Below are 42,286 nucleotides of genomic sequence, written 5' to 3'. Positions count from 1 at the left end.
TAAATTATCATATGCTCCATCTACTTCTTCCTGCATTGCATTTTCATTGTTTAATACTGTATTTGCATTTGTTAATGCTTCTTCTAATACTGCCCATGTTTCAGGTGTATATTTTTCTGCTGCTAAGTCTGCTGTTGAATCTACTAGATCTTGTAATTCAGCCTTGTCACCTTTTAAGAATTCTAACATATGCATTGCTACTGATAATCTTGCAAATGATGCATCCACTTCTTCTTGTGTTGCATTATCATCAGCTAAGATTACTCTTGCTTCTTCTAATGCAGCATTGAATTCAGTTACTACTGCTGGTACTACTTTATCTAAATCTTCTGCTGTTACAGCACTAGCCATTTCTACAGCTATTTGTAATGCTGCTTTATTTGTAGATATAGTATTTTCCAATACTAATACAGTAAATGTTATTTCTTTACCTTGATAACTTACTGTAATCGTTTGTTCTCCTACTTTATCAGTTAATTCGCTTACTGTATAATCTGTAATTTCTTCTGTATTTCCATTATTATAAGTACCTTCAACTATTAAACCACTTAAATCAAGTTTTTCACCTACATAATACTCTATTTTATTAGGTAATTTTTTTATTGTTAATGTGTCTAAGACAAGTTCTTTTACCTCAACATCAAAACTTATGGTTTTTCCATTATAGCTGATTACAATTGTTTGCAATCCTGGCTCATTTGTCAATGATGAAACAGTATATTCATCAGGATTCAATGAAATTTTATTCCCAGTATTAAATATAGCATTAACTACTAATCCCTCTACGTCTAACTTTTCACCTTGATAATAACTTAACTTGTTTGGTAAAGATTCTATTTCAATAGATTCTAACTCCATAGTTATACTTGGTTCAACTAATAAGTTAGCAGTTATTTCCTTACTATTAATAACATTATCATTTTGATCTAGTTTATATGCCTGTAATACATAATTACCACTAGTTGGTAATGTGTATTCAAATATTACTTTTCCTTCAACTACAAGTTCTTCTCCAACTAACTCACCATTACTATATAAAGCAATTTTTTTAGTATTTTGATCAGTTACATTCATTTCAACTTTAATTAAATTACGAGCATTACTAATCCCATTGAAATCATTTTCAGCTGGTAAAACAATTCCATTATGATCTTTTAAAATTAATTGTTCATTACCTACTTTAACTCCTAGAGAAGCATATAATTTTGAAAGTGATGAAAATTGTTCATCCATAAAAGCAAGACGATCTGTTAACCAACTCTTTAATTTACTAATTTCATATTCACTAGTATTAGTATTACCATACCAAATAGCAGAGTTACTAGCACCAGCCTCTTTTAAATATACACGGTAATCTTCTATACTCGCCATCATATCAGCAATTTGATTATTTCTTACCTCTTCATAACGTTGTTTAACACATGAAACAAAGTATGGATCCTTTATCAAATAACGATACCATTGTCTTAATTGTGGTTCACTTGAGTTGCCATATGCTGGAAAATATAATGTTTGCCATTGATCAGTTGGAATAGCTGCACTTTGGCTAGCCCCACTGCTCCAATCCATATCCCAAATTGGCCCCATATGGAATTTATCATCAACATCTTTATACATATATGTACTCTTCTTCATTCCATCTTCATTGAAGAACAATTCAGTAACTAACCAATAATCAACTAATGAATCCATATCAAACAATTCACTGTAATGAACATTATTTCCCTCATACATACTATGATAATCCTTAGACATAACAGCATTTTCATAAGCTTGGATATAATTTTTAACATAATTCATCATATCTTGGTTACTAACAGCAAATTCTGGAGATTTAAACATAAGTGGTTGATTACTGTTTGTTTTAAACTTAGAAACTTCATCATAATTAGAATCCAATTCTAACAAATAACCACCATTAATACTAGGAATTGTATAATCATAATTAGAAATAAAATATGTTTTACCCTGATAATTAAATTTTCCACTAGTTGTCCAACTTAAATTTTCTGCTAAATAACTCTCTAAATCATCTGCATTTAAGCCCTCTTTAGTAGCAATAATTTTTGATAAATCTTTTGCTTCATCATCCCAATTTAAAACATCAACCCTTTTTTCATCTACACGAATTTGTTCACAAAATTGATATATACCAACATATTTCCCATTAAAAACAACACCTGTATGAACTGTTTCTGTTTGTGGCATATCTAAAGCCCCCGATAAATCATAAGACAATGTATTACGTAAACTTGAAGAATCATAATAATTAGCTAATAAAACCCAATGTTTATTTTTTCCCATTGAAAATAAATTAGTTTTTGAATCCAATTTTATTTTATATGGTTTTTTAGGTAATCCCCAAGTAGAATTACCGCGTCCTTTAATTTCAATTTTTCCATCATATAATTTTGTTGTTTCAAGATTATATCGTTCATTACCTTGAATTTTCATTTCACCATTTATATAATAATCTTTACTAGTTACATCACTACCGTTTTCAGTATTGATATATACTACAGGTAAACGACTAAAATATGTCCTAGTTGATAAAGTTTTTATTCCATTACTTATTTCAACACTAATAAACTTTTCTAAATCATTAACTGTTGGGCTATAGCTAACAGCATTCGAAACTAACTTGTCTCCAACCTTCCATTTATAGCTTAATTCTCCAGTTAAATTACTCGTAACGGTTAATGGTTCACCTATTTTTGCATACTCTTGTTCAAACATAACACTATCTTCATTAATTTCTCTTATATCTAAATTATTAGTAAAATTTAATGATTTTACAGGTTGTAAAAATCCTATTGTGTTAGTTATTATACTTACTGATAAAACACCAATAAATATTTTTTCTAATCTTACCTTTTTCATCTTTATTCCCCTTTCTATCTTATCCCCTTACAATATTCGAAAGGGGTTTCATAAATTTATTTTATCATAAATTAATATATTTATTAAGTATTTATGGTAATCATTAATAAAAAAGTAAAAAACCAAAAATATTAATTTATTTTTGATTTCTTATAAATTCTCTTTTCCTGATATCTCCAAAACTTCTAATTTAAATACACATACAGAACTAACCATTGAATCAGTAAATTGCCAATCTTTTTTACCAGTACTATGCTCCATAATCATTCTTAAAGCTAGTTTTTTTTCATCTTCATCTTCAACAAAACTTACTTTTCCATTACCAATTATACTTCGATAAAAAGCAGAATGATTACAAGGCAAATTTGATGTAACTAGTTTATAACTTGTATCTAGTTCAAACCCTACATATTTATTTTTTTTAATAAGTTCAATTTTTCGACCCTCTGCTGCTCCATGAAAATAGAAAATTCGTTTATTATTTTCTTCATGATATCCAAAGCTTAAAGGTACAATATATATTTTGCCATCATCATTAAATCCTAATCTACAACAATAACAAGCTAATATAATTTCTTTAAATCTACTTTCAACTACTTTACGATCTTTTCTTCTCATCATACTTTCCTACAACATCTTTACACTTTAAAAGTTTTTAATTATTCTTTTTTGTATCTTTAACTAATATTGTACTATTTATATATAAGCTAAAATAAACTTAAAATATATTTTCTTAAAAATACCTGCTTTATGATAGATGATTTTAATTTGTTCATCATAATAATCAGTGACTCTTTTAAGTTCTTCATCTGTTATATCATGAGTTGAAAACCGAGCTTTATCTGCAAGAGATTTGATTTTAGAAGTATCTCCATTTAATTTATTTAAATAATGATAATAATAACAAACTAACTGATTATTTGTTTTAGCATTTATAAACATTCTTTTTTTACGAATAACTGCTTGTAAGATAAAAATAATTCCGCCAATTATAATTGTTCCTATAATATATCCATAAAATGGTATTTCAATTTTAGAACTATTTTCATTTTCATTTTCAATTACATTTCTTTCACTAACTTCTGGTATTATTGGAGTTGTCTGGTTATTATTATCTGAATTAATAGGATTAACAGGTACTGTGCTATCTTCATTTCTTACACCATTTCCAATTGCTTCAATTGGAATCCATCCCAAATACTCATCAAATATTTCAATCCAGGCATGTTCATTTCGATCTCTAATAATTAATTGTCCTTTTTTATTCTTGCTATCATTAGCTTGATATCCTAATACAAAACGTGATGCGATACCATTTCTTCTTAACATCAATGCTAGTGATGATGCATAATGTACACAATATCCTTTTTTATTAACATTAAGAAAATAATTCAAATAATTTTCATCATCTGGTAAATCACCTGGTCTTAAAGTATAACTAGTTTGCTTAGCCAAAGCATTTTTACATTGATTAATCAAATCATAAACATCACCATTATAAACAATATTATTTTGCAATAAAAATTGATCAATGATCTTGCTATCTTCATCTGATACACTTGTTAGAATCCCATCATTATCATAAAAACGAGTTTGTAATTCTTTAAAACTATCCTCTGTTCCATTTCTTTTTCCAATTTCTAATAAGATTTCTTTTTTTTCATCAGCTTTTACACTTGCAAACAAAGAATTAAAATCATCATTAGGTATAATCATTTCAAAATTTTGAGGATTTTCACCCATAAAATAATTACCATAATATGTTAAATCAGTATTAGTGAAATAATAAGGCGTATAATTTCGATAACTATAACCACTTAACTGTTCAACTGTAATAGTCTGTTTTTTAGCTTTAGTAATATCAGCAAGAATGTTCAAATTACGATATACCCAATAAATATATTTCTGATCATCTTCAATAACACTCCAATTACCATTATCATATTTATCATAACCAATTCCCCGCATCTTAAAGTTTGTCAGTTCATTAGCTCCATCAATAATAAAGTCAACTGAATTTCGATAATAACGATCCCCTTGTTTATTTACATTATAATTCTCTTTAACATTTCCTGCTGTAGCAAGTGGTAACTTAGAACGATTAAACAAACTTATTGAAGATAAACGGTATGTCTCAATTCCAAAGACCAGATATGTAAAAAACATTGATACTAGACAAATTCCAATTATTGGAATCTTTACATTTTTCCCTTTTTGCATTGATACAATCAAAAGAACTAAAAAATATAATACAAAACTGCCAATAAAATACCATGGTGGAGTAATAGTAAATAATAACTCTATAAATACTCCAGGTAATAGAGCAATGATTCCTAAACCATATTTATTCTTTTCTATTGCTACACAGGCCAATATATACATTGGAATAAACAATAATAAAAATGTACAAGTACATACAAAAGATTTATCAAAAAAATCCAACATACTTTCATAACCAAAATTATAAACCGAAACATCATTATATTTATGTACGACAGTTGAAACCAAATACGAAAAACATGCAAGAGTATTAGGAAGCATTAATAAGATTCCATCTATTACTAATCCCCCAATTATAAACTGTCGCTTATTTTTTGTATTGGTATATCCTAAATAAATAACTAGTCCAATCATAACGCAGAAAAAGAAAATTAAATTAGGATTACTATTAAAATCAAATGAGTATATTAAAGAACCAGTTGAACCAATAATACCTAATAAATAAATTAACAGTTTCATCGGTGACCACCTTCAATCCTTTTTATCCCATAATAACTAATAATAAATTCATAATTATGTTTAGTTACATCGGGATAATAATCTTTATTCCATAATAAATATTTAAACTGATCTTCATATTCTTTAATACTAGTAATTTCTTTATTTGATAACAAAAACTTATACTTATTTTCTAATAACTTAATACAAAATACCTCTAAATAACTAAAGACTAAATCATTATGATCATCATCTTCATCAAAATCACAGTGAATATTTATTATTTCACTTACAGATAATGCATTATCCTTTACTAACACATCGTCATATTTTGCACTTAATTTCCAATGAATATTTTTTAGTAAATCTCCTTCTCGATATTTATGAATATCATATATTTCTGTTGGATCATCACCTTTTTGATTTATCGCATAAACTTCTTCACCATCTTTAGGAAGTAAATGTTGATATACACTAAAGTCAAAATCAATCTTTTTTGGATAAATTGTTATTGGAATTTGATAATAACAACGTTTCTTCAAACAAAATAGATTTAAACTATCATATTGATAATAGTCCTTAATAATTAAATTTTCACCACCACAATGTTTAAACGAAATATCAAATTTATCTTGATTTCCCCTTAAAAGATACTTTTTATTATCTATCTTGAACTTAATAGCCCCTAAACCAAACTTATCCCGTTTTACAAAAATACTTACTAATTCATTTTGTCTTACTTTTTTATCATCTACAACAAATTCTAGTTTCAAAAACTTCCAAGTCAATAATAAATAAATGAAAGAAACAATTGGTAAAACTAATATAACTAATAAAAAATAATAAGAAAAATAACCAATAAAAGCAATATAGAAAAACACACCAAATCCAATTAATAATAAATATACTAAACGACATCGCCACATACTATTTATATGTAACAGGTGTAATTCGCATCATAATTTCTTCCATTATGATTTGAAAACTTTTACGATTTTTTTTAATACTAGGAATTAAGAAGATTCGGTGATTAAGCACTTCATAAAGATTTTCATTTATATCCTCAATAACAACATAGTCACGTCCATACAAATAAGCTGTTGCTTGAGAAGCTTTTGTCAAAGCTATTGAAGCTCGAGGTGATGCCCCTTGTTCAATTTTTTCATGTTTTCGAGTTTGTTGGACTACTTGAACTATATAACGAACTAAACTTTCATCAATATGAACACTTTTAATTTCTTTTTGCATCAAAACCAATTCTTCTGGTGTTATAACAGCTTCAATATTATCTAGGGGATTACTATTCTTTTTACGATTTATAATTTCAATTTCACTAACCTCATCAGGATATCCTAATGATAACCGCATCATAAACCGGTCTAATTGTGAATCTGGTAACATCTGAGTTCCTGCACTACCAAAAGGATTTTGTGTAGCTATTACTATAAATGGTTTACTAGTGGGATAAGTATTTCCATCCACACTAATAATACCTTCTTCCATTACTTGTAATAAAGCAGACTGAGTTTTACTTGATGTACGATTTATTTCATCAGCTAAAAAGATATTAGTAAAAACAGGCCCTTTTTTAAAACTCATTTTTTTACTATCAAAATCATAAACTGAATATCCTAATAAATCACTAGGTAAAATATCAGATGTTAATTGTACTCGTTGATAATTTAATGATAATGCTTTTGTAAATGCTACTGCTAAATTTGTTTTACCTACCCCAGGAATATCTTCAAATAAAATATGACCTTCAGCAAGAATAGCAACAATCGTTCTTTTGATTACATCATCCTTACCCAATACTGCTTTTTTTACTTCATTTATTAATAAATCTAATTTATCATTCATATTTTTTCTTCCCCCTACTACTTCTTGATACTTCAATTTTATCATAAATTAGTGGAAATTCAGTGTAATAATTATTAATCTATATTGAAATTCTTCTTTTTTATTTAGTAATTTTAATATATTTAATAAAAATTATACTATTTTTTAGAAAACTTCTTTATTCTGTGATATAATTTGTGCTTGAAAGAAGGTGTTGTTATGTCCCCTGAGCCCGAGCAGGTTTATATCAAACAATTAAATAATAAAAATGCAGGAGACATAATAAATTAGTCTCCTGAGATGGAGGCTAAGATGTTAGAATTTTATAAAACTTATGGATCAATAACAAAAAAAATTGATGAACCAGAATCAGGAAGCTGGATTAATGTAGTTGCTCCAAATGAAGAAGAAAAAAATTTTTTAATCGAAAAGATTGGTGTTTTACCAGAATTTATAAAATCATCTTTAGATGCTGAAGAAAGTTCACATATTGATTATGATGAAGACTATAATCAAAGGCTTGTAATCATTGACTATCCTAGTGCCGAAGAAGAAAATGCTCAAGGTTATGATAAAAATATGCTTCAATATACTACTTTACCACTAGGTATTATTATTATGAAAGGTTATGTTGTAACAATTTCTTTGTATGAAAACTTAAATATAGATGATATGCGTCAAGGTCGAGTTAAAGGAATAAATACTAATTTAAAAACTAGATTTTTATTACTTTTACTCCTTAGAATTTCCCAACGTTATTTAATTTACTTACGTCAAATAGACCGAATTTCATCACGTACAGAACAAACCTTGCATAAATCAATGCAAAATAAAGAACTAATTCAAATGCTAGGTTTAGAAAAATCATTAGTATATTTTTCTACTTCACTAAAAACTGATGAAATTACTTTAAATAAAATCATGCGTGGTAAAATAATAAAACTATATGATGAAGACCAGGATTTATTAGAAGATGTATTAATAGAAATACATCAGGCTATTGAAATGTGTAATATTTACTCAAATATTCTTTCTGGAACAATGGATGCTTTTGCTTCAGTAATTTCTAATAACTTAAATATTGTTATGAAAGTATTAACAGTGATTACTATTGTAATGGCTATTCCTAATATTATATTTAGTTTTTATGGAATGAATGTAACAGGCCTACCAATTGCTCATTGGTGGTTTCCGACCCTAGTGGCAGTTATTGCTTGTATTATTGCAACAATAATTTTTATAAAAAAAGATATGTTTCATTAAAGTAAGAATTACTATTTAATTCTTACTTTTTTATTAGTTCAATAATTTATTACTTAAAAATATTATTTAATAATTAAATAATGATAAATACCATGTTATTATTTCTGTTCCATAAAACAGAGATGTTATAATTCCTAATACTAAAAACGGTCCAAATGCAATATGTCCATCAGCTTCAACTTTATGTCTTAATAATAAATAACCTGCATATATTCCTCCTATAATAATTCCAATAAATCCAGCTAATAAATTATTTTTCCAACCTAAAAGCAATCCTGAAACAAACATAAGTTCAATATCACCAAAACCAAAGCTATAAGGTATAATCAGGTTAAAAATAAACATTGGTACACTGATGCATAATCCCCCAATTAATAATGTCATAAAATCTATTTGAATAAAAAATCGATAAACAATAACTAAGATAAATAAAGTTAAAATAGTTGATAAATATATATTCATTGTCTGATAATCAATAATCGCAATTACAGTTAATACCATAATTATAAAAAACATAAGTACTGTCTCAATAGTTAAACCAAAACAATAAAAACTTAACATAAATAATAATCCCCCAAAACATTCAAATAGGAAATGTTTAAAAGAAATCTGTTTTTTGCAATAACGGCATTTACCCCATAATAAAATATAACTAATTATAGGTATCAAATCATACCACTGAAGACTAGTTTGACAACTTTCACAATAACTTCTCCCCTTAGCAATTGATATTCCCTTTGGAATACGACAAACTACAGCATTAGCAAAACTACCTACACAACTACCAGTAATAAACAAATAAAAATAGATAAAAAAATAAACAGAATCCATTATTAACCCTCCCTATAAATATTATAATACTATTTCCTTAACAACACTGTATTTTAACTTCCCTTAATTCTTCTACTAATTCAAATACCCTAATAAATTTACTTTCTATTTTATTACGATAATTTATGAATATAAAAACCAGTATTGTATTAATAGCATTTCTAAAGTTTTTATCTAATATATTATTACTTTAATCTAGTTATAAATTTCTACTATATTTAAAACTTTTTTAAAAAAATATTATTTTATTGTTTATCATCTTTAGTAATAATTAAAGTTATCAACAATATTTTATCTTATCCATACAAAAAGCGCTCAAACGAGCGCTTTATTTATTAAACTCTAAATTACATAAATAACTTTTCCCATAAACCAAATAAGAAAATGAATATTACGATTAAAGGTAAAATCCAGCTTACATAAAACTTGGCCTTTTCAGGAAAACCCAATCCTTTACCAGCATTAGCTTCAGACATAAAACTTTTCCATCCCCATCCAATTTTACGTGTACAGAAAAACAAAAATACTAATGAACCAAGTGGCATTATAACATTAGAAACTAGAAAATCAAGTAAATCTAATACTGCACTTCCAGCACCTAAAGGCTGGAAACCAGATAAGATGCTAAAGCCAATTGCACAAGGAATACTACCAATAACAATAATTATAAAATTTAAGATTACACTTTTTTTCCTTGACCATTGAAATAAATCAATTGAAAAAGAAACTATATTTTCAAATACTGCAATAATTGTTGATAAAGCTGCAAAATTCATAAAAATAAAAAATAAAGTACCCCACATTTGTCCATTATCCATAACATTAAAAATATTTGGTAAAGTTACAAAAACTAACCCTGGTCCACTACCAGCATCAACTCCAAATGACATACATGCTGGAAAAATAATCAATCCTGCCATTGTTGCTACAAAAGTATCTAATGCTAAAACTCTAAAACCTTCACCAGTTAAAGAACGTTCTCTACCAATATAACTACCAAAAATAGCCATTCCACCCATTCCAATACTTAAAGTGAAAAATGCTTGACCCATAGCACCATAAATGGCATTAAAAATCCCATTTTCCATTAAAGCATTAAAATCAGGAATAAGATAAAATTCAACACCTTTCATCGCTCCATCTAAACTCAATGACTTCACTACTAATAAAAGCATTACTGCCAGTAATAAACCCATCATTACTTTAGTAACCTTTTCTACCCCTCGTTGTAAACCAACTGCACAAATACCACAACCAATAACAACAATTAAAACCATCCAAAATACACTTGCTTGTGGATTAATTTGCAATGATGAAAAAACATCACCTACTTCTTTTGGTGTTAATCCTATAAAATCACCATTTAACATTTTTACAAAATAAGCTAACATCCAACCTGCAATCGTGGTATAAAACATTACTAATAAATAATTCCCAGCCATTGCTACATATGAAAACCAATGCCATTTTTGCCCCTTTTTTTCTAAAACATGAAAGCTTTGTGCAACGCTTTTTTTTGAAGCCCGACCTACTGAATATTCCATAACAATAATTGGTAATCCTAAAATAATCAGAAAAAATAAATACACTAATACAAATGCTCCACCACCATATTTCCCTACCATATATGGAAATCGCCAAATATTGCCCAAACCAATAGCACAACCTGCAGATAATAAGATAAATCCTAAGCGTGAAGATAAGTTTTCTCTATTCATAAATTGTCTCCTTATTTAAACAATATCTTAATTGTAAAGGAAATCAATCTATCCGTCAATTAATAAGAAAAAATTACAATAACTATTTATTTATACTATACATTATTATTTTTAGACTCTTACTGATTACTACAATAGTTACATAAGTCAAAATATTCTTAATAATAATTATCTTTGTTACAACAATCATCTCTTTTCCAATCATTACAAAATAATAATAGCATTAAAATTTACTATAACATTATAGTTCCCTCTTTTATCTATATTCATTATATTAAAAAATCTTTAAATGAAATAATTACTTTATATTATCTACACAATTAAAAAAAATGAATATCTTATTATGTAGGAGGTTGATTATATTGTTAACTGTTTATACTGTTATTGAAGCTTTATTATTAGTTATGGCACTGTCGATTGATACATTTATATCTAGTCTTGCATATGGAACTAATAAAATCAAAATCCCCTTTTCATCTGCAATGATCATCAATATAATTTGTAGTGTTTTTTTAGCTATATCTATATTACTTGGAGAGTTTTTTGAACCATATGTATCAAATCATTTAATTAAATTCATTTCTTTTCTTCTATTATTTTCTTTAGGTATTATCAAACTTTTTAACAAAAAAATAAAAAATTTTTTTAATCATCTTAAACAAATAAGATTTTTCAAACATTCAAAAATAACTACTTTTATAAACATTTACTCTAATCCAGAAAAAGCAGATATTGATACTTCTAAATACCTTTCCAACAAAGAAGCCACCTTGTTAGCACTAACTCTCGCTATAGATGGATTGTCTATTGGTTTTGGTGCAGGATTAACTAATATCAATCATATTTTAGTAATATTCTTTTCGTTATTTTCAGATATGATTGCTATTTTTTTAGGAAGTTATATAGGTATTAAGGTTGCTAAAAAAACATCATTTAACTTATCTTGGTTAAGTGGTTTAATATTAATTTTTTTAGCATTTTCAAAATTATAAAATGTATTCTTAAACCAAACAAAAAGTATGTATAACTTAATGTACATACTTTTTTACTATTACTAGTTATCCATAATATTTTGATTTATTAGCCTTAATTTCTTTTCCAGCAACAATCAATTAAGTGTAAACAGCTTTTTATTTCCAATACTTTGCTAAACTAAACATTGCATCTATGTTTAGTAGACCACCTGTTGATATTTTACCATTTAAATTTGAATTTTTATCCACACTAGATAAAATAATATTTTTTAAACTTAAAGTAGAAATATTAGGCATATATGATTTCAATAAAGCTGCTGCGCCAGCTACATGTGGAGCTGCCATAGAAGTACCATTTAACGGACTATATCCGCCATATAAATCAAGACTTAATATATCCGTTCCTGGAGCAGCTATATCAACACTATCTACTCCATAATTTGAAAAACGAGCCAATGCATCATATGGATCTGTCGCTGCAACCGATATAATATTATCACTATCATAAGAAGCAGGATAAATAGGTTCAATATCATTATTTGTCCCATTATTTCCTGCAGAAGCAATAAATAATCCATTATAATTTTCTATAGCATATTCTAAAGAATAAGAATATGCTCGCCCACCCCAACTAGCATTAAGAATTTGAATATTAAAATTATTTGCAAAATCAATCGCTGCAATAGCTGATGCAATATCAAGACCAAATTTTAAAGATGCCACTCTGACATTCCAGCATACTCCTGTAATACCAATACCATTATTACCAACCGCTCCTATTGTTCCTGCTACATGGCTCCCATGTCCATCAGTATCAATAGAGTTATCATCATTATCAGCAAAATTCCAACCATAAAATAAATTTGCATTTGGTGAAACCCACATATTCTGTGCTATATCTTGATGATTATAATCAATTCCAGTATCAATAACCCCTACAACAACCTCACTACTTCCAGTTGTATAATTCCATGCCAAAGGTGCATTGACCTTCTGAATTCCCCAAAGATACTTGTACAGTGGATCATTAGATACTAGATGCATTTCTTCTAAATAATCAGGCTCTGCATAATTTATATATGGACTCAATGAAAGTTTTTCAATAGCTTTAATTACAGTTGTTGGATTCTTATCTTTTAAATAAATCAGAATAATATTCTCAGCATCATTTTTTGCCATTACCATACTAGAACTAAAAATAATCTCTATTTTTTCATATTCAATACTTTCTAAAGCAGCGCTAATATAAAACTCAATTTCATCAAAAGAAATTTTTTCATTTACAGCTATAATTACTTTTCCTGTTTCATATTTATCATACATAATCTGTTCCCCCTAATTATATTTTATGCTTATATTTATTTTTAATTACTATAAGCTAAATGTCAAAATTCTTTTTATAAAATAGTACTATTTTAAATTTTAAACAAAAAATATAAGACTATTTTTAAAGACAGTCTTTATTTTATAACTACTACAAATGCATACCTATATCATATCTTCTTTATATCTAAAAAAACTATTTACATTATTATATCAACTAATCTCATATCCCATTCAACCATTTTTTTACAAAATAAAACATAAATTCACTTCTTTTTATTTTGTTCTCATGAGATTTTATGTTATTATAAAAATGGACACAACCCATTACATAGTTGTGTTCTACAAAATGAGATATTGATATAAAATTAAGAAAGGAGAGGGGTTATGAAAAATTTAAACAAATGTCTTTTAGTTTCGTTTGTACTAGGTGTTCTCTATGCTATCTACATAGTAGCGTACTTTGGTGGAGCTGTAGGTGGCTCTGAAGGTGCTGAACAGGCTGGTGCTGCTATTGCAACTGCATTAGTTACACCTCATATGATATGTACAGTCTTAGCTGTCATATTTAATGGTTTAGGTTTATTTATGAATAAACGTGGATTTGCTCTTACTGGTGCAATTCTATATGCTGTAGCTATAGTTATGTTTATTCCTTATTTTATATTCATAATAATTCAAATGATTTTATCTTTTGTTGGATTTGCAAAAATGAAAAAGGCATAAACTAGTAAAAAATCATTAGAATATTTTTACATTGATGATGCGAAATTGAATGATTAATTAGTTAGTTATTAATTAAATGTAATAAGCACATTTCTTAGTATTTATACAAAATTGGGATAAAAATTAATTTTACTTTAAATCTCTAGAGATTTAGTTATCAAATAAAGGTAGAAATATTGTGATAATATAATCACTAATTTCTACCTTTTGTATTTACTACATTTTCCTAATTTTCTAATTATCTATGCCCCTAAAAAACTGACAGTTATTTCTTGTTTAATGAAAATTTTGAAAAATTATACATAAAACTTGATATTCAAAAAAGGAGAAAGTCATGCAAAGTTAAATCAAAATATCAACAGTCAAAGATAAGAGTGTTACATTCTATTCTAGCGAAAAAATACAACATTGGAAGCTAAAATATTTAATGCGTTATCATATATGTATAAGAAAAGTGTAGAGCCTGAGGTTAGGGATTTTATTAAAGAAATGTAAAAACAAGATATCAACCTAAAATTAACTAAAAAAGAAATAAATAGAAAATAAAGATCTATTTTATAAATTGAAACAAATAGAATTTTAATGATATAATAATAAACGAAAGGTGATGAAAAAATATGATTATCAGTTCCAAATTATAATGTATTTGAAAGGCACACCTAATTCTGCATACGAAAGTATCAAGACAGAATTTCTATATCATTCAAATAAACTTGAGGGAAGTACTTTTACAAAAGAAAACCTAGAAAAATATTTACAACAAAATATTATTGAAGGTAGTCATAAAATTGATGATGTATATGAAACAATCAACTCTACTAAATTATTTGATTTTGTTATTAAAACATTAAACGAACCATTATCAAAACAATTAATACTTGAACTTCATCGTATGTTGAAAGATAAAACACTTGATCATGAAAGAGGATTTGCAGGATGTTGGAAAAAGATACCCAATATGATTTCTGGTGTTGATTTAAAACTAGCCCAGCCTTGGGAAGTAGATATAAGAATAGAAGAACTACTTTTAAAATGGGAAGCATCATCTAAGTCACTTCAGGATATTGTAAAGTTTCATGCAAGATTTGAAAATATTCATCCTTTTCAAGATGGAAATGGTCGTATAGGAAGATTCATTATGCTTAAGCAATGTATAGAGAATAATATAGATCTTATTTTGATTGATGATTATTATTCTAAGAATTACATGGAATCACTTTATGTAGCGCAATCAAAAAAAGATTATACTGAACTTTTAAAAATATTCGAACATTGCCAAAGTCTATTGGATGAAAAGTTAACTTTTTTGAAAGAAACAGTTGATTATATACAAGAACATGACATTGAATTCAATTCATAATCAATGTAAAATATAGATTGTTTTTAAAGACAATCTTTTTGTTTTTCACTAAAATATAAAGTGTATCCGATCTAAAAAAACAAGAAAAACGTTTTATTTAAAGATGTGTAGCAAAATGTAAAAGAATTCGAAATTATAATGAAATATTTTCATTTTGTTATTGATTATAAGGATAAATTATTAATAACATCATCATCTTTAAGTTATGCATCATATCACACATACTTTTCAGATAACATGCCAAAAACATCTACATAACAATAATCCTCTGATTATATTTAATATAGCTAAGATAATAGGGACTAAATATTTTATTAAACATTCCAAAAAATAATCATATCAACAAACACATTTAAACCAGCTTATCTCTTATATTTATCTTTTCTAGTAGTTTTCATCATGTTTATCAATCTTTTATAAAAAATATATTAAAAAATTTTCACTCATCAGTGCTACTTATGTGATATCCATCAAAATAGGAATTTTTAGTGATATTTAATTTATTCAAAAAATATTTGATTTTATCGGTGTTTTTCCAACACCATCCATTTCACTTCTTCAATTTGGATTTAACGCTCAGTTTGGATGTCACTAGGATACAAGTTATCCCATTAAAAAATGAGTGATACTATTAATCTAATAATAATATTACTCTTTCTTGAATTATTTTTTCTAATTGTTTTAAACGTTTATTTGATAATTTATACCTTGTTTTTCTATCAAACTTAAAATTTATTAATTTTCTAAGTTTATCTTTTTGCCTATTTGACATTAATGGTTTAACAAATCCTATAAAATCTTGATAGGCTGCTGGAAGACGTGTAGATACATAAGTATTTATTTCTTTAAAATCACTGTCCATCGCATAGCATAACAAAGATAATCCATTATCAAAGATTGGTGCTGGCGCAATTATTTGATTAATATTACTATCAACTAATAATCCAAAATTACCAAAATGTCTATCCTCATTTAAGATAACAGCATCAAAAACTAGCATATCTATAAGTTCTTGATAATAGTTATCTCCTAAAATTTTATAATATTCTATAACCGCTGCAATGCCTCCGGTTTTTACTAATCTACCAATAGGAATAAATGAAATATCTTGACTTGTAAATAACTCACAAGTTGAACATAGCTTTCCTTTCCATTTAGATAAATTATAATCAATGTGATTTAATTCCATTGTTCTTGCCACTTGACTAGCATAGAATTCCGAATAGGGTTCTAATCCACTGTTTGCAAAACCTTCTGTTCCTGACTTGTAAAGCATCACTTTGCCTTTTATTCTTCGCCATGATTTTGCAAGCATACCATTGGTTGTAAACTCAGGTGATGAACGGAAAGAAGATCTAGTATAGCTTCCATACCCAGTAAATGCAATAGAAGCTATATTTGTATTAAATGAATTTGTATATAGATTTTTATCACTAAATATATCTGTACAATCTTCTTTAACGACCCAATAACTATCATTAAGTGATAATCCTTGACATATTTCAATAATTCCTTTTGTATCTTTTTCGTTTAAACCTAGTCTTGATAAAAAGTTTGATACATATGCTCTATTTCTTGGAATAGTTCTTTTCTCCAACCATCGTTTTAGTGAGTTATCATCAACCTCTAAATCTAAAGGGATTTGATTTTTCATATTCTCATTAACTGAATTGATATGAACTTGTAATCCATCATTTGTATAATCCAATGAAAAATACAATAAATTATTATCAAATTGTTTTAAAATATAATTCATGAAAAACACACCCTTTCTATATAAAAAAAACGAATAGATATCCAATCTATTCGGTCAATTGGTTTATTGGTGGAGGTGAGGGGAATCGAACCCCTGTCCAAGCATAATCCCTCCAAAGCGTCTACAGTTTATCTCATTGAACTAATTTAATTAGGCTACAATCAATGAGCAATTTTCCACCTAACGAGCTTATAAAATTTTCGTAATACCTACCTAAGCTTTAGATACTCTTATCCTATAAATTTATGATACCAGTTATCTAGTTATAGGCACACTAAATAGTGGCAGCTTTCATGTCTATGTCGACTAAGCGAAAGCGTAATTAGTTTGTCTGTTTCCAGTTATTTATTTGTGCATTTAACGAATGCCTTCGACTGCAGCTAAGGTCAGACATATACCTGTCGAACCCAGGACACCCCCAGTTTAATAATTTTTAAGAGCTTTTTGAATTTCTCTTTTAGAATCCCTTTCTTTTAAATCTTGACGTTTATCATAAAGTTTTTTACCACGAGCAAGACCAATTTCTAATTTAACTTTACTACCTGTATTAAAGTATAGCTTAGTTGGTACAACTGTCAAGCCTCCTTCTTTTAATTTATTAGAAATTTTTAATATTTCTTTTTTATGTAAAAGAAGTTTTCTTGTTCTTAATGGTTCATGATTAAAACGATTACCATGACTATAAGGAGAAATGTGCATATTTTCTATAAATGCTTCATTATCTTTGATTCTAACAAAAGCATCTTTTAGATTAACATTTCCTAAACGAACTGATTTTATTTCTGTCCCTTTTAACTCAACACCAGCCTCATAAGTATTTAAAATAAAATAATCATGATACGCCTTTTTGTTGTTTGAAATAATCTTCATACACATTCCCCCTTTTAATTATTAATATTTACTTTTTCGATGTCTTACTTTACCATTTCTTTCTCGTTTATTAGAACGTGAAAAATCATGTTTTCGTCTACGCTTAGAATGACCTTTTTTTCTTTTATCATCTTTACGTGTATTTATTATAACAGTTTTTTGTGTCTTTTTGTTGGATTTCATGCCAACAATTTCAAAATCTACTGATTTATCTATTTTTGATGCACTAGCAACTCTCACCTTAACACAATCAGACATTTTAAACACTTTACCTGTTCTTTGACCTATATAGCGAAGATTTTTTTCATCAAAAAAATAAAAATCATCTGTTAAATCACTAACATGAACTAAGCCATCTATTGTGTTATCAAGTTCAACAAAAAAACCAAAATTGGTAATAGAACTTATAATTCCTTCAAATTCTTCACCTATATGTTTTTCCATATATTCAGCAATTTTCATATCATCAACTTCACGCTCAATATCAATTGCTTCACGTTCTTGATTAGAACTTTGAAGAGCAATCTCTGGCATTATCTCTTGATAATGTTTAATTGTTTGATTATCTAACCTTTTTTCAAAAAGATATCTTCTAATCATACGATGAACAATTAAATCAGGATAACGCCTAATCGGCGAAGTAAAATGCGTATAAAATTCATCAGCTAACCCAAAATGCCCCAAACACTGTTCATCATAACGTGCTTTTTGCATACAACGTAATAATAAAGTTGATATAATTGTATGTTCTGGAGTATCTTTACTTGCTTCTATAATACTGCTTAATTCATTAGGATATATATTTTCTAATGATCCTTTAATAGTATACCCCATAATTTTAGCAATTGAACAAAACTGCATTAATTTCTTTGTTTTTGGTTGTTCATGAACACGATAAATAAAAGGTAGTTCAAGCCACTTAAAGTGTTCAGCAACAGTTTCATTAGCTAGCAACATAAATTCTTCAATAATACGATCACTAGCTCCACGCTCTCTTAAAACTACATCAGTTGTTTCACCTTTGTTATTAACAATAACCTTTGCTTCTTTAACATCAAAATCAATTGCTCCACGCCTAGCTTTCTTTTTTTGTAAAATCAAAGCTAATTCCTGCATCAAGAAAAATAATTCCTTAACATGACTATACTGTAATTGTAACATTTGGTCACCATCTAATATCTTATTAACATTAGTATAAGTCATTCTTTCTGTTGAATTAATAATTGCAGGTATGATTTCATGTTCAATAACATCTCCATTTTGATCAACTTCCATAAAACATGAAACTGTAAAACGATCAACATGAGGATTCAAAGAACAAATACCATTTGATAATTTATGAGGTAACATTGGTATAACTCGATCTGCCAAATAAATAGATGTTCCTCTTGAAAAAGCTTCTTTATCTAATGGCGAACCTTCCTTTACATAATAAGATACATCAGCAATATGAACTCCTAAACGATAATTACCATTAGCTAATCTTTTTAATGAAATACCATCATCCAAATCTTTAGCATCGTCACCATCAATTGTAACAACTACTTCATTACGCAAATCAACTCGATCACCTATATCAATACCATCTAATGTATCAGGAATTTCTTCAATTTGTTCATATACAGCTTTTGGAAATTCAACTGATGCTCCATGTTCATAAACAATTGATAAAATATCAATTCCTGGATCATTTTTGTGTCCCAATATCTTTACGATATCCCCTTTTAATATAGGTTTATATACCTTAATTTCAACTAACACTTTATGACCTGGCATAGCACCATGCAAATGAGCATGATCAACATAAACTCGCTTATCAAATTTAGGATCATCAACATCAACATAATAATCACGTTTACCTTTTTTAATCTCACCAACCAATTTAGTTTGACCACGCTTTATTACTCGAATTATTTTACCCTCAGGTCTTTCAACTTCACTATATTTATTTATTTCAACTAATACAATATCCTTATTAAAAGCATCCTTTAAAGAATCAGGAGCAATAAATATATCTTTTTCTTGGTCTTCAACTGCAACGAAACCAAAACCCTTTTTATTAATAGTAAGAGTTCCCAAGACCATACCAAACTGATTAGGCAAATAATAATGATTATATTTATTTCTTACTACTACACCTGTTTCTTCTAATTCATTCATTAATTTAACTAATTTAATAAATTTATCACTACTTGTACAATTTATCTTTTTAGCTATTAAATCAATTGAACGCTCTATATAATTTTCATCACTCAATAATGTTAAAATTTTTTCTTTCACTTACTCACCACCCTTTATTCCAAAATAAAAATAGGACCAATAGTCCTATTAATTATGACATTCTAATAATGATGGCAATAATGAAGAACGCTATTGCTAAACCAGCTGTTATTCTTGTCATAACTAAATCTGCTCCACGTTCTTTTTGTTGAGCAAATAAGTTTGAATTTTGACCAGTTAAAGCATTAACAATCCCATCAGATTTACCACTTTGTAATAGACATAATATAATAAGTGCTATTGATATTATCATTAATAAGACATTTAAAATAGTGCCAAACATAATATACCTCCTAATTGATACTTTGATACATCGCTAGAACATAATAACATAATATTTTTAAAATTTCAATGATTTAATCAATACTTTGACGAATAGTCATCAAATATATCTTTAAATTCTCTTTTCTAGTACCCTAACTTCTAAATTCCCACACCTTTTAACATCGATTTCCTTAAAACCTAATTTTTCCCAAAAACATAAACCTTTTAAATTCTCTTTAATACAAGCTAACTGAACAGTACTACAAGTTTCTTTATACTCATCAATCATAAACTCCATTATTTCTTTACCAATTCCCTTTCGCTGCCAAGATTCATCCACTAAAAATAAACCAATCCAAAGACAACTATTATCATGTTTCATCGAAAAACGATAACCTATCTGATAATCAATCAAAGCAACCATTTTTTCATTATAATATATTTTCTTTATATAATGCTCCTTTTCATCAAAACCCTCAGGATTATCCATCTGCTCAATAAGATATTCTTTTGTAGGAACAGTTCCCTCTAATAGATAATATTGTTTTTGTCGCAAATGAAAATCATATAATTCATCATCTAATTCATAAATTCTTCTATATTTAAGCATTATCAACACCCACCACATAAAAACGATCATTATTTAAAACCAAAACTATATTTGCACTATTTGGTAAAGATTCAACTTTTTGCTTATATCTTAAAGAAATAAGCACATTATAATATTCATTATTCTCTAACCCTTCTATAACTACTTTAGAAGGAGAAAAAGAAATAATTTCATAATCCTCTACTTCTAATTCTGGATATTCTTCTTTATTAACATAAAATGATTTTAATGCAAAAGAACTAAATGCACTTTGTAAATCAGGATAAATATAATCTAATCCTCCTATTTGATTTTCCTCTTTGTCTTTTAAAGTAAAATAATCAACAGCAAAATATGATGCAACTAATTGACACTCTTCATTTAATTGCCTATTTTGATAAGCCTTATCTAATCGAGTATAAATCTCATCTAATAATTCATTAGATGCTGTTTTAATATATGGAGTAGTCTGTTTTTCTTTAATAACTGGTTTCTCTTGATTTAAATGCATATATGTTCCACTGAAACCTATAACTAATAAAAGACAACCTAAAATAATAAATCTATCAATAATAACTCTTTTTTTAGTTCTTTTGTTACGATATCTTTCTAAAATCTTAATTTTAGGTAAATGATCACTATGAATAAAAATATTAACTATTGTAAGTAATGGCTTATATTTTCGACTAACCATACCTGTTAACTCCACAAATAATTCAAAAAATAACATTAAAATAATAAACATTATTGTTCCTAATATAGAATCATATAAATATACATAAGAAGTTAATGAAAACAAAAATGTTATACCATAAAGTACAATTACACTCTTTCGATGTCCAAGCTTTAATTTAAACATCAAATTGTGATGTAAATGCGCCCTATCTGCTTCACTAAACTTTTTATGATGAACTTTTCTACGTATGATTGCTATCAGGGTATCCATGATCGGAACCATTAAAACAACAATTGGAGCACCTAAAGTAAAAAAGGTAGAGACATTATAACCAAATCCTAATAAAGAAATTACTGAAATCATAAAACCTATATATAAAGCTCCACAATCGCCTAAAAAAACTTTTGCTGGATGAAAATTATAAAATAAAAATCCCATAATCGCTCCTGCTAAAACCAGTGATAAAGAAGCAATATCAGTTCTTCCACTAGTTAAAGAAGTCATTGATATAGTAAATAAAACTATTATTGAAATACCTGATGATAACCCATCAAGACCATCAATTAAATTTATTGCATTTGTTATTCCTACTATCCATAGTACAGTGATGATTGCTGGAATAATTGGTGGCCAATTACTAGGCATAAAATCAAAACCTTTTAGATATATATCACCATAACCAATTACAATTAAAGCTGCTACTAATTCTACTATTAGTTTTGTTTTAGGCGATAGATCATGAACATCATCATATAGACCTATAAAAAAAACAAAAAAACCAGCAATTAAAATTGCATTTATTTGGGGATCAGTCTTTAGAAAAATCACCGCTCCCATTAATGAACTTATGTAAATTGCATATCCACCTATTCGAGGAACCTCAATTTTATGAACCGTACGTTTATTTTTATGTGCCACAATTCCTAAACTTTTTCCTAACCTGATAACTACAGGAATCAATAAAGCTGTAATCATCATTGTGACAACAAACGACATTATTAAACTAGGATTCATCTTCTCACTCCCTATCTCTTGTATATTATTAATTATTTTTGAATAAAATACAAGATAAATAAGTTATTTAGTTTTATAATAATAATATTAAGAATAAAATAATCAAACTAAAATCAAAGACTCTTTATCCAAATAATCCAGCCAATACTTTTTTCCAAACGATTATTATAAATTACAGTATCACTAAGTTCTTTCAACATTGTTGTAACATTTACTATTAAGCTCTTATTCCTACAATTTTATTTTTAAATAATTTAATTATATACCCAACTTATCAATTACACTTTATTAGCTACAAAAAATGAAAAACCAGAAGAAAATATCATTTTGATATAACTTCTGGTTAAATTTTAGTCGTCTTAACTTAATGACATTGACTATTAACTCTCATGTTACTTAACATAATGTGTATTTTCTAACATTACACCACAACCATTAGCAACACAATTTAAAGCATCATCTGCAACAAATACTGGTACTCCTAATTCATTTTCCAACAAGCGATCAAGTCCGCTTAATAATGCTCCTCCACCTGTTAAGAAAATTCCTCTTGACACAATATCAGCAGCTAATTCTGGAGGCGTTTGTTCTAATACATGTTTTGTTTCTCTTACAATTGTTTGACAAGTTTCTCTTAAAGCTAGTTCAGTTTCATCTGCAGTAATTGTAATCGTATGTGGCAATCCTGTTACTAAATCACGACCTCTTACTTCAAAAATTTCTTCACTGATCCCTTTAATTGCAGTACCAATTTGCATTTTAATTTGTTCTGCAGTACGGTCTCCAATCAATAACTTATATTTATCTTTAACAAATTTAATAATATCTTCATCCATTACATCTCCAGCAATTTTAAGCGAACTACTTGTAACTATATCACCTAAAGACAATACTGCAATATCAGTAGTTCCACCACCAATATCAATTACCATATTACCAGTTGGTTTTGAAATTTCAAGTCCAGCACCAACTGCTGCTACTTTAGGTTCTTCTTCAATAAATACTCGCTTAGCACCACATCTTTCAGCTACATCTTTAATTGCACTTTTTTCAATTGATGTAATATTTGATGGGCAACAAATTAAAATTGTTGGTCTAGAAAAAATTCCTTTTAAATTTAATTTATTAATAAAATGAGTAATTAAGATTTCTGTTATTCTAAAATCTGCAATAACTCCATCTTTTAAAGGACGAATTGCTTTTACTCTTCCTGGTGTCTTTCCTAACATATCTTTAGCTTCTTGGCCAACAGCTAAAGGTTTTTTATTTTCATCATCTATCGCTACTACAGAAGGTTCATTTACAACAATGCCTTCACCTTTGACATAAATTAAAATATTTGCTGTACCTAAATCGATACCAATTTCTTTTGATAATGCCATCATTAGTCCTCCTTATTTTTTCTTAACTATTGTACCATGATTTTTGATATTTACAAGGTTAAAAGCGAAATAAAACCAAATAGCAATAATTTTTTCTATTATTGCCATTTGGTTGATTATACCGCTATTTTTGTAACATCTTGGTCAAAATAAGATTCTGGATTTAACGCCTGATTATCCTTTTCTAAAACAAAATGTAAATGACATTTTAATTCAGATTCATAAACATTTTCTCCACTAATTCCAATCTTATCACCTTGTTTAATAACTGCATCTTTTTCTACACTAACTTCATTTAATGACTGATATGTAGTACTAAAGCCATTTTCATTAGTTATAGTTACAACCCAACCAAGTAAAGCATCATTATCTTTTTTAGTTACCGTACCTGAACATGCTGCTTTAACTTCAAAAGCTTTTCCATCTTTTGAAAAATCCACACCTAAATTTGGTCGATAAACCCCTTCAAAATATACTAATGCTTTTTCCAGTTCAGCATCACTTAAAGATGCATCATAGAATTTTTTTACAATTTTTACATCATCACTAACAGGCTTTAATAATTTCTCAGTCGTTACAGTTGGTTTTTCCTCTTTAATCTTATCTTCTTTATTATCTTCCACTTTGACAACAGCGGTATCTTTAAATGGCTGATATTGATTTAAAACTAATTGGATCACACCAACTCCAATTAAAAATAACATTACTACCATACCAAAAACTAAAACACGTCTATTACGCTTCATAAATAATTTCATTGTTTCACCTCATTTGTAGTGTTTCCACTAAAACAAGGTTTATACTAATTATTTACAATTTCAATATTAGTATAATAGTGATTCAAGATTTCCTTATAATTAGAACCTTCCAAAGCCATTCCTTGTGCTCCATACTGACTCATTCCAACACCATGACCACTACCTTTGGTTGTAAATACATACTTATTACTTACATATTCAACAGTAAAACAACTCGAAGATAAACCTAATTTTTCTCTAACTTGACGACCACTATAGTTTTTACCACCAACACTCAAAGTCGCTACTCGACCACTCTTTTTATACGCAATAATATTAAAATTTATATCTTGACAATTAAATTTTTCTTTTAACTCTTGTTTGGTAAAAGATACTTGTCGAGTATTTTTAGGATCTATTGTTAAATCCCAATGACTATCAACACTTCTTAAATACGGTAAAGGACTTGATTCAAAATAATCTTCTACATTTTCAGTATATCCATTACTAGATGAAAAAAACAATGCAGAAATATAATCTCCCTGATATTTCATTACTTCATTTTTTGTTTCTTTAATAGCAGTACTAATTTTTTGATAATATTCATCGTATTTGTTACCCCAATTCTCTTTCATCTTATCTTCACTTAAATACACTTGACTATTAGTAGTATTATCTACACTTAAATTACGATTATAAACAAATGTTCGACTAGCTACTACTTGTGCTTTTAAAGCTTCGGTTTCAAAATTAGCAGGCATCTCTCCAGCAACTACACCTAAAAGATAATCATCTAAATCAACATAATTAACATTATTATCAATTGTCACTGCAACTTTAACTGGCTCTTCTTTAATCTCCTTTTTACCTTGAATCGTTTCTTCTTTAGCTTGATAATAATTCATTGATAAAAAAATAGCCCCAACTAATATAACAATTCCTAATTTTACACTTATCTCTCTCATATACAATTACCTCACATAATTATATGAGATATAATTTAAAATATGTTAAAAATGTATTGTAGCAAATTCTAAAATAAACGATCCCAACAAATATCCTAAAGATAATGACGCTATTAAAAAAAATAAATAAAATTCTCTTACTTTAGCCTTTCTAATTATATTATCAAAATTAAAACAACTTAATCCCCACATTGAAAGCATCACTGAAACCACATACACAAAAGTCTTAATAATTTGATAAGACATTAAGATTCACCTCTATCATCATTTTCATTATTACAAACATTCTCCCTGATAAAACACAAAACCCCTTTAATTTATCATTCATATTATCACCTAACCTCAGACATAGTATATCATAGTTATATCATAACAAAAACATTTACACAAAAGCAAATATCCCTCCTTACTCAAAGCTAATTAAAAAACATCTAAAATTGTTTTAGGATGTATACCAATCACTTCAAAAATGTTCTAACAAGATATTATTTAAAGCATACCAGCTAAGTAATTAGCCCACCTTAATTAATCCTAAATATCACTAATAAACCTCAACATTTTTAAACCTTGAAAACAATTAGTTATTATCTATAAGCAGATTCTAAAAATTATTAGAATCTACCACTAAAGTTAATAATACGTTTATTAAAACCATTTCCAATCAAAGTGTATCTTACTACTATTGTAAGCAATTATATTAAAGAAATCCCAAAAAAAAGTCACACTCCTAAAATTCACTATATCAATATAACTGTAATAAAATATTTACAACTAATATTTCTAATCAAGGATTTTAACAAATCCCCTATAAAAGCAAACATTTTTGAAATTTAACAACATCTAAACTTTCTCAAAAAATTAAGCATACAAATAGTAAAAAATAATAGTTTTCATTTTTTTAATAAATGTGCATAAACTGTAACAGGTGATAAAATGAATACTTCAATTATAGAAAACTTAATGTATAATCAACTATTCCTTGCAGCTAATTATGACTTAATAATTTCCATTGCTCCAAATAAAGACATTAAAACTAGATTGCATAATTTTTCAGCTGATTGTAAAAACAATGCTACTTTTCTTGATCATTTTTATCAAGAAATAAATAATACTAGTTTTTACCCTTTACTCCAAAAACCAGTATTTCATGGCAATTTTAAAGAATCACTACTTTGGATATTAAATTATATAGAAAATTCTTATCGAATGTTTCATATCAATGGATATAAGAAAACTTATTCTGAAAAAGAAGCAAAATTACTAAATTACATTGCAGGAAACCTAAATAACCACTGTATTGGAGTTACCCAAATGTTACTAACAAAAAATTGTTAGTAACATTTTTATAACACAAAAAAACCAGGAATAATTCCTGGATCAGTTTAAAATGGTGACCTGTACGGGATTCGAACCCGTGAATGCATGCGTGAAAGGCATGTGAGTTAACCGTTTCTCCAACAGGCCATGGCGCTTGAAGTAGGACTCGAACCTACGACCGATCGGTTAACAGCCGATTGCTCTACCAACTGAGCTATTCAAGCAATGGAGCGGGTGATGGGAATCGAACCCACGTAGTCAGCTTGGAAGGCTGAAGTTCTACCATTGAACTACACCCGCTTCTTTTTAACAGTGCCCTTAATGACTACTGCTCAACTATAATAACATTTTATAGATACTATTGCAAGACTTTTTTATTAATTTTTAAATTTTTTCAAACATTTTCTTTTCACATTAAAAATAATACAAATAAAAATACCATTAACGGTATTTTTATTCATTAACTTCGTATTCATTATCTTCTGGGATATTATTATCCTCAGAAGAATTGTCTGGTATTATACTATCATCTAGTTCATCACCATCATTAGATTTATTATCACTTTCTAATTCTTTTTTTGAATCATTATTATCTATATTATTTTTGTCTTCTTTATAATCATTATCATCTTTCTTTGAATCATCAAGCTGATTTTGAAGATTATCAATTTGTTTTTGTTGATCTTGATAATATTCATAGGCAAAATATCCACCCACACAAATTCCTATAATAATAACTAAAATCAATAAAAATAATAGAATCGTTGTAAAAACAGAACGTCCTTGTTTCTCTTTTTTTACCGTTGTTTTATGTTTGGTTTTTGTAACCTTCTTTTTCTTTATTCTTGGACGCTGTTTATCTTTCTTTATTATTCTGTCAGTTTCAATATCATCAATTTTTACTTCATTATTTTCTATCTCCAAATCACTATCATTAAATTCAAATCTCTTAGTCATTTTTTCACCTCGTGTATATAATATTATACACAGATATGAATTTTATATAAACTTTTAGCTATTTTTTAGATTATCTAAATATTCTTCCAAACAAATCCCCTGTCTAGTAATTTTTTTAGCATGAGCTTTTCCTACATACCGATAATGCCATGGTTCATAATTAATTCCAGTAATACTACTTTTGTCTGATGGATAACGTAAAATAAAACCATATCGATGACAATTTTCCATCAGCCAGCGCTGTTCTTTAGTTTTTTCTTGACTTTTATCTAACCGCTGATTATTATAAGAAACCAAATCAACTGCTAACCCTAATTGATGTTCACTTGTGTTTGGTTTTGCCACCCACATACTCGCTGCTTCTTGAGCTTCATTATACGAATAACCTTTTTTTAAATATTCACCAATCTTATTTATAAAAAGCTGCTTTTGTTTATCATATGTACGATATGATGAACAAACAATTATTTTCATCCCCTCTTTTTTAGCATCATCTAACATTTCCTGCAAAGCTTGGTAAGCCCGTTGGTCAACTGACTGTTGATCATTTAAAGACACCAAATTTACCTGCCAATTATCTGGTACTTTATTTTTATAATTAACCAATGTTAATAATTCATCATTAATTATTTCATTATTTTTATCCTCAGTTATACTTGCCTTTGTAACTTCATTTTTAACATTCTCCTGACTTTCAACACTTTTTTGCTCTATTACATAATTCAATCCTAATCCATAACCAACAATCAACACAATAGCAACCATTATTTTCTTTTTCATCTTTCTACCTCCATATTTAAACAATACAATAAGGAAGCATATAATTAGTTACATTTTTACATCAAAGTTGCATCATAAATAAATAATTCCAGCATAAGTATGGTCAATATCTTTTTCAATTGTACAATGTTCAAACACTTCATCCTTTGATAATCCTAAATAATCCACTCCATAAGCAACTATACCTTTTTTACTTAATGCAGCCCCTGATTTTATATTCTCTTTTTTAAAAACATAATTAATAAAATGATATTTATAAATTTTATTATCATTTCCATCAATCCATATTTCTAGATAACCCTCTTCACTGATAAATGTTGCCTGTATCAAAACAACACAACTTTCAGGATCAGTAGCCTTAGCATAAGTTACTGTATTAAATGTATTATTTTCATAAGTTTCATCTAAATCAACAATCGGTATGATTTGCAGGTTCTGCAATTCTTTTATTTCTTGTACAATATTTTCTCTTATTTTATTATAATCCTCTTTTGATTTTATCAGTTGTTTAATACAAACATAATTTTGAATTTCTGAATTATAATCATATAATAACTTTATTTTTTCTTCCGTACTTAATTTACTTGTATGCATAGATAAAATATCTTTTTCATTAATTTTTTCCACTATGACTTGAGCAAGTATTCTGCTATCATTCCATTTAGATAATAAAACTGGTGATATAGCAATGATTACCAATAACAACATTGCACCAATTCCAGTAAATAATACTTTAATTCTTTGCAACAGATTCACCACCTTTAAGCAAAACAGTTACTATCGTACCTTGATTTTTTATACTCTCAATTATCATCTTACCATGATGTAATTTTATTATCTGTTCACAAATCGCTAAACCTAATCCAGCTCCCCCTGCACTTCGCGAACGTGATTTATCAACCATATAAAAAGCTTCTTTAATTTTATCAATTTCCTTAGCATCTATTCCACAGCCATTATCTTTAATCACAATACGATAACCATCAATATCTTTTACTCCCATAAATTCAATTATTCCATTATCAATTACAGCTTTTCTAGCATTATCAAGCAAATTTAAACAAACCGTTTTCATCAAATCATTTTCTATTAAAACAACGTCATGTTCAACCGAAACCTTAAAATCAATTTTCGAATTTCTCATAATAGGTGCAACAATTGCCTTAATTTCATCAAAAAAATCAACAATATTAGTTTCTACCATTTCAAAATCCTGTTTTTTTAAAACAATTAATTCCATCAATTTCATCGACATAACTTCTAAACGTTTTCCCTCTTGTACTATTAAATCTGAATAACTAATAATTTGCTCTTCACTAAGTTTTTTACTTCTAAGCATATCTCCATAACCAATCATTGAAGTTAGCGGCGTCTTTAATTCATGAGCAAAATTACCAACAAATATTTCTTGACGATTTAATGCTTCTTGTAATTTATCCATTGATACCATTAAACGTTTAGTCATAGTATTAAAATCTTTAGTAAATTGACCAATTTCATCATCACTAGTAACAACAATTTCATTATCTAAGCCTTCAGCAATAATCCGCTTAGTTGCTTGAGATAATTTTTTTATCGGCTTCACTAACCATCTAGTTACAATAAAAATAACCACTGCTCCTATAAGAGACAACAACCCTATACAATATATAAAAGTTTGATATTGATCTTTACGATCATTAAACAAAGAAGAAATATCACGAGAATTCTCAAGATACATATCTATACCTTCAATCCCTAACTCTAATTTTCTTAAAGTATGTACCTTATACTTATTATTATTTTTTATTATTTTATAACCTCTAGTTCCAGATTTAATTTCTTTAATCAAACTTACATCATCAGAAAAACCACCATTTTGGTAGAGCATTTTACCTCTTTTATCACGCAAACAAAACGAAATACTACCATTAAAAGTTTGAATCCTTAAAGTTGTAGCCGAATTTTGAATAATACTAAATCTCTCAGAATCACTATATTTAGCATCTACATAACCATCTATCAGAGTAAATATTTCATTTATAAAAGATGAAAAAAGAATATCATTTTCCTGGTATGCCATTTCAATCTCTCTTTGTAAAGATGATTTAAAACCTGTTTCTATTAACAAATACCCACCTACACTAAAACACGTTACAACTGTCAACATTATCGTTAAATAAAGTTTCCAAAAAAATTTCACTCATCCACCTCCAAACGATACCCTATTTTATACACCGAAACAATCTTATCTTCCAAACCTACTTTCTTTCGCATTCGCTGAACATGTAAATCCACAGTCCGACTATCACCACGATAACTTTCCTTCCAAACTAATTCGTAGATTCGATCTCTAAACAAAGCTATATTTTTATTTTGTAAAAAAAGGACTAGCAAATCATATTCTTTAACTGTTAAATTTACAATTTTACCATCTTTTTTTACTACCCGCGACAAAGTATCAACACTAACATCATAAACTGATAAGTAATGTGATATTTTATCATATCTTCTAAGCACTGTTTCTACCCTTGCTAAAAGCTCAATAATTTCAAACGGTTTAACAATATAATCTTCTGCACCCATTTTTAAACCTTTGACACGATCATTGACATCAGCTTTTGCAGTTAAAAATATAACTGGTATATTTAATGGTCGGATATACTCCATTAACTCATATCCATTTACTTTTGGTAACATAATATCCAACAAAACCAAATCAAATGATTCACCCTCAATTAAATCTGCACCCTGCATACCATCATATGCACACCTACATAAATAACCTGCATCAGTTAAACTAATTCTTATTAATTCATTTATTGCTTTTTCGTCCTCAACAATTAATATTTTATTCATCATTATCACCCTTATTATTATACTATTTATTTGCATCATTTTTACATCATAAATATTAATTAAACAAAATTAGTTTTATTTCTCCAACAAAAAAAGTTGCAACATCTAAAGAATAAATTCTTTAATCGTTACAACCTATTTATTATAAGTGTTATCACTACATTTACAAAATGGAGCGGGTGATGGGAATCGAACCCACGTAGTCAGCTTGGAAGGCTGAAGTTCTACCATTGAACTACACCCGCGAAAATGGTGCCCAGGGCCGGAATCGAACCGGCACGGATTTTAAGGTCCGCAGGATTTTAAGTCCTGTGCGTCTACCAGTTTCGCCACCTGGGCAAATATTTTCTTGAAAATGGTGACCCGCAGGCGATTCGAACGCCTGACCCTCTGATTAAAAGTCAGATGCTCTACCGGCTGAGCTAGCGGGTCGTTATATATTTGGCTGGGGTACCTGGATTCGAACCAGGGAGATGACAGAGTCAAAGTCTGTTGCCTTACCGCTTGGCTATACCCCAATAATAGCTGGTGGAGGAGGGCGGATTCGAACCACCGAACCAAAGGAACTGAGTTACAGTCAGCCGCGTTTAGCCACTTCGCTACTCCTCCATCATGGTGCCGGCTAAAGGACTTGAACCCTCAACCTACTGATTACAAGTCAGTTGCTCTACCAATTGAGCTAAGCCGGCATATTTATTTTTAATGGTGGAGGTTAACGGACTCGAACCGCTGACCCTCTGCTTGTAAGGCAGATGCTCTCCCAACTGAGCTAAACCTCCATAAACGTTACTTTGTAAGTGTATCATTTCACTAAACAAAAGTCAACACTTTTTTTACTTTTCTAACTAATGTCGATATTAATTTTTACATCCCTCGACTCAAGCAAGCAATATATTATCATAATTCCCTTAATTAATCAATACTAAAAAAATTTTTTTGAAATTTCTTCAAAACAAATGTAAGCGTTATCTTTTTATTACTAAATCGATCCTAATTTTTATTTATATATGATAAAATAAAAGAAAGAAGTTCACTTATAGAAAGGTGGTTATTTTAATGAGAACTTATCATGCAAACGAAATTGGAAATGTTGCAGTATTAGGACATTCTGGTTGTGGTAAAACAAGTATTGTCGAAGCTATGGCTTATCGTAGTGGACTGCTTAACCGAACTGGAAATGTTAGCGAAGGAAACACTTTAAGCGATCATAGTATTGAAGAAATTATTCGTAAATCTTCTGTCAATTTATCCATTATTCCTGTTGAATGGAATAATTGTAAAATCAACTTAATTGATGTCCCTGGTATATTTGACTTTACAGGAGAATGTGAAGCTGCTTTAGCTGTGTGTGAATCAGCTTTAATTATTGTTCCATCATCATCGGGTATCAACGCAGGAACAAAACAAGCAATGTTTAAGGCAAAAGATAAAGCAAAAATCATTTATATTAATGGTTTGGACAATCCTAATAATAATTATTCAACAAAATTACAAGAATTAAAAGATACTTACGGAAAAGCTATAGCCCCTATTCAAGTCCCAATTATGGATAATAATAAGATGGTTGGATATATCAATGTAGCAAAAATGGAGGGACGTATTTTTGAAGGAAATCAAACTAAACCTATAGAAATACCAAAAGAATTAATGAGCGAAATTCAACCTATTAAAGATATGATTGATGAAGCAGTTGCAAACACAAGTGATGAACTATTAGAAAAATATATTAATGAAGAAGCTTTTACTAAAGAAGAAATATCTTGGGCATTACGTAAAGGTGTTATAGAAAAAACATTAATTCCTGTTCTATGTGGAACTGATCAAATTGGAATTCAAATAATTTTAAATTCTATGGTCGCTTTCTTTAGTGCGGCTGGTGATATGAGTAATTCTTTGATTGTTGAAAATGTAGATAAACACGAAGAAGAAATCATCGGATATGACGAAAGTTTACCTACTAGTATTTTTATCTTTAAAACTATTGCTGATCCTTTTGTTGGAAGAACATCTTTATTTAAAGTTATTACTGGTACTATTTATAGTGGTTCTTCTATTTATAATGTTAAAAGAAAAGAAAGTGAAAGAATCACTAAATTATATCGACCTTGTGGTAAAGAATTAATTGAAGTCAATTGTTTACACGCTGGCGATATTGGTGCTGTCACTAAACTAAACACATCTAAAACTAACGATACTTTGTGTACTGCAGGATATCAAATTATTATACCAGAAATAAATTTTTCAACACCATATTATGGTAAAGCAATTACTCCAGTTGGTAAAAGTAATGAAGAAAAAATTACTAATGCAATAAACAAATTATTAGAAGAAGACTCTACACTACAATTTAAACCTAACCCAGAAACTAAGCAACAATGCATCTATGGTATTGGTGATATTCATTTAGATGTCTTACTATCAAAATTAAAAAATAAATTCAAAGTTGAAGCAGCTTTAGAAGAAATTAAAATCCCATACCGTGAAACCATTAAAAAAACAGTTACCCAAAGAACACGTTTCAAAAAACAATCTGGTGGTCATGGCCAATTTGGTGAAGTAGAGATCACATTTGAACCAACCTATGATTATAGTCAACCTTATGTATTTGAAGAAAAAATATTTGGAGGTGCAGTTCCTAAATCATATTTTCCAGCTGTTGAAAAAGGATTAATCGAAAGTGTTAAAAGCGGCATTTTAGCTGGATATCCAGTTCTGGGAATTAAAGCAACTTTAATCGATGGTTCCTATCATAATGTTGATTCATCTGAAATGGCTTTTAAAACCGCTACAACAATGTGCTTTAAAGAGGCTATACCTAAAGCAAATCCTGTTTTACTTGAACCCTATATGAAAATGAAAGTAATTGTAGATGAACAATATACTGGAGATATAATGAGTAACTTTAATACAAAAAGAGCACGAGTAATTGGCAGTGATGTTCTTGATGATGGATTAATCAAAATTGTCGCAGAAGCTCCAATGAACGAAGTTATGAATTATGCAGTTGATCTACGTTCCATTACCCAAGGACAAGGTTTTTTTGAAATGGAATTTTTAGATTATGAGTTTGCACCTGATAATATTGTTAAAAAAGTTATTAGTAAATAATAAAATATATAACTGGGTAATAATTTAATTCCCAGTTATTTTCATATAAAATTAAGAGATATAATCTTTAATTTATAAGTTAAAAGTGTTATTATAAAACATATATTAGGAGGAAAATATAATGAATGTACTTGTATGCGGTGGAGCTGGCTATATTGGAAGCCATGTTTGTGTTGAATTATTAAATGCAGGTTATGATGTAATCGTAATTGATGATTTTTCTAATTCAAAACCTGAAGTTTTAGGATATATTAAAGAAATTACTGGAAAAGAAGTAAAATTTTATGAATTTAATATTTTAAATGAAGCTAAAACTGAGTCTGTATTTAAAGAAAATAAAATAGATGCTGTCATTCATTGTGCAGCATTTAAAGCTGTTGGTGAATCTGTTGAAAAACCAATTGAATATTATACCAATAACCTGACTACAACATTAATTGTTAGTAAAATGATGAAAAAATACCATGTTAATCAAATTGTTTTTTCATCAAGCGCTACTGTTTATGGCGATCCAGATGTTGTTCCTATCACAGAAGATTGTAAATTAGGAGAAACTACCAATCCATATGGAACAAGTAAAGCAATGATGGAAAGAATTTTAAGCGATGTTCAACATGCATGCCCTGAAATGTCTGTAACTTTGCTTCGTTATTTTAATCCAATCGGTGCTCATGAATCAGGCTTGATTGGTGAAGATCCAAAAGGAATTCCAAACAATCTAATGCCTTATATTATGAAAGTTGCGACTGGTGAATTAGAATGCTTAGGTGTTTTTGGTGATGACTATGATACACATGACGGAACAGGAGTTCGTGATTATATTCATGTTGTTGATCTAGCTATTGGTCATGTTAAAGCAATCAAACATTATTCAAAACCTGGTGTTCATATTTGCAACCTTGGTACTGGAACTGGATATAGTGTCCTTGATCTTGTAAAAACATTTGAAAAGGTAAATCATGTAAAAATTAATTATGTGATAAAAGAACGTCGTCCTGGAGATATTGCAACATGTTACGCAGATCCTGCTCGTGCAAAAAAAGAGCTTGATTGGGTTGCAACAAAGGGAATTGAAGACATGTGTCGAGATACATGGAATTACGCTTTAAAGCATAAACAATAAAGAGATAACTCTCTTTTTTTGTCAATTTATAAAAAATATTATGTGATTAGCTGATATCCTCTTATTAAATGTTGTTTTTAGGTATTTTTTTTGGTATTATATAATGGTACTGTTATGGAGGCTAATTATGGAAAAAGTAAAAAAATTATGGAGAGAAATTAGCATCTTTGGGATTGTAATCGTAGTATTTTTAGGGTTATTTATTTATCGAAAAATCACTCATGTTGAATTTACAACAATTACCCAAAATGCACTTGTAGAAAAAGTAAAAGATAAAGATAGTTTTGTAGTAGTAATTGGTAATAAAAATGATAATGCTACATTATCTTATCAAGATACTATGACTACATTTTTAGAAAAAAATCGTAGCGAGTCTTTATACTATGTAGACGTTTCTAATGATAGTGATTACACTACTTGGTTAGAAAAAGATCTTGATATCACTAATGGAACAGTGCCACAAACAATAGTCTATAAAGACGGAAAAATATCTACAACTAAAACAGGAGCATTATCATATTATCGACTTGCTCAATTATTCAAATAAAAAATCAGCTAAATGCTGATTTTTTATTTTATATATATACGTTCCACCCTTTTCGAAATTAAACAAATTATCTCATAAGAAATAGTATCCAGCTCTTTTGCCATACTCGCTAAACTAACATGCTCACCAAAAATTTCTACTTTATCTCCAGCTTTGATATTCTCATCAACCCTTACCATCATTTGATCCATACAAACTCTGCCAACAATCTCAAAATAAGAGCCATTAATATAGACTTTACGTCCTTGATTTTTTCTAATTATTCCATCTGCATAACCAATTGGTAAAGTAGCAATATATTCATCTTGATCAGCTGTATAAGTTAAACCATAACCAACTCTTTGACCTGCTTTGATTTTTTTTACCATTGAAACTTTTGTATATAATGACATAGCTTGTTTATACTCTTTAGATTCATTACCAGCTGGATCTATACCATACATAACAATCCCAATTCTCCCTAGATTAGATCCAGTATCTTCATGATATGCCATTGCTGCACTATTACAGCAATGAATATACTTAAATTTATGATAATCAACTAAATCATAAAACATAGTCTGCTGTTTTTCAAAAGCCTCTATTTCTCCATCAGCTGTAGCATAATGAGTAAAAACCCCTTCTAAAATAAATTTTGTACAATCAATTGTTTCTAGCATTTCTTCTAACTCTTCTTTTCTAGTCAAACCTATTCGATGCATCCCTGTATCTATTTTTATATGAATTTTTAATGGTTCATCATCAATTAATGTTTGTAAAAGATGCATATATTCCAAAGAAATCATTGTTAAAGAAACATCATAACTGATTGCCAGTTCTATTTCTTCTTTAGTTGTTGGTACAGCTCCCAAAATTAAAATTCCTTTTTTTATTCCTAATTCCCTTAATTCAATCGCTTCAGGTAATGTCGCAACAGCAAACATTTCTATATAATCTAAATCTTTTATATAACTAGCAACTTCTTTATAACCATGACCATAAGCATCTGCTTTTATCACCGCCATTAAAGGTCGTTTAAATTTTTGATAGATCATTTCAACATTTTGTTTTAAATACTTCAAATTAACTACTGCATATGTATCACGATATAAACTCATACTAACCCTCCATACTGTCATAGTATAATCCAATCAATATAATATTTCAATTATCTCCTTTATTATTTTGATAAATATGTAAGTAGAGGCAACGCCTCTATTTCAAACTAGATGTTTGCATACTACTAATAACACTAACCATTTCATCTTTACTTAAATCTTCAGAATAGACTTTACATAAAATACCAGATTTCATCATCATTAATTGACCTTCATTATAAAACGCTACACCATCAACAAGATCTATTACCTCACCAGTTACTACTTCAATATTAATTTCATCAGTTGCTACTACTGGTGTCTCTACAACTGTAAAATTCTTATCACCAGTAAACTTTAAAATATGATTTGTAGTTCCATCAATCGTTGATACCTTTTCACTATTTAAAGAACTTCCCATTAAAGCAATTGGATATAAAGGTAATTCACTAGAAACATTTGAGTACTCACTAGTACTTTTTTCAAGAACCTTCTTTTCATCAAAACTCTCCTGATTTAATTTAACATCAGTTTTAAAATCTGTGAAATTTGCTGTAATGATTTCTGCATCATCTTTATCCAATACTGTTACTTGCTTTGGTGCTAATGTTTTATCAAAAATCATTTCCTGACTAACGATTCTTGAGTCATTAGGATAAGTAACTTGAGATTTAACCTGATAACCTGTTTTTATTTTTTCTACTTCTCCTTTTTCTAAAAACTCTATTAAAGATTGATAAATATATGGTTTAGGGGAATTATTAGGCCATTCACTTTGAAACTTAAAAATTTGATTTAAGGTAGGTGTTAAAACAAACACCCCATCAGGATTCTTTACAATAATTTGTGATTGATTTAAGGATTTATCATATAATTCTACTTTATAATATTCATTCTTCTTTTCTTTTAAATAGCTTACATTTACTAAATAACTTTTCAATTCATCATTCTCTACCATTTCCATATTACATGTAAGCATATATTTATCATAAGCTTTAACTTTATCAATCGTCTTATCTAAAGAATTATCCTTAAACTTAAAAAATATTAACGATGCTATAACTAATGCAACTGCTACTGCAATACCAATATAAATTTTTTTCAAAATCACACCCCCAATAATAAAATATGTTTAAATATCAATAATATGTATAAAGATATTAATCTTGGATACACTTTAATAAGGAGGATGAAAATAATGAATATAATACAAAAAATTTCCTTAGCATTAACAATAATTGGTGCTATAAACTGGGGGTTGATTGGTCTATTTAATTTCAACCTAGTCGATTCATTATTTGGTGTTGATAGTTTCTTATCAATGTTAATCTATATTCTAGTAGGTATTGCTGGTATTATCAACATCATGCTGTTATTTGTAGATTTAGATACAAAATAATAAAGAGCAGTTACCTACTCTTCAATGATAAATGGGGTCATCTCTCCATTTTTTTTATTTATTTTAATTCTATTTTTTACCATTTTTAACATTGGAATATCATGAAAAGAATCAGAATATGCATACGAATTTTCATAATCAATTTCTAAATTTAATTCGTTAATAATGTTATTTAAGCGTAAAACTTTTTCTTCATTTTTACAATTCTTACCAATCATTTTACTAGTATATTTTCCATTTTTAATTTCTGTCTTTGTACCTAAAATACCATCAACTGGTAATTTACAAAAACGAAGATACCCTTCAATAGAGGCAGAACAAATAAAGATTAAATAGCCCTGCTGTTTTTTATTTTTTAATTCAGCAACAACATTAGGATAGTATTTAGGAACCAAACAAACTTGATAAAAATCATTTAATTCATCATCATCCAGTCGATCCATCGGAAATAACCACGAGGACTTAACAGTTTGAAATTTAACCAACCCAATTAAATACAAAAAATATAAAATAGGCACCTTTAGCAGTCTAAATACTGCTAAAGGGTACTTTTTTAAATAATATCCTAACAAAGCTTTACCAGAATCACCATGAATTAACGTATCATCAAAATCAAAAAAAGCAAATTTCTGTTTCACTATGCAATCTCCAGAGCAATTTCCATCATTGCAGTAAAAGATTTTTCACGTTCTTCAGGAGTTGTTTCCTCTTTAGATACCAAAGAATCAGAAACAGTCAACAATGTTAAAGCTCGTTTATTTAAATATGCAGCTGTTGCAAATAATGCATATGATTCCATTTCTACCCCTAAACATCCCATTGATGCCCATTTTTCTGGTGAGTTTTTATCAGCATGATAAAAGATATCTGAAGATAAAATATTGCCTACATGATAATTAACATTTTTTTCCTTTGCTAGAGCAACCGCTTTTTCTAATAAACCATAATCACTTATAGCACTATAAACACCCGGTAATTCAAATTGATAAGCAAAGTTTGAATCTGTACAACATCCCTGAACAATAATTATATCACGCAAATGAACATGTTTTTTAAAAGAACCACATGTACCAATCCTAATAATATTTTCTACACCATACTGACTATATAATTCATGACTATAAATACCAATTGAAGGCATTCCCATACCAGACCCCATTATTGACACTTCTTTTCCCTTGTAACTTCCTGTATATCCAAACATATTTCTAACATTATTAAACTGTTTTGCATCTTCCAAATATGTCATTGCTAAAAATTTTGCTCTAAGCGGATCCCCTGGCATCAATACTGTTTTTGCAATTTCACCAGTTGCTGCTTCATTATGTGGTGTTGCCATTTTTATTCCTCCTTGATTTTACCATCTTTAAAATAATAATATGTATCACTACCTTTTGGTTTACCTAATTTTTTATCATTAATAGCTTTAATTAAATTTTCCAAAAAATCATCAACATTATCAACCCCAAGTTGTGCAAAATAATCTTCTAGAACTAAAAAAGGTCCAAAACCATAATCATCCTGATTAAAATCAATGATATTATCAACTATCTCATTATATGCTCTTTTAACATCCTCGACAGTTTCTTGATCATCCATATCATATTTTATTATCTTCATATGATCTCCAAACTCTTCTTTAATTAATGGTAGACCATTTTTAGTAAAATATTCACAATTAGAACATCCTTCAACATAAAAATATTTTAATGTATATGTTTCTGTATAAACATTCTTTTCTTTTCTCTGGCAACCTATCATCACCATACATAAAGTCATCACTATCACTAATTTAATTATTCTTTTCATATTAACCTTACATTCCTTTCCACCTGTATCTCCAAAATACACATAGTTCTTTGTCTTTACAAGCATTTTATTTATTTACTCATAACTTATTGAAAATATCTGGCAAAATATATGTTTCGAAGTCACCAGCAGGTACTATATCCACACATACTATCTTAACTTTCTCAAAAATGCTCTAATGATTAAACTCTAAAATCAATATTATTTTATCAAATATTCTTTATATAAGTGAAGATATTTCCACAAAAATTCATAGCTGATATAAAATATATTATCATAGCCATTGTCAAAAAATATGTATTGCTTTCTATTACTTTTTAAGACTGATGAACTTTTCAATCCATCTAATCGGCAAATGTTAAAACAACAAAAAGCAACACATCAAATATATTAAAAACCACTTAAAATCAACTTAGTTGCACTAATTTAAATAACAAAGTAATCAAATCTAAAAGTTTATTTAAGCAAAATAATTTCCATTTTCATCATTTATTATAAACCAAAAACAAAAAAAAGTATACCAATCAATATCAGATGTATACATATAAAACCCTAAAAACAAGACCCATTATTAACGGGTCTTGTAGAACATAAAATTATATTTTATTCACGTTTTCTTTTTTTATTTTCATAGAATCCTAATGAAGCAACTGCTAAACCTAATAATGAATACATCATACTTACTGCATCTCCAGTTTTTATACTTGCTGTTGTATCTCCAGCTTTTACTAGTTCTAATCCTTCAAGAGCTTTTGTTAAAGCTTTTTCTGCTGCTTTTACTTCCACAACGCTAGCTTCTGGATCTTCTAATACTGCTTGTGCTTTTATTACTTCATTTTCTACTACTGCCCATGTATTAGTTGTATAACTTGCACTGTTTAATCCATTTGCTTTATTGATTAAATCTGCCAATAAATCTTTATTTGGTTTTAATCTTAAGTTCAAGTATGCTCTTGTTAATGCATCACATGCTTCATCTACTTCTGCCTGTGTTGCTTTTTCATTTCCTAATACTTCTTGAGCTGCTTCTAATTCTGGTAACATTGCTTGCCAAGTAGATGGAATATATTTATCTTCTTCTAATCCTAATACTTTATTTACCATTGCTTCCAATAATGATTTATCTACTACTTCTGCTTCTTCTAAACCATTTATTGCTGCCTGTAA

At 28.3% G+C, this 42,286-nt stretch carries 38 protein-coding genes, 10 tRNA genes and 1 other RNA gene; 9 read left to right on the top strand and 40 right to left on the bottom strand.

Annotation, left to right across the window (positions count from 1 at the left end; all coding sequences use genetic code 11):
* From BMW96_RS08915 to BMW96_RS08895, 5 genes are all read right to left on the bottom strand, one after another.
* A partial coding sequence (locus BMW96_RS08915; protein WP_092354601.1) for a CotH kinase family protein occupies nucleotides 1-2,880 on the bottom strand: 2,880 nt, incomplete at its 3' end.
* A 150-nt stretch (nucleotides 2,881-3,030) separates the two neighbouring features.
* Nucleotides 3,031-3,501 (bottom strand): pyridoxamine 5'-phosphate oxidase family protein, encoded by a 471-nt coding sequence (locus tag BMW96_RS08910; RefSeq protein WP_211283664.1) that lies wholly within the window; start codon nucleotides 3,499-3,501, stop codon nucleotides 3,031-3,033.
* 75 nt (nucleotides 3,502-3,576) lie between these two features.
* Nucleotides 3,577-5,619 carry a transglutaminase-like domain-containing protein gene (locus tag BMW96_RS08905; RefSeq protein WP_092354594.1) on the bottom strand — a complete coding sequence of 681 codons (2,043 nt, stop codon included), beginning with the start codon at nucleotides 5,617-5,619 and terminating at the stop codon, nucleotides 3,577-3,579.
* Nucleotides 5,616-6,479 carry a DUF58 domain-containing protein gene (locus tag BMW96_RS08900; RefSeq protein ID WP_244881295.1) on the bottom strand — a complete coding sequence of 288 codons (864 nt, stop codon included), beginning with the start codon at nucleotides 6,477-6,479 and terminating at the stop codon, nucleotides 5,616-5,618. Before BMW96_RS08900 ends, BMW96_RS08905 begins: the two co-directional genes overlap by 4 nt.
* 46 nt (nucleotides 6,480-6,525) lie before the next feature.
* Nucleotides 6,526-7,458 carry an AAA family ATPase gene (locus BMW96_RS08895; RefSeq protein WP_092354588.1) on the bottom strand — a complete coding sequence of 311 codons (933 nt, stop codon included), beginning with the start codon at nucleotides 7,456-7,458 and terminating at the stop codon, nucleotides 6,526-6,528.
* A gap of 291 nt (nucleotides 7,459-7,749) precedes the next feature.
* Between BMW96_RS08895 and BMW96_RS08890 the strand changes: the two genes are divergently transcribed.
* Nucleotides 7,750-8,700, top strand: a complete 951-nt coding sequence (locus tag BMW96_RS08890; protein WP_092354584.1) for a magnesium transporter CorA family protein — start codon at nucleotides 7,750-7,752, stop codon at nucleotides 8,698-8,700.
* Between the two features lie 66 nt (nucleotides 8,701-8,766).
* Here BMW96_RS08890 and BMW96_RS08885 read toward each other — a convergent pair whose 3' ends face one another.
* Nucleotides 8,767-9,531 carry a prepilin peptidase gene (locus tag BMW96_RS08885; protein WP_092354581.1) on the bottom strand — a complete coding sequence of 255 codons (765 nt, stop codon included), beginning with the start codon at nucleotides 9,529-9,531 and terminating at the stop codon, nucleotides 8,767-8,769.
* A 347-nt stretch (nucleotides 9,532-9,878) separates the two neighbouring features.
* On the bottom strand, nucleotides 9,879-11,249 hold the full coding sequence (locus tag BMW96_RS08880) for a sodium-dependent transporter (RefSeq protein WP_092354579.1): 1,371 nt from the start codon (nucleotides 11,247-11,249) through the stop codon (nucleotides 9,879-9,881).
* A gap of 362 nt (nucleotides 11,250-11,611) precedes the next feature.
* Between BMW96_RS08880 and ytaF the strand changes: the two genes are divergently transcribed.
* Nucleotides 11,612-12,241 (top strand): sporulation membrane protein YtaF, encoded by a 630-nt coding sequence (ytaF, locus tag BMW96_RS08875; protein ID WP_157796139.1) that lies wholly within the window; start codon nucleotides 11,612-11,614, stop codon nucleotides 12,239-12,241.
* A 138-nt stretch (nucleotides 12,242-12,379) separates the two neighbouring features.
* Here the strand turns inward: ytaF and BMW96_RS08870 are convergent, their stop codons facing one another.
* Nucleotides 12,380-13,546 carry a S8 family peptidase gene (locus tag BMW96_RS08870; RefSeq protein WP_092354574.1) on the bottom strand — a complete coding sequence of 389 codons (1,167 nt, stop codon included), beginning with the start codon at nucleotides 13,544-13,546 and terminating at the stop codon, nucleotides 12,380-12,382.
* 387 nt (nucleotides 13,547-13,933) lie between these two features.
* On the opposite strand from BMW96_RS08870, the gene BMW96_RS08865 reads away from it, so the two are divergent.
* The gene (locus BMW96_RS08865) at nucleotides 13,934-14,272 is read left to right on the top strand and encodes a hypothetical protein (RefSeq protein ID WP_092354572.1); all 339 of its coding nucleotides are present in this window, start codon (nucleotides 13,934-13,936) and stop codon (nucleotides 14,270-14,272) included.
* 607 nt (nucleotides 14,273-14,879) lie between these two features.
* On the top strand, nucleotides 14,880-15,632 hold the full coding sequence (locus BMW96_RS08860; protein WP_211283665.1) for a Fic family protein: 753 nt from the start codon (nucleotides 14,880-14,882) through the stop codon (nucleotides 15,630-15,632).
* Nucleotides 15,633-16,263: 631 nt separating this feature from the next.
* On the opposite strand, the gene BMW96_RS08855 is transcribed toward BMW96_RS08860, so the two are convergent.
* The 11 genes from BMW96_RS08855 to BMW96_RS08805 all read right to left on the bottom strand — a co-directional run bounded on the left by BMW96_RS08855 (nucleotide 16,264) and on the right by BMW96_RS08805 (nucleotide 26,411).
* Nucleotides 16,264-17,388 carry a HipA domain-containing protein gene (locus BMW96_RS08855; protein ID WP_169924280.1) on the bottom strand — a complete coding sequence of 375 codons (1,125 nt, stop codon included), beginning with the start codon at nucleotides 17,386-17,388 and terminating at the stop codon, nucleotides 16,264-16,266.
* Nucleotides 17,389-17,455: 67 nt separating this feature from the next.
* Nucleotides 17,456-17,808, bottom strand: a transfer-messenger RNA (tmRNA) gene (gene ssrA, locus BMW96_RS08850).
* A gap of 3 nt (nucleotides 17,809-17,811) precedes the next feature.
* On the bottom strand, nucleotides 17,812-18,258 hold the full coding sequence (gene smpB, locus BMW96_RS08845; protein WP_092354557.1) for an SsrA-binding protein SmpB: 447 nt from the start codon (nucleotides 18,256-18,258) through the stop codon (nucleotides 17,812-17,814).
* A gap of 21 nt (nucleotides 18,259-18,279) precedes the next feature.
* Nucleotides 18,280-20,538, bottom strand: a complete 2,259-nt coding sequence (gene rnr, locus BMW96_RS08840; protein WP_092354555.1) for a ribonuclease R — start codon at nucleotides 20,536-20,538, stop codon at nucleotides 18,280-18,282.
* A gap of 52 nt (nucleotides 20,539-20,590) precedes the next feature.
* The gene (gene secG / locus BMW96_RS08835; protein WP_092354553.1) at nucleotides 20,591-20,821 is read right to left on the bottom strand and encodes a preprotein translocase subunit SecG; all 231 of its coding nucleotides are present in this window, start codon (nucleotides 20,819-20,821) and stop codon (nucleotides 20,591-20,593) included.
* 111 nt (nucleotides 20,822-20,932) lie between these two features.
* On the bottom strand, nucleotides 20,933-21,412 hold the full coding sequence (locus tag BMW96_RS08830) for a GNAT family N-acetyltransferase (RefSeq protein WP_092354551.1): 480 nt from the start codon (nucleotides 21,410-21,412) through the stop codon (nucleotides 20,933-20,935).
* Nucleotides 21,405-23,081 carry an MraY family glycosyltransferase gene (locus BMW96_RS08825; RefSeq protein WP_092354549.1) on the bottom strand — a complete coding sequence of 559 codons (1,677 nt, stop codon included), beginning with the start codon at nucleotides 23,079-23,081 and terminating at the stop codon, nucleotides 21,405-21,407. Before BMW96_RS08825 ends, BMW96_RS08830 begins: the two co-directional genes overlap by 8 nt.
* Before the next feature lie 392 nt (nucleotides 23,082-23,473).
* Complete coding sequence (gene mreB / locus BMW96_RS08820; protein ID WP_092354547.1) at nucleotides 23,474-24,463, bottom strand: rod shape-determining protein; 990 nt, start codon at nucleotides 24,461-24,463, stop codon at nucleotides 23,474-23,476.
* 116 nt (nucleotides 24,464-24,579) lie between these two features.
* Nucleotides 24,580-25,221 (bottom strand): M23 family metallopeptidase, encoded by a 642-nt coding sequence (locus BMW96_RS08815; protein WP_092354545.1) that lies wholly within the window; start codon nucleotides 25,219-25,221, stop codon nucleotides 24,580-24,582.
* A gap of 44 nt (nucleotides 25,222-25,265) precedes the next feature.
* Nucleotides 25,266-26,165 carry a stage II sporulation protein D gene (gene spoIID / locus BMW96_RS08810; RefSeq protein WP_092354543.1) on the bottom strand — a complete coding sequence of 300 codons (900 nt, stop codon included), beginning with the start codon at nucleotides 26,163-26,165 and terminating at the stop codon, nucleotides 25,266-25,268.
* 45 nt (nucleotides 26,166-26,210) lie between these two features.
* Nucleotides 26,211-26,411 carry a DUF1146 domain-containing protein gene (locus BMW96_RS08805; RefSeq protein ID WP_092354541.1) on the bottom strand — a complete coding sequence of 67 codons (201 nt, stop codon included), beginning with the start codon at nucleotides 26,409-26,411 and terminating at the stop codon, nucleotides 26,211-26,213.
* 687 nt (nucleotides 26,412-27,098) lie between these two features.
* Here BMW96_RS08805 and BMW96_RS08800 point away from each other — a divergent pair.
* Entirely contained in the window at nucleotides 27,099-27,500 is a 402-nt protein-coding gene (locus BMW96_RS08800) for a hypothetical protein (RefSeq protein WP_092354539.1), read from the top strand.
* A gap of 53 nt (nucleotides 27,501-27,553) precedes the next feature.
* Here the strand turns inward: BMW96_RS08800 and BMW96_RS08795 are convergent.
* From BMW96_RS08795 to BMW96_RS08725, 15 genes are all read right to left on the bottom strand, one after another.
* A tRNA-Glu gene (locus tag BMW96_RS08795) sits at nucleotides 27,554-27,629 on the bottom strand.
* 1 nt (nucleotide 27,630) lies between these two features.
* Nucleotides 27,631-27,706 (bottom strand) — tRNA-Asn (locus BMW96_RS08790).
* Nucleotides 27,707-27,708: 2 nt separating this feature from the next.
* Nucleotides 27,709-27,782, bottom strand: a tRNA-Gly gene (locus BMW96_RS08785).
* A 153-nt stretch (nucleotides 27,783-27,935) separates the two neighbouring features.
* Nucleotides 27,936-28,439 (bottom strand): hypothetical protein, encoded by a 504-nt coding sequence (locus BMW96_RS08780; RefSeq protein ID WP_092354537.1) that lies wholly within the window; start codon nucleotides 28,437-28,439, stop codon nucleotides 27,936-27,938.
* Between the two features lie 54 nt (nucleotides 28,440-28,493).
* Complete coding sequence (locus tag BMW96_RS08775; RefSeq protein WP_092354535.1) at nucleotides 28,494-29,219, bottom strand: M15 family metallopeptidase; 726 nt, start codon at nucleotides 29,217-29,219, stop codon at nucleotides 28,494-28,496.
* Nucleotides 29,220-29,291: 72 nt separating this feature from the next.
* A complete protein-coding gene (locus BMW96_RS08770; RefSeq protein WP_092354533.1) occupies nucleotides 29,292-29,966 on the bottom strand; it encodes a hypothetical protein in 675 nt (224 codons plus the stop codon).
* Entirely contained in the window at nucleotides 29,953-31,401 is a 1,449-nt protein-coding gene (locus BMW96_RS08765) for a sensor histidine kinase (RefSeq protein ID WP_092354531.1), read from the bottom strand. Before BMW96_RS08765 ends, BMW96_RS08770 begins: the two co-directional genes overlap by 14 nt.
* The gene (locus tag BMW96_RS08760; protein WP_092354529.1) at nucleotides 31,398-32,057 is read right to left on the bottom strand and encodes a response regulator transcription factor; all 660 of its coding nucleotides are present in this window, start codon (nucleotides 32,055-32,057) and stop codon (nucleotides 31,398-31,400) included. The genes BMW96_RS08765 and BMW96_RS08760 overlap by 4 nt, the downstream gene beginning before the upstream one ends.
* A 171-nt stretch (nucleotides 32,058-32,228) precedes the next feature.
* Nucleotides 32,229-32,302 (bottom strand) — tRNA-Gly (locus BMW96_RS08755).
* A gap of 5 nt (nucleotides 32,303-32,307) precedes the next feature.
* Nucleotides 32,308-32,396: transfer RNA gene (locus tag BMW96_RS08750), tRNA-Leu, on the bottom strand.
* 17 nt (nucleotides 32,397-32,413) lie between these two features.
* Nucleotides 32,414-32,489 (bottom strand) — tRNA-Lys (locus BMW96_RS08745).
* Between the two features lie 10 nt (nucleotides 32,490-32,499).
* Nucleotides 32,500-32,575, bottom strand: a tRNA-Gln gene (locus tag BMW96_RS08740).
* An 8-nt stretch (nucleotides 32,576-32,583) separates the two neighbouring features.
* A tRNA-Tyr gene (locus tag BMW96_RS08735) sits at nucleotides 32,584-32,666 on the bottom strand.
* A gap of 4 nt (nucleotides 32,667-32,670) precedes the next feature.
* Nucleotides 32,671-32,746, bottom strand: a tRNA-Thr gene (locus BMW96_RS08730).
* 14 nt (nucleotides 32,747-32,760) lie between these two features.
* A tRNA-Val gene (locus tag BMW96_RS08725) sits at nucleotides 32,761-32,836 on the bottom strand.
* 277 nt (nucleotides 32,837-33,113) lie between these two features.
* Here BMW96_RS08725 and BMW96_RS08720 point away from each other — a divergent pair.
* The 3 genes from BMW96_RS08720 to BMW96_RS08710 all read left to right on the top strand — a co-directional run bounded on the left by BMW96_RS08720 (nucleotide 33,114) and on the right by BMW96_RS08710 (nucleotide 36,835).
* Nucleotides 33,114-35,165, top strand: coding sequence for an elongation factor G (locus BMW96_RS08720; RefSeq protein ID WP_092354527.1), 2,052 nt, complete (start codon nucleotides 33,114-33,116; stop codon nucleotides 35,163-35,165).
* 121 nt (nucleotides 35,166-35,286) lie between these two features.
* Nucleotides 35,287-36,288 (top strand): UDP-glucose 4-epimerase GalE, encoded by a 1,002-nt coding sequence (galE, locus tag BMW96_RS08715; protein ID WP_092354525.1) that lies wholly within the window; start codon nucleotides 35,287-35,289, stop codon nucleotides 36,286-36,288.
* A 127-nt stretch (nucleotides 36,289-36,415) separates the two neighbouring features.
* The gene (locus tag BMW96_RS08710; protein ID WP_092354523.1) at nucleotides 36,416-36,835 is read left to right on the top strand and encodes a hypothetical protein; all 420 of its coding nucleotides are present in this window, start codon (nucleotides 36,416-36,418) and stop codon (nucleotides 36,833-36,835) included.
* Nucleotides 36,836-36,858: 23 nt separating this feature from the next.
* Here the strand turns inward: BMW96_RS08710 and alr are convergent, their stop codons facing one another.
* Both alr and BMW96_RS08700 read right to left on the bottom strand, forming a co-directional pair.
* Nucleotides 36,859-37,932, bottom strand: a complete 1,074-nt coding sequence (gene alr, locus BMW96_RS08705) for an alanine racemase (protein ID WP_092354521.1) — start codon at nucleotides 37,930-37,932, stop codon at nucleotides 36,859-36,861.
* A 97-nt stretch (nucleotides 37,933-38,029) separates the two neighbouring features.
* Nucleotides 38,030-39,022, bottom strand: coding sequence for a LolA family protein (locus BMW96_RS08700; RefSeq protein WP_228762360.1), 993 nt, complete (start codon nucleotides 39,020-39,022; stop codon nucleotides 38,030-38,032).
* Between the two features lie 87 nt (nucleotides 39,023-39,109).
* Between BMW96_RS08700 and BMW96_RS08695 the strand changes: the two genes are divergently transcribed.
* Nucleotides 39,110-39,310 (top strand): DUF378 domain-containing protein, encoded by a 201-nt coding sequence (locus BMW96_RS08695; protein ID WP_092354516.1) that lies wholly within the window; start codon nucleotides 39,110-39,112, stop codon nucleotides 39,308-39,310.
* A 14-nt stretch (nucleotides 39,311-39,324) separates the two neighbouring features.
* On the opposite strand, the gene BMW96_RS08690 is transcribed toward BMW96_RS08695, so the two are convergent.
* The 4 genes from BMW96_RS08690 to BMW96_RS08675 form a co-directional block, all read right to left on the bottom strand.
* Complete coding sequence (locus BMW96_RS08690) at nucleotides 39,325-39,948, bottom strand: HAD family hydrolase (RefSeq protein WP_092354514.1); 624 nt, start codon at nucleotides 39,946-39,948, stop codon at nucleotides 39,325-39,327.
* Nucleotides 39,948-40,649 carry a purine-nucleoside phosphorylase gene (gene deoD, locus BMW96_RS08685; RefSeq protein WP_092354512.1) on the bottom strand — a complete coding sequence of 234 codons (702 nt, stop codon included), beginning with the start codon at nucleotides 40,647-40,649 and terminating at the stop codon, nucleotides 39,948-39,950. Before deoD ends, BMW96_RS08690 begins: the two co-directional genes overlap by 1 nt.
* Before the next feature lie 2 nt (nucleotides 40,650-40,651).
* The gene (locus BMW96_RS08680) at nucleotides 40,652-41,185 is read right to left on the bottom strand and encodes a hypothetical protein (protein WP_228762359.1); all 534 of its coding nucleotides are present in this window, start codon (nucleotides 41,183-41,185) and stop codon (nucleotides 40,652-40,654) included.
* Nucleotides 41,186-41,722: 537 nt separating this feature from the next.
* On the bottom strand, nucleotides 41,723-42,286 hold a 564-nt coding region (locus BMW96_RS08675), incomplete at its 5' end, for an LPXTG cell wall anchor domain-containing protein (RefSeq protein WP_143050729.1).

The sequence above is a fragment of the Thomasclavelia cocleata genome (assembly GCF_900102365.1).
Lineage (GTDB): Bacteria > Bacillota_I > Bacilli_A > Erysipelotrichales > Coprobacillaceae > Thomasclavelia > Thomasclavelia cocleata.
The sequence above is the reverse complement of the archived record's forward strand: the minus strand, read 5'-3'. Positions and strand labels throughout refer to the sequence as shown.

Excerpts from the sequence above, each read along its gene's own strand:
- BMW96_RS08720 (WP_092354527.1), top strand. The coding sequence starts at position 33,114 with ATGAGAACTTATCATGCAAACGAAATTGGAAATGTTGCAGTATTAGGA.
- BMW96_RS08830 (WP_092354551.1), bottom strand. The coding sequence starts at position 21,412 with ATGCTTAAATATAGAAGAATTTATGAATTAGATGATGAATTATATGAT.
- alr (WP_092354521.1), bottom strand. The coding sequence starts at position 37,932 with ATGAGTTTATATCGTGATACATATGCAGTAGTTAATTTGAAGTATTTA.
- BMW96_RS08905 (WP_092354594.1), bottom strand. The coding sequence starts at position 5,619 with ATGAAACTGTTAATTTATTTATTAGGTATTATTGGTTCAACTGGTTCT.
- BMW96_RS08800 (WP_092354539.1), top strand. The coding sequence starts at position 27,099 with ATGAATACTTCAATTATAGAAAACTTAATGTATAATCAACTATTCCTT.
- BMW96_RS08680 (WP_228762359.1), bottom strand. The coding sequence starts at position 41,185 with ATGCTTGTAAAGACAAAGAACTATGTGTATTTTGGAGATACAGGTGGA.
- spoIID (WP_092354543.1), bottom strand. The coding sequence starts at position 26,165 with ATGAGAGAGATAAGTGTAAAATTAGGAATTGTTATATTAGTTGGGGCT.
- galE (WP_092354525.1), top strand. The coding sequence starts at position 35,287 with ATGAATGTACTTGTATGCGGTGGAGCTGGCTATATTGGAAGCCATGTT.
- BMW96_RS08895 (WP_092354588.1), bottom strand. The coding sequence starts at position 7,458 with ATGAATGATAAATTAGATTTATTAATAAATGAAGTAAAAAAAGCAGTA.
- BMW96_RS08695 (WP_092354516.1), top strand. The coding sequence starts at position 39,110 with ATGAATATAATACAAAAAATTTCCTTAGCATTAACAATAATTGGTGCT.
- BMW96_RS08825 (WP_092354549.1), bottom strand. The coding sequence starts at position 23,081 with ATGAATCCTAGTTTAATAATGTCGTTTGTTGTCACAATGATGATTACA.
- BMW96_RS08910 (WP_211283664.1), bottom strand. The coding sequence starts at position 3,501 with ATGATGAGAAGAAAAGATCGTAAAGTAGTTGAAAGTAGATTTAAAGAA.
- BMW96_RS08815 (WP_092354545.1), bottom strand. The coding sequence starts at position 25,221 with ATGAAATTATTTATGAAGCGTAATAGACGTGTTTTAGTTTTTGGTATG.
- BMW96_RS08865 (WP_092354572.1), top strand. The coding sequence starts at position 13,934 with ATGAAAAATTTAAACAAATGTCTTTTAGTTTCGTTTGTACTAGGTGTT.
- secG (WP_092354553.1), bottom strand. The coding sequence starts at position 20,821 with ATGTTTGGCACTATTTTAAATGTCTTATTAATGATAATATCAATAGCA.
- BMW96_RS08870 (WP_092354574.1), bottom strand. The coding sequence starts at position 13,546 with ATGTATGATAAATATGAAACAGGAAAAGTAATTATAGCTGTAAATGAA.
- BMW96_RS08760 (WP_092354529.1), bottom strand. The coding sequence starts at position 32,057 with ATGAATAAAATATTAATTGTTGAGGACGAAAAAGCAATAAATGAATTA.
- BMW96_RS08805 (WP_092354541.1), bottom strand. The coding sequence starts at position 26,411 with ATGTCTTATCAAATTATTAAGACTTTTGTGTATGTGGTTTCAGTGATG.
- BMW96_RS08855 (WP_169924280.1), bottom strand. The coding sequence starts at position 17,388 with ATGAATTATATTTTAAAACAATTTGATAATAATTTATTGTATTTTTCA.
- BMW96_RS08885 (WP_092354581.1), bottom strand. The coding sequence starts at position 9,531 with ATGGATTCTGTTTATTTTTTTATCTATTTTTATTTGTTTATTACTGGT.
- BMW96_RS08890 (WP_092354584.1), top strand. The coding sequence starts at position 7,750 with ATGTTAGAATTTTATAAAACTTATGGATCAATAACAAAAAAAATTGAT.
- BMW96_RS08880 (WP_092354579.1), bottom strand. The coding sequence starts at position 11,249 with ATGAATAGAGAAAACTTATCTTCACGCTTAGGATTTATCTTATTATCT.
- BMW96_RS08780 (WP_092354537.1), bottom strand. The coding sequence starts at position 28,439 with ATGACTAAGAGATTTGAATTTAATGATAGTGATTTGGAGATAGAAAAT.
- BMW96_RS08710 (WP_092354523.1), top strand. The coding sequence starts at position 36,416 with ATGGAAAAAGTAAAAAAATTATGGAGAGAAATTAGCATCTTTGGGATT.
- mreB (WP_092354547.1), bottom strand. The coding sequence starts at position 24,463 with ATGGCATTATCAAAAGAAATTGGTATCGATTTAGGTACAGCAAATATT.
- smpB (WP_092354557.1), bottom strand. The coding sequence starts at position 18,258 with ATGAAGATTATTTCAAACAACAAAAAGGCGTATCATGATTATTTTATT.
- deoD (WP_092354512.1), bottom strand. The coding sequence starts at position 40,649 with ATGGCAACACCACATAATGAAGCAGCAACTGGTGAAATTGCAAAAACA.
- BMW96_RS08860 (WP_211283665.1), top strand. The coding sequence starts at position 14,880 with ATGAAAAAATATGATTATCAGTTCCAAATTATAATGTATTTGAAAGGC.
- BMW96_RS08775 (WP_092354535.1), bottom strand. The coding sequence starts at position 29,219 with ATGAAAAAGAAAATAATGGTTGCTATTGTGTTGATTGTTGGTTATGGA.